This window comes from Larkinella punicea, from assembly GCF_003334855.1.
GTDB lineage: Bacteria > Bacteroidota > Bacteroidia > Cytophagales > Spirosomataceae > Larkinella > Larkinella punicea.
This window is the reverse complement of sequence record NZ_QOWE01000023.1, coordinates 1-57,671: the sequence shown is the minus strand read 5'-3', so window position 1 is coordinate 57,671 and position 57,671 is coordinate 1. Positions and strand designations below refer to the sequence as shown.

Annotated in this window: 48 protein-coding genes and 1 riboswitch; of the genes, 23 read left to right on the top strand and 25 right to left on the bottom strand. The window is 53.0% G+C overall.

Annotated features, from left to right (window positions below; translation table 11 throughout):
• Positions 1–173: 173 nt before the first annotated feature.
• From DUE52_RS24265 to DUE52_RS24255, 3 genes are all read right to left on the bottom strand, one after another.
• Positions 174–1,346: a hypothetical protein gene (locus DUE52_RS24265; RefSeq protein ID WP_133299937.1), complete on the bottom strand. Its 1,173-nt coding sequence runs from the start codon at positions 1,344–1,346 to the stop codon at positions 174–176.
• A 153-nt stretch (positions 1,347–1,499) separates the two neighbouring features.
• Complete coding sequence (locus tag DUE52_RS24260; protein ID WP_114408665.1) at positions 1,500–5,528, bottom strand: hybrid sensor histidine kinase/response regulator transcription factor; 4,029 nt, start codon at positions 5,526–5,528, stop codon at positions 1,500–1,502.
• Positions 5,529–5,730: 202 nt separating this feature from the next.
• Complete coding sequence (locus DUE52_RS24255) at positions 5,731–6,006, bottom strand: peptidase associated/transthyretin-like domain-containing protein (protein ID WP_114408664.1); 276 nt, start codon at positions 6,004–6,006, stop codon at positions 5,731–5,733.
• 188 nt (positions 6,007–6,194) lie between these two features.
• Here DUE52_RS24255 and DUE52_RS24250 point away from each other — a divergent pair, with 188 nt between their 5' ends.
• On the top strand, positions 6,195–7,673 hold the full coding sequence (locus DUE52_RS24250; RefSeq protein ID WP_114408663.1) for a xylulokinase: 1,479 nt from the start codon (positions 6,195–6,197) through the stop codon (positions 7,671–7,673).
• Positions 7,674–7,692: 19 nt separating this feature from the next.
• Here DUE52_RS24250 and DUE52_RS24245 read toward each other — a convergent pair whose 3' ends face one another.
• Complete coding sequence (locus DUE52_RS24245; RefSeq protein ID WP_114408662.1) at positions 7,693–8,715, bottom strand: LacI family DNA-binding transcriptional regulator; 1,023 nt, start codon at positions 8,713–8,715, stop codon at positions 7,693–7,695.
• A 240-nt stretch (positions 8,716–8,955) separates the two neighbouring features.
• Between DUE52_RS24245 and DUE52_RS24240 the strand changes: the two genes are divergently transcribed.
• The 5 genes from DUE52_RS24240 to DUE52_RS24220 all read left to right on the top strand — a co-directional run bounded on the left by DUE52_RS24240 (position 8,956) and on the right by DUE52_RS24220 (position 17,305).
• Positions 8,956–10,326, top strand: a complete 1,371-nt coding sequence (locus tag DUE52_RS24240; RefSeq protein WP_114408661.1) for a Gfo/Idh/MocA family protein — start codon at positions 8,956–8,958, stop codon at positions 10,324–10,326.
• 163 nt (positions 10,327–10,489) lie between these two features.
• The gene (locus DUE52_RS24235; RefSeq protein ID WP_114408660.1) at positions 10,490–13,417 is read left to right on the top strand and encodes a SusC/RagA family TonB-linked outer membrane protein; all 2,928 of its coding nucleotides are present in this window, start codon (positions 10,490–10,492) and stop codon (positions 13,415–13,417) included.
• Between the two features lie 12 nt (positions 13,418–13,429).
• Positions 13,430–14,881 (top strand): RagB/SusD family nutrient uptake outer membrane protein, encoded by a 1,452-nt coding sequence (locus DUE52_RS24230; RefSeq protein WP_114408659.1) that lies wholly within the window; start codon positions 13,430–13,432, stop codon positions 14,879–14,881.
• Positions 14,882–14,921: 40 nt separating this feature from the next.
• A complete protein-coding gene (locus DUE52_RS24225) occupies positions 14,922–16,187 on the top strand; it encodes a DUF3472 domain-containing protein (protein ID WP_229312290.1) in 1,266 nt (421 codons plus the stop codon).
• A gap of 17 nt (positions 16,188–16,204) precedes the next feature.
• Complete coding sequence (locus DUE52_RS24220; RefSeq protein ID WP_114408657.1) at positions 16,205–17,305, top strand: mevalonate kinase family protein; 1,101 nt, start codon at positions 16,205–16,207, stop codon at positions 17,303–17,305.
• Between the two features lie 313 nt (positions 17,306–17,618).
• A riboswitch (SAM riboswitch) is annotated at positions 17,619–17,726 on the top strand.
• A gap of 150 nt (positions 17,727–17,876) precedes the next feature.
• Here DUE52_RS24220 and DUE52_RS24215 read toward each other — a convergent pair.
• The 8 genes from DUE52_RS24215 to DUE52_RS24180 all read right to left on the bottom strand — a co-directional run bounded on the left by DUE52_RS24215 (position 17,877) and on the right by DUE52_RS24180 (position 26,857).
• Positions 17,877–18,365 (bottom strand): DUF6644 family protein, encoded by a 489-nt coding sequence (locus DUE52_RS24215; protein ID WP_114408656.1) that lies wholly within the window; start codon positions 18,363–18,365, stop codon positions 17,877–17,879.
• The gene (locus tag DUE52_RS24210) at positions 18,362–18,718 is read right to left on the bottom strand and encodes a DUF6152 family protein (protein WP_114408655.1); all 357 of its coding nucleotides are present in this window, start codon (positions 18,716–18,718) and stop codon (positions 18,362–18,364) included. Before DUE52_RS24210 ends, DUE52_RS24215 begins: the two co-directional genes overlap by 4 nt.
• Before the next feature lie 83 nt (positions 18,719–18,801).
• Positions 18,802–21,027: a xanthine dehydrogenase family protein molybdopterin-binding subunit gene (locus DUE52_RS24205; RefSeq protein WP_114408654.1), complete on the bottom strand. Its 2,226-nt coding sequence runs from the start codon at positions 21,025–21,027 to the stop codon at positions 18,802–18,804.
• An 18-nt stretch (positions 21,028–21,045) separates the two neighbouring features.
• The gene (locus DUE52_RS24200) at positions 21,046–21,519 is read right to left on the bottom strand and encodes a (2Fe-2S)-binding protein (protein WP_114408653.1); all 474 of its coding nucleotides are present in this window, start codon (positions 21,517–21,519) and stop codon (positions 21,046–21,048) included.
• A gap of 96 nt (positions 21,520–21,615) precedes the next feature.
• On the bottom strand, positions 21,616–22,380 hold the full coding sequence (locus tag DUE52_RS24195) for a carboxypeptidase-like regulatory domain-containing protein (RefSeq protein ID WP_114408652.1): 765 nt from the start codon (positions 22,378–22,380) through the stop codon (positions 21,616–21,618).
• Positions 22,381–22,498: 118 nt separating this feature from the next.
• Positions 22,499–23,236, bottom strand: a complete 738-nt coding sequence (locus DUE52_RS24190) for an ABC transporter ATP-binding protein (RefSeq protein ID WP_114408651.1) — start codon at positions 23,234–23,236, stop codon at positions 22,499–22,501.
• A 49-nt stretch (positions 23,237–23,285) separates the two neighbouring features.
• Entirely contained in the window at positions 23,286–23,786 is a 501-nt protein-coding gene (locus DUE52_RS24185; protein WP_114408650.1) for a hypothetical protein, read from the bottom strand.
• Positions 23,787–23,827: 41 nt separating this feature from the next.
• Positions 23,828–26,857, bottom strand: coding sequence for a tetratricopeptide repeat protein (locus DUE52_RS24180; protein ID WP_133299936.1), 3,030 nt, complete (start codon positions 26,855–26,857; stop codon positions 23,828–23,830).
• 399 nt (positions 26,858–27,256) lie between these two features.
• On the opposite strand from DUE52_RS24180, the gene atpD reads away from it, so the two are divergent.
• Positions 27,257–28,780 carry a F0F1 ATP synthase subunit beta gene (gene atpD, locus DUE52_RS24175; protein ID WP_114408648.1) on the top strand — a complete coding sequence of 508 codons (1,524 nt, stop codon included), beginning with the start codon at positions 27,257–27,259 and terminating at the stop codon, positions 28,778–28,780.
• A gap of 96 nt (positions 28,781–28,876) precedes the next feature.
• The gene (gene atpC, locus DUE52_RS24170; protein WP_114408647.1) at positions 28,877–29,125 is read left to right on the top strand and encodes an ATP synthase F1 subunit epsilon; all 249 of its coding nucleotides are present in this window, start codon (positions 28,877–28,879) and stop codon (positions 29,123–29,125) included.
• Positions 29,126–29,464: 339 nt separating this feature from the next.
• Here atpC and DUE52_RS24160 read toward each other — a convergent pair whose 3' ends face one another.
• Positions 29,465–30,991: a S41 family peptidase gene (locus DUE52_RS24160; protein WP_114408645.1), complete on the bottom strand. Its 1,527-nt coding sequence runs from the start codon at positions 30,989–30,991 to the stop codon at positions 29,465–29,467.
• A gap of 67 nt (positions 30,992–31,058) precedes the next feature.
• A complete protein-coding gene (locus DUE52_RS24155; protein WP_114408644.1) occupies positions 31,059–31,412 on the bottom strand; it encodes a YraN family protein in 354 nt (117 codons plus the stop codon).
• Positions 31,413–31,505: 93 nt separating this feature from the next.
• Between DUE52_RS24155 and lipB the strand changes: the two genes are divergently transcribed.
• From lipB to DUE52_RS24125, 6 genes are all read left to right on the top strand, one after another.
• Positions 31,506–32,240 carry a lipoyl(octanoyl) transferase LipB gene (lipB, locus tag DUE52_RS24150; protein WP_114408736.1) on the top strand — a complete coding sequence of 245 codons (735 nt, stop codon included), beginning with the start codon at positions 31,506–31,508 and terminating at the stop codon, positions 32,238–32,240.
• A gap of 1 nt (position 32,241) precedes the next feature.
• A complete protein-coding gene (locus tag DUE52_RS24145) occupies positions 32,242–32,655 on the top strand; it encodes a hypothetical protein (RefSeq protein WP_114408643.1) in 414 nt (137 codons plus the stop codon).
• Positions 32,656–32,690: 35 nt separating this feature from the next.
• Positions 32,691–33,422, top strand: a complete 732-nt coding sequence (locus DUE52_RS24140) for a 3'-5' exonuclease (protein WP_114408642.1) — start codon at positions 32,691–32,693, stop codon at positions 33,420–33,422.
• A gap of 138 nt (positions 33,423–33,560) precedes the next feature.
• Positions 33,561–35,924 carry a ribonuclease R gene (gene rnr / locus DUE52_RS24135; protein WP_114408641.1) on the top strand — a complete coding sequence of 788 codons (2,364 nt, stop codon included), beginning with the start codon at positions 33,561–33,563 and terminating at the stop codon, positions 35,922–35,924.
• A 53-nt stretch (positions 35,925–35,977) separates the two neighbouring features.
• Complete coding sequence (locus tag DUE52_RS24130; protein ID WP_114408640.1) at positions 35,978–36,415, top strand: nucleoside deaminase; 438 nt, start codon at positions 35,978–35,980, stop codon at positions 36,413–36,415.
• 59 nt (positions 36,416–36,474) lie between these two features.
• The gene (locus DUE52_RS24125; protein ID WP_114408639.1) at positions 36,475–37,044 is read left to right on the top strand and encodes an NADPH-dependent FMN reductase; all 570 of its coding nucleotides are present in this window, start codon (positions 36,475–36,477) and stop codon (positions 37,042–37,044) included.
• 9 nt (positions 37,045–37,053) lie between these two features.
• Here the strand turns inward: DUE52_RS24125 and DUE52_RS24120 are convergent, their stop codons facing one another.
• Both DUE52_RS24120 and DUE52_RS24115 read right to left on the bottom strand, forming a co-directional pair.
• Complete coding sequence (locus DUE52_RS24120; protein WP_114408638.1) at positions 37,054–37,497, bottom strand: DinB family protein; 444 nt, start codon at positions 37,495–37,497, stop codon at positions 37,054–37,056.
• A 229-nt stretch (positions 37,498–37,726) separates the two neighbouring features.
• Positions 37,727–39,058 (bottom strand): APC family permease, encoded by a 1,332-nt coding sequence (locus tag DUE52_RS24115; RefSeq protein ID WP_114408637.1) that lies wholly within the window; start codon positions 39,056–39,058, stop codon positions 37,727–37,729.
• A 174-nt stretch (positions 39,059–39,232) separates the two neighbouring features.
• Here DUE52_RS24115 and DUE52_RS24110 point away from each other — a divergent pair, with 174 nt between their 5' ends.
• Both DUE52_RS24110 and DUE52_RS24105 read left to right on the top strand, forming a co-directional pair.
• Positions 39,233–40,654: a M14 family metallopeptidase gene (locus tag DUE52_RS24110; RefSeq protein ID WP_114408636.1), complete on the top strand. Its 1,422-nt coding sequence runs from the start codon at positions 39,233–39,235 to the stop codon at positions 40,652–40,654.
• 33 nt (positions 40,655–40,687) lie between these two features.
• On the top strand, positions 40,688–41,194 hold the full coding sequence (locus DUE52_RS24105) for a cupin domain-containing protein (protein WP_114408635.1): 507 nt from the start codon (positions 40,688–40,690) through the stop codon (positions 41,192–41,194).
• On the opposite strand, the gene DUE52_RS24100 is transcribed toward DUE52_RS24105, so the two are convergent.
• From DUE52_RS24100 to rocD, 5 genes are all read right to left on the bottom strand, one after another.
• On the bottom strand, positions 41,188–42,243 hold the full coding sequence (locus tag DUE52_RS24100) for a hypothetical protein (protein ID WP_229312289.1): 1,056 nt from the start codon (positions 42,241–42,243) through the stop codon (positions 41,188–41,190). The genes DUE52_RS24105 and DUE52_RS24100 overlap by 7 nt on opposite strands.
• On the bottom strand, positions 42,218–42,796 hold the full coding sequence (locus DUE52_RS24095; RefSeq protein WP_114408634.1) for a FlxA-like family protein: 579 nt from the start codon (positions 42,794–42,796) through the stop codon (positions 42,218–42,220). Before DUE52_RS24095 ends, DUE52_RS24100 begins: the two co-directional genes overlap by 26 nt.
• 105 nt (positions 42,797–42,901) lie before the next feature.
• Positions 42,902–43,474 (bottom strand): RNA polymerase sigma factor, encoded by a 573-nt coding sequence (locus DUE52_RS24090; protein WP_114408633.1) that lies wholly within the window; start codon positions 43,472–43,474, stop codon positions 42,902–42,904.
• Positions 43,475–43,659: 185 nt separating this feature from the next.
• Positions 43,660–45,177 (bottom strand): carboxylesterase family protein, encoded by a 1,518-nt coding sequence (locus DUE52_RS24085; protein ID WP_114408632.1) that lies wholly within the window; start codon positions 45,175–45,177, stop codon positions 43,660–43,662.
• Positions 45,178–45,239: 62 nt separating this feature from the next.
• A complete protein-coding gene (rocD, locus tag DUE52_RS24080; RefSeq protein WP_114408631.1) occupies positions 45,240–46,493 on the bottom strand; it encodes an ornithine--oxo-acid transaminase in 1,254 nt (417 codons plus the stop codon).
• A 114-nt stretch (positions 46,494–46,607) separates the two neighbouring features.
• Here rocD and DUE52_RS32500 point away from each other — a divergent pair, with 114 nt between their 5' ends.
• Together DUE52_RS32500 and rpmB are read left to right on the top strand one after the other, a co-directional pair.
• A complete protein-coding gene (locus DUE52_RS32500; RefSeq protein WP_165841020.1) occupies positions 46,608–46,784 on the top strand; it encodes a C1orf53 family protein in 177 nt (58 codons plus the stop codon).
• A gap of 143 nt (positions 46,785–46,927) precedes the next feature.
• Entirely contained in the window at positions 46,928–47,167 is a 240-nt protein-coding gene (gene rpmB, locus DUE52_RS24075; protein ID WP_114408630.1) for a 50S ribosomal protein L28, read from the top strand.
• Positions 47,168–47,319: 152 nt separating this feature from the next.
• Here the strand turns inward: rpmB and DUE52_RS24070 are convergent, their stop codons facing one another.
• Positions 47,320–48,573 (bottom strand): aspartyl protease family protein, encoded by a 1,254-nt coding sequence (locus DUE52_RS24070; protein ID WP_114408629.1) that lies wholly within the window; start codon positions 48,571–48,573, stop codon positions 47,320–47,322.
• Positions 48,574–48,615: 42 nt separating this feature from the next.
• Positions 48,616–48,681, bottom strand: coding sequence for an SEC-C metal-binding domain-containing protein (locus tag DUE52_RS33150; RefSeq protein WP_114408734.1), 66 nt, complete (start codon positions 48,679–48,681; stop codon positions 48,616–48,618).
• A gap of 123 nt (positions 48,682–48,804) precedes the next feature.
• On the opposite strand from DUE52_RS33150, the gene tpiA reads away from it, so the two are divergent.
• Positions 48,805–49,572 (top strand): triose-phosphate isomerase, encoded by a 768-nt coding sequence (tpiA, locus tag DUE52_RS24060; RefSeq protein ID WP_114408628.1) that lies wholly within the window; start codon positions 48,805–48,807, stop codon positions 49,570–49,572.
• A gap of 85 nt (positions 49,573–49,657) precedes the next feature.
• On the opposite strand, the gene DUE52_RS24055 is transcribed toward tpiA, so the two are convergent.
• Positions 49,658–51,061 (bottom strand): DUF5723 family protein, encoded by a 1,404-nt coding sequence (locus tag DUE52_RS24055; RefSeq protein ID WP_133299935.1) that lies wholly within the window; start codon positions 51,059–51,061, stop codon positions 49,658–49,660.
• 4 nt (positions 51,062–51,065) lie between these two features.
• Positions 51,066–52,985 (bottom strand): RecQ family ATP-dependent DNA helicase, encoded by a 1,920-nt coding sequence (locus DUE52_RS24050; protein WP_114408626.1) that lies wholly within the window; start codon positions 52,983–52,985, stop codon positions 51,066–51,068.
• A 113-nt stretch (positions 52,986–53,098) separates the two neighbouring features.
• Between DUE52_RS24050 and msrB the strand changes: the two genes are divergently transcribed.
• From msrB to DUE52_RS24030, 4 genes are all read left to right on the top strand, one after another.
• The gene (msrB, locus tag DUE52_RS24045) at positions 53,099–53,494 is read left to right on the top strand and encodes a peptide-methionine (R)-S-oxide reductase MsrB (RefSeq protein ID WP_114408625.1); all 396 of its coding nucleotides are present in this window, start codon (positions 53,099–53,101) and stop codon (positions 53,492–53,494) included.
• 124 nt (positions 53,495–53,618) lie between these two features.
• Positions 53,619–54,899, top strand: coding sequence for a D-alanyl-D-alanine carboxypeptidase/D-alanyl-D-alanine-endopeptidase (locus tag DUE52_RS24040; protein WP_114408624.1), 1,281 nt, complete (start codon positions 53,619–53,621; stop codon positions 54,897–54,899).
• Between the two features lie 111 nt (positions 54,900–55,010).
• Positions 55,011–55,478, top strand: a complete 468-nt coding sequence (locus DUE52_RS24035) for a hypothetical protein (RefSeq protein ID WP_114408623.1) — start codon at positions 55,011–55,013, stop codon at positions 55,476–55,478.
• A 116-nt stretch (positions 55,479–55,594) separates the two neighbouring features.
• Positions 55,595–57,340 carry a GMC oxidoreductase gene (locus DUE52_RS24030; protein ID WP_114408622.1) on the top strand — a complete coding sequence of 582 codons (1,746 nt, stop codon included), beginning with the start codon at positions 55,595–55,597 and terminating at the stop codon, positions 57,338–57,340.
• The last annotated feature ends 331 nt before the right edge of the window (positions 57,341–57,671 follow it).

The window sequence follows — 57,671 nt, the reverse complement described above, 5'->3', positions numbered from 1 at the left end:
GGCTTCGAAATCCGGATGTTTTCGCCCCCTTTAGGGGGTTGGGGGCGAAAAGCGGAAGAACGTAACAGCCCTGCCCTTTAGGGGATTTAGGGGCAAAAGCGAAAGTCCTAGAGTTGAAACAACTGACAAACAGATTCCCGGAATGTAGTGCGGATCAGCACTCATTCTAGGCGTCAACGTTTTATTAACAGGGGAAAATCTCCTCCGGTGAGATCAGCATGATCTGCTGCAGGATCAAAACCAAAGCTTTTATCGCCTGATGTAAATCCTTTTGTCTTAAGTAGATCTTTTCTCAGTTCGTGGTAGCCAAACCAATCAGGTTGTTCCTTGTGAAATTGTTTAAATACGTAATCGCGCGTGAACAAACCATCCGGATTTATAATGTGCTCCGGTGTGTCGTCCTTAAATAGTTCTTTTGCAGCCTCAGACGATAATTCGCGACCATCGAACTCAAAATAAAAATACCGGTAATAGAAAAGGTTTCCGAACCAATCATACCAGCCCCGTAAATAAGTTGATTTATACCTGCCGTCGCTGTAATGTACATCGCGTGCGTATTGAGTAGGCGAATCATAGGATTCATTACTCCTGGACCATAAAGCACTATAGGTCATCTTACCCGCTTTCATGATCATCACATTCCAGATATATTTTCTGAATCTGTCGTATGCAGCGGTCCGTAGAGCTGTGTATTCGTCACCCTGCTTAACGGTTGGGAATTGTGAGGTAGCCAAATCGCGCAGGCTGTAGGTTTTGCCATTCAATTCAACATCCTTCCCAAACCCTTCCCGCAAGTTCTTGTAATCGTCCGTTTCGTCTGCCAGTTTAAGCAGCGTATTCGAGATTGCGATTTGCATTTGGAGGTGTCCAAGCTTAAATTCTGCAAATTCGGCATCTAAATTTGCTGGTTTATCGCCAGTGGTCCATTTCTTAATAATATCACTCACAATGGCAATTGCGGGCCCCGCCCCAGGGATTTCACCTGCCGCTACTTCTAAGATGCCGGTAGCTATTTCAGTTAGGATGTCGATGATAAAGTCTTTCCATTCCGTGGGCTTTTCGCCTGATTTTAAAATCGCTAATACATATTGTTCATAATTACCCGTGTAGAGGTAGACATCCTCTACCCATGCATTCATATGAAGTAAATTTTGTGCCGCGCTATACAGCTCAAAATTTGTCAACGGTGCCTCTTCCGGGTCCCCCGCTCCCACCCCCGGAGGTATCTTATGATCACTACAACTGGCAAGAAACGCAGGCAGCACAGCGGCACTGGTAGCCGTCATGGCAGCATCCCGTAGCCAGTTTCTTCTACTTAGTTTGTTGGGTGTGTTGAGTAATTTCATGGTCAATTAGTTCATAGGAATAGACATCAATCTATACCACGGCAAAACTAAGCCGCCAGGCCACCAGGAAACGATAAGAAATGATCCATTTCCCATAAGGATTGGTCCAATGGAGGCCGATAAACCGGGATGATGAGCGGAGAGGCTGATTAATCAGCCTTGATTGACAAATTCACTGGGACTCATCTGATAGAGCTCCCGGAAACATTTACTGAAGTAGGCAGGGCTCTCAAAACCTACCTGATAGGCCGTTTCACTGACAGAAACGCCTGTGCGCAGCAGATGAGCCGCCTGTTTGAGCCGGTAATTGCGCAGCAGTTCATGGGCTGTCAGACCCGCCAGGGCTTTCACCTTACGGAACAGGTTGGTGCGGCTCATGCCCAGTTCATTCATGATCTGTTCGAGGCCAAACCCGGAATCACCCAGGTTTGCTTCAAACAAGGCATACAAGCGCGTCAGAAAGGGATCGGCAGGTTCGGCGGGTGTTGCGGTGGAAGCGGGACCTGGATTGTTCAGGCTGGCTTGTACCCACTCCCGCTGGCGCTGTTTGCTGACCAGTTGATTCCGTACCCTGAGTTGAAGTTCCGTTAACTGAAAAGGCTTGGTCAGGTAATCATCAGCTCCTAATGATAGCCCTGCCAGCCGATTCTCGACCGACGATTTGGCCGTCAGCAGAATGATGGGAATATGACTGGTGCGCAGGTCGGTTTTTAACTGACTGCAAAGCGTAAAACCGTCCATCAGGGGCATCATCACATCCGAGATGATCAGATCAGGTACGTGTTCCAGCGCCTGTTCCAGCCCATCGCGTCCGTTGACAGCCCGCCGAATGCGATAGTTTTGGGGCAGGCTTTCGGCAATAAACCGGGCCAGTTCATCATTATCTTCCACAACCAGCAAGCGGGGTTCATCGGATTCATCCGTATCCGTCCAGGCATCCGTGCCGGCTTCCCGGTTCCAGCGAAAAATTCCGTCCGGTGCCGCTTCCGACGCATCAACAGGTCGGTACGGCAACTCAACCACAAACGTAGTACCCTGGCCTGGCTCGCTCTCAACGGAAATTTGGCCGCCCTGCAGTTGGACCAGTTCCTGAACCAGCGCCAAACCGATACCCGTACCTGGTGTCGCATTGGTATCACCGACCTGATAGAATCGGTCGAAAATATGGGGAAGGTGTTGAGCCGAAATGCCAACGCCGGTGTCGGCAACGGTTAGCCGGATACGTCCCGAAACATCCGTCAACGACACGGTAATCGTGCCAGCTTTCGTAAATTTCAGTGCGTTGGCCGTCAGATTATAGACAATACGTTCCAGCTTTTCGGCATCGAACCAGTAGTCACCGGTTACCTCGGAGGTAAACAGTAGACGGATCCCTTGAGTTAGTGCCTGGTCAGTTAAGGGGTTCAGCCAGTGACTGATAAATTCGGTAAGATTCCCTCTGGACTCGTGAATGGGCATGACGCTGGCTTCCAGTTTGGATAAATCCAGCAGTTGATTGATTAAGCCCAGCAGTTGATGGGCATTCTGTTCAATCGTTTGCAGACGTCTCTGGTTTTTAGGGTCCGGATTCTCACTCGCCATCTGTTCGGTCGGGGCCAGAATCAGCGTTAGGGGTGTACGAAACTCGTGGGTGATATTGGTAAAGAAGTTTGTCTTGATCGTATCGACGGCCCGGAGCTGATCGGCTTCCTGCTGGCGGAGCCGAATCGTCTGGTTTAGCCGGATCCGATTTAGATAAATCTGAAGCAAACCCCAGGCAATGCCCAAACCCAGTAAGCTATAGAGAATAATGGCCCACCAGCTAGCCCAGAAAGGTGGCTGGATGGTTAGGGCCAGTTTGCGCACATGACGGCTCCATCGACCCGATGTGTTAGACGCATTCACCACCAGCGTATAATCCCCCGGTGGCAGGTTGGTATAAATGGCTTCAGGCCGGACCGTTTCCGTCCAGGTCTCTTCCAGCCCTTCCAATCGGTAGCGATACCGGTTTTTGGCCGGCCGATTGAATTGCAGGGCAGCAAACCTCACGGTCAGATAGTTCTGATTGTAGTGTAAGGTAAGTTGATCGGTAGCCTGAATGGGCAGTATGCCCAATACGGATCGGTTGGCGGACGTAGCGGAGTCCGTGCCGTCAGCATACGGAATCTCCGGCTGAATGATTTGCTTATCGACTTGTAGTTCGGTCAGTTCAACAGCGGGTTCAAACGCATCCTGACCGATCCGTTGGGGAGAAAAAAAGGTGAACCCTTCCAGACCGCCCAGCAGAATTTTCCCGTCAGCGGTCCCACGCTTGGGGAACAGAACGTAGTGATACCGGTTAAATTCGTCGGCCATGATGCCGTCATCGTGCGTAAAAGTCTGCGTGGTAAATGTCCGGCGATTCATCCGGCATAACCCTTTGTTGGTGCCGATCCATACATACCCGTATGGGTCAGGGATTGCGGAGTAAATCACATTATTGGGCAAGCCATCAGCCTGGGCAAACCGGCGGAATCGACCCGTTCGTTTATCGAACAGACACAGACCATTCCCAAAGGTACCAATCCACAGCCGGTTGGAGTCGGCGGGATCGGCCGATAGACAGTATAAGATGTTGCTGCTCAGCGAGCCCTGATCTTTGGGGTGGTTGACAAACTGCTGTCTCTGGCCGGTTCTACGATCGATACGCCATAATCCTCCCGCCTGACTAGCCAGCCAGAGAGCCTGATTATCTGCCACAAATTCCATAATGGCATTTCCGGGTTGGTACGGAATCGGGAACGGGAAACGGGTCCAGAGTCCTGTCTGCTCATCGAACCAAAAGGCATCAGAGCCGTAGACCGCCCAAATGCGGCCCTGGGAATCCGTAGCCATTGGACAGGGAACATCACCGGATTTGTTTCTGACGGTTCGGGTTGGCAGCGGAAAATACGCCGTCTTGTTGGTTTTACCGTCCAGCCGGTACATCGTCAACGTACCCACGTTAAACCAGAATCGGCCCGTGGCATCGAAAGTCGAGCGAAAATTGTAGCTGCTTAAGCCACTCAGGGTGGCTTGGGCTGACCGGGAAACCGGCGGCAAATCCAGTGACAGTGAATCGTTGGCGAGCAGATCCTGATAAAAGCCCCGATGATACCGGCGCTTCCGGAAGGGGTTGGGTTGCAAGTCGTAGGTGCGGATACCAGCCCCGGCGGTGCCGACCCATAAGACATTGGTTCGATCGATGAGTAAACTACTGCACCCTTCGTTATGCTGATTCCAGCGGGTAGCAATCTGGACGCCCTCCTGTTCGGTGAACCGAAACAGAATATTATTCTGGTCGAAATAGACGGTACCCGTTCGGTCGATAGCCACTTTATGACCTAACCATTCGTCACCCTGGGCTGGCAGCCGATAGGAGCGCAACTGTCCCGTTCCGGGTTTTAACAGGGTTAGGTAGTGCTGAGAGAACAGGATGAGTTCTCCGGTCGGCCGGAGGCATACGCGGGTTAAAAAGTCTTCCGGCAGCGACTGCGGATTGCCCGGCTGGTGTCGCAGGTGCTTAAACCGGAGGGTGGCTTCCTCAAATTGATCAAGTCCCTTCGTCGTGGCCAGCCAGATTCTCCCATCTGCCCCTTCCGCTACATTGTACACGCTATCGGCGCTGATGGACGCGACTTGCTGAGGTTGGTGACGAAACCAGGTGCCCTGTTTTTTATTGATATCCCAACAAACAACACCGTAACCAATAACCGTCAGCCACAGTCGATCCTGTCGGTCGATGTACAAACCATAATACGTAGTGCCGGGTTTTACCAGTCGGCGAAAAGCATCCAGCCGGGAAAAGTTGGTGAACGTTTCGGTCCGTGGATCGAACACATCAATTTCTCCCCGCTCGGAAGCGATCCAGATACGTCCGTGCTTGTCCAGTTCAATTTGGTTCAGTCCGGCAAAGGAAAGAGAAGGGCGCCCATCGGGGTCGGGCTGGAAGACTTTGAATCGGTATCCATCGTATCGACAGAGACCGTCACGGGTAGCCGCCCAGATGAAGCCTTGTTTATCCTGAAGGATAGCGGGTACAAAGGCCTGCGGTAGTCCCTGCCGGTCGGTAATGAGTTCAGGTTGAGGAAAATGAACCGGCTGCGCCCTTAGGCAGCCAGTTGAGGCCAGCAGGCTCATCAAACAGACCAGAACGCGTATGATAGACGGTATGTACGTATTCATACCAGAATGAGGTGCTCAGTCCACTTCGTTTACGGGGAAGTGTTGTTTACAGGCATCGCCCGTTTATTGACTGATTGATTAAGAAAAGTTCACGGCAAAGCTAACCTCTTTCTATTAAAATCGACCTTTCGACCTCAAATGAGTTCGATCTACCAATACGATTTAGTCCCACGGTTCTGACTCATCACCCTGACGCTGATTATCATTTTTTATAAAATAACTCGCCAATACGCTGAAGATCAAACGCAGCACCATCCTGTGAATTCGCCAAAAAGGCGATAACCAGGTTATCGTCCGGATAAATCAGTAAGTGCGAACTGCTGCTGAACGAATCGCCTTCATTTGAGTTGGCAATCCCAATATTGGCGTAGGGGATCGGTGCTTTTGTGCTTCTGTTTATAATTTTTCCTTCGATCAGGAGTTGCCCAAAACGGGTAGAAGACAGCAGCAAAAGACAAAAAAAGAGATTCTTTTTCATGCACACGAGTCTCTACGGGGTATCATGGCACCATAAGCGGTTCTTTATAACGCCACCTCGTCTAATTTCATGGTTTTCGGCCACAAAAACAACCCGCCGGAATGACGCCCCGGCACCCTGATCGCTTGCCTAACTTCTCCGCTCTGCGTACTTTGCACCTCGTTTTGTATCTGAACCTTGCGTACCCCATGTATCTCCTTGGATTTGATGTCGGCAGTTCGTCCGTAAAAGCCTGTTTGCTCGAAGTTGAAACCGGTGCGGTGGTGGCCTCCGCTTTTTTCCCCGAATCGGAAATGCCCATTGACGCACCCCTGCCGGGCTATGCCGAACAAAATCCCGATGCGTGGTGGAAAAATGCCTGTCTGGCTTCCAAAACCGTGTTGTCGAAAACCGGCGTGAAACCGGAAGACGTCAAAGCCATCGGCATTTCGTACCAGATGCACGGTCTGGTGATCGTCGACAAGGACCTGAACGTGCTGCGTCCGTCGATCATCTGGTGCGACAGCCGGGCGGTTTCCTACGGTGAAAAAGCCTTCGAAACCGTGGGTCGCACGAAAAGTCTGCAACACCTGCTCAATTCACCGGGCAACTTTACGGCCGCTAAACTGGCGTGGGTGAAGGAAAATGAACCGGCGATTTATAACAAAATTCATAAATTCATGCTGCCCGGCGATTACTTAGCCGCCCGCATGACCGGCGAAATCGTTACCACGCCCTCCGGCTTGTCGGAAGGCATTCTCTGGGATTTTCAGAACGAACAACCGGCAGATTTTCTGCTGGATTATTTCGGATTCGACCCCTCGCTCATTGCCAACATCAAGCCGACGTTTTCCGTCCAGGGCGAACTGACGTCGAAAGCCGCCAGCGATCTGGGCCTGGCCATCGGAACGCCCGTAACCTACCGCGCGGGCGACCAGCCCAACAATGCGTTTTCGCTCAACGTACTGGAACCCAACGAAATTGCCGCCACCGCCGGAACCTCGGGCGTTGTCTACGGCGTCAGCGATCAGGCCAAATACGACCCACAATCCCGCGTCAACACCTTCCTGCACGTTAGCCACACACCAGAAGCCCCGCGCTACGGCGTTCTGCTCTGCATCAACGGAACCGGTATTCTGAATAGCTGGCTGCGAAATCATTTGCTGCGCGGCACGGTCGGTTACGCCGAAATGAACGATTTGGCCGCCCACGCACCCGTCGGTTCCGACGGTTTGCTGTGTCTGCCTTTTGGCAACGGGGCCGAACGCGTGCTGGAAAACCGCGATTTAGGCGCTTCATTCCACGGTTTGCAACTGACGCGCCACAGCCTTCCCCACTGGATTCGGGCTGCGCAGGAAGGCATCGTTTTTTCGTTTTATTACGGCATTCAGGTCATGGAGCAAGTGGGTGTTGGTCTGAAAACCATTCGCGCCGGAGAAGCCAATATGTTCCTCAGTCCGCTTTTCCGCGATACGCTCGCCAATCTGACCGGTGCCGAAATTCAGCTTTTCAATACCGACGGCGCACAGGGAGCCGCCCGAGGGGCCGGATTGGGACTCGGTATTTACAAAAACCGCCAGGAAGCCTTCACCGGTTTGAAAATAGTCCGAACCATCGAGCCCGACATGCGGGCGCAGGAAGCCTACCGCGATGCTTACGAAAAATGGCGGAACGTGCTGGTGGGCTGATCATAATTTGAATCTACGCTCAGAAAACCACATTCGGCTCCCGAACCACCAGCTCGGGCTCCAGGATTATGTTCTGCAAATCCGTCGGGGCAATCTTCCCGTTGATCACCTTCAGCAGAATTTCAGCCGCCATAAACCCAATCTGGTAAGGATGTTGTTCGACCGACGCCAGGGGCGGATGTTCCAGGTACATATTAAGCGGCAGATTGGCAAAACTGACAAATGAAATATCCTGATTGACGACCAGGCCGTAGCTCCGGCACACCTGCATGGCGTCCAGCGCCACGTAATCGTTGAACGTCAAGACCGCATCCGGCCGGGTGGGCGATGACAAAAGCTGATTCATTTTCAGGACGGTTTCCGGCGTCGTCAGGTCACTGCGCTTGATCAGGGCATTTTCGACAGGCAGCCCTTCCTCCACCAACGCGGTGATGTACCCCCGATAGCGCTCCTCACTGGCTACCAGGGTGTGGGGGCCGTTCAGCAGCGCAATGCGTCGATGACCGCGCCGGGCCAGCCATTTGGTGGCTTCATACGCGCCTTTCTCCATATTACACTCGACCCGATGGGCCGCAATGTGGGGCGGAATGCGGTCGAACAACACCAGCGGAATCTGGCGATCCAGTAATTCCTGAATGTGGTGGGTCTGCTGCGTTTCTTTGGCAACCGACAGCAACACGCCATCGACCCGATTAGAAGCTAACACCGTTAGAATCTGCTTCTCGCGGTCGAACCGGTCGTGCGATTGGTAAAGCGCCACCGTCACCTGGTGTTCAAACGCCAGTTCTTCCACGCCATTGATCACTTCCGAGAAAAAATTCTCCCGAATTTCCGGCAACACCATCCCGATCACGCCCGTTCGGCCCCGTTGGAGATTGCGGGCCGTCGTGCTGGGCAGGTATTTCAACTGATCGGCGAGGGCATGAACGGCGTCGCGGGTGTGCGCGCTGATGCGGGGGTGGTTTTGCAAAGCCCTGGACACAGTGGATGGCGACACATGCAATTGCCGGGCAATTTCCTTAATCGTAATAACATCCTTCATCGCGCGTCCTGTTCAGCCTTACAATTTACTCTTATTCCTAAAAAACGCAAAATTTCCTTCGGTTTTGCACAAACGTTTGCACAGGTCTGAACAAACGTTTGCGCAGGCCAAAACCGTCAGAATCAACGCCCTGAAGCACCGGTTTCGATTGATCGGTTGTCGGTTTTTCTCCAATTTCAGCATGGAATTGAACCCAAACCGTCAACATAAAGCATATTCCAACTCAGCTAACTCCCCCCTATGCCTGTTTCTTCCCGCCGAAATTTTCTGCGTACGGCCGCCCTCAGCACCGCTGCTGCGCCCTTTATTCCTTCGCTGTTTGAACCGGCCGCGGCCGCTTCGAAACCGTCGGCTTTGTCAAAGGTTCGTCTCGCTTTTATCGGGGTCGGTTCGCGGGGTCGCAGCCACGTCCACCAGGCCCTGTTTCGCGATGATGTGGTGATTACGGCCATCTGCGATCCGGACCCGGAAGCCATCAGCCGCACCAACGCCATGATCGAAAAAAGCGGCAAGAAAGTGCCGGTTGCTTTCACGAAAGGCGGTGAGGATTTTGTGAACATGCTCAAGCGCGACGACATCGACGGTGTCGTAATTGCCACTCCCTGGGAATGGCACGTTCCGATGGCCGTTGCCACCATGAAAGCCGGAAAATATGCCGGGGTTGAAGTATCGGCAACGGTAACGCTCAAGGAATCCTGGGATCTGGTCAATACGTTCGAAAAAACCGGGTCGCATTGCATGATTCTGGAAAACGTCTGCTACCGGCGCGATGTGCTGGCGGTTTTGAACATGATCCGTCAGGGCATGTTCGGCGAAATGCTGTACGCCCACTGCGGGTACCAGCACGACCTGCGAAACGTCAAGTTTAATGGCGGCATGGGCAAAGAAGGGGTCGAATTTGGAGACAAAGGCTATTCCGAAGCCCGCTGGCGGACCCAGCACTCTGTTGATCGCAACGGCGACTTGTACCCAACACACGGTTTGGGGCCGGTTGCCCACTGGCTGGACATCAACCGGGGCAACCGGTTTTTGTCCCTGACCTCAACCGCCACCAAAGCCCGCAGCCTGCACAAATATGTGGTCGATAAAGGTGGCCCCGATCATCCCAACGCCAAAGTCAATTTCAAGCTGGGCGATGTAGTTACCACCGTGGTCAATTGCGCGAATGGTGAAAACATCATCATCATGCACGACACGAACTCACCCCGGCCTTATTCGCTCGGCTTCCGGGCGCAGGGAACGCAGGGCATCTGGATGGACGACGGCAAAACGATTTACCTGGAAGGAACCAGCCCGAAACCGCACCAGTGGGAACCGTTCGCGGCCTATCAGGATAAATACGACCACCCGCTCTGGAAACAACACGGCAAAACGGCCCAGAGTGGCGGCCACGGCGGTATCGACTTTTTCGTGATGCGCGCCTTCATCGAATCCATCAAAGCCCAAACCGCCCCACCGATCGACGTCTATGATGCCGCCGTCTGGAGTGCCATCAGTCCTTTATCCGAACAATCCATTGCGCAGGGCAGCAAACCCATCGAAATCCCGGATTTCACGCGGGGAAAATGGAAGACGAACCGCCCCATTTTCGGTCTGAACGAAATTTATTGATCTGATTTGCTCAACTACCCTACCTGGTCATGCTTACCGGGTCAGAACCGTCTGGTTTTGACCCGGTAAGCATGACCAGGCTACCCTCCCCTTGCCTTTACCGAATGCCCTAAGCCCTTTGCCTTCTGCTTCTTAATACTCCACTTTATCAATCTTCCAACCCATGAAACAGCTTTCCGTAAGTTTACTCCTGTGGCTATCCATAACCGTTTGCGGTTATGCGCAGTCAAGCCTGCGGGGCACCATCCGCGACGATGCCGGGCAACCGCTGCCCGGCGCGACCATCATCGTTCGCGGCACCACGCAGGGCACCACCACCGACGACAAAGGCGCCTTTACCGTCCGCACGACGCCAGCCGACGTGCTGGAAATCAGTTCGATTGGCTATCAGGGAACCGCCGTAACGGTCGGAAACCGCACGACAGTCGAGATTACTCTCAAAAAAGCCGACACCATGCTCGACGAGGTGGTCGTGATGGGCTATACCACCACCAACCAGCGCAACCTGACGGGTTCGGCGCAGGTGGTGACCGCCAAAGAGTTGAAAGATGTAACGGCCAACAGCGTCGGTCAGATGTTACAGGGCAAAGCCGCCGGGGTTTTTGTCGGCAACAGTTCCGGCGACCCCCGCAGCACACCCAAAGTGCTCGTTCGGGGTGTTGGAACGCTCACGGCCAGTTCCAATCCGCTTTATGTGGTTGATGGTGTGATTGGCGGTATTCCCAACCCCAGCGACATTGAATCGATCACCGTGTTGAAAGATGCCTCGGCAACGGCCTTGTACGGCGCACGGGCTTCCAACGGCGTTATCGTGATCACCACCCGACGGGGTGCTTCCGGCAAAACCCGCCTGACCGCCCGGTTGAACCAGGGCGTCGGCACGCTGAGCCTGGGTAATTTCGGATTGCTGGACGGTCCGCAACTGTATGATTTGCAGAAACGGGTGTTTCAGCGCGACCGGCCAACGGGTGTTCTCAATGATTATTTGCCCACACCCGAAGCCAACGCCAATACCAACTGGTTCGATCAGGCTTTCCGGACGGCCAGCAACACGCTCGCGGAACTGAGTGCGTCGGGCGGCAGTGACAAAACCAAGTTCTTCATGAGTGGAAACTACTACAAGGAACAGGGCATTTTGCAGGGAACCGGCCTCGACCGGTTTGGCGCACGGCTGAACTTCAGCCACAACATCAGCGACAAATTCCGGGTGAACGTCAACGGAGCCGGGTTATCGACGCGTGGGTACGACAACAGCAACGGCGGTCTTTACGCGGCTTATACCTATTTGCCGTACGACGATCCGTACTACAACGGCCAACCCTACAACCCCGTAACGGGCGCGAAAAAATGGTATGGCCGCGATAACGCCAACTTCATTTACAATCGCCAGTTTAATACGTTCAAGGAAAACACGCTGTCGGGCGACTTGTTGTTCAAAGCCGAATACGACGTATTGCCCTGGCTGACGCTGACGACCACCAACCGCGCCCAAACCAGCTATTACGGCAGCCAGAGCAGTCAGGACATGCGCGGCCCCAGCGCGCTGGATGTGCAGGGACGGCTGTCCAGAACCAACACCCGTGACTATACTTTGCTGACTTCGAACCTGTTGCGCTTCCGGCATAGTTTCAACGGCGGGCATACACTGGACGGTTTGGCGGGTTACGAATACCAGACCTACTACTACGAGTCGCTGGCGGCAACCGGAAAAGGCATTTTCTCCGGCCTGAGCATTCTGGATGCAACCTCGCAACCCGAAACCATCGGCGGAACCAAAACCGACAATGCGTTCTCCTCGTATCTGTTTCAGGCCAACTACGGCTACCAGGATAAATACCTCGTTACAACCTCGTTCCGCCGGGACGGTTCGTCCAAGTTCGGTCGGGATAAAAAATACGGCAACTTCTACGCGGTTGGCCTGACCTGGAATGCCTCCAACGAAGCCTTTCTGCGCAGCAATCCGTTGCTGACCAACCTCAAATTCCGGCTCAGCTACGGAACCACCGGCAACGCCGACGGCATCAACGATTATGCGTCGCAGGGTTTATACAACCTGACGGGCCAGTACGCCGGAATTCCGTCGGCCTATCCGACCCGCATCGAAAACCCGAACCTGTCGTGGGAAGTGTCGAACAATACCAACTTCGGGATTGACGCCAGTTTGTGGAACCGCCTTTCGCTCACCGTTGATCTCTACAACCGCCTGACCAACAACCTTTTGTTCAACCGCCCGCTCCAGGCCACCAGCGGTTACACGTTCATTACGGAAAACGTGGGCGCTGTTCGCAACAAAGGTCTTGAAGTGGTGCTATCGGCCGACATTTTGCAGAAAACCGCCCTGAAATGGCGGATGGACATCAATGCCGGGATGAACCGAAACGAGGTGACGGCTCTTTATGGCGACCGCGTGCTAGTCGCCAACGGCCAGCGTCCTTATGCGCTCAATCAGCCGCTTAATAGCTGGTATATGCGCCGGTGGATGGGCGTCGATCCGCAAACCGGTGGGCCACTCTGGGAAAAAGTAGGTACCGACGGTACCAGCACCACGACCAATAACTACAACGACGCGACCATCCAGTTTATCGGCAACAACGCGAACCCCAAACTGTTCGGCGGTTTTCGGCAGGTGCTGAGCTGGAAAGGGTTGGAACTGAACGCTTTCTTTACCTACAGCACCGGTTCTATCCTCTACAACGGCGACCGGAACCTGTTCGACAACGACGGTGCCTACGACCGCTACAACCTCATGGCCTTGCAGGATGGCTGGAGCCGCTGGGAACAACCCGGCGACATTGCCACGCATCCGAAGTACGTTATCGGTGGCAACAACAACGCCCAACGCCCGTCGTCACGGTTTCTGGAAAACGGCAATTACCTCCGTCTGCGGAACATCAGCCTGACCTACGATTTGCCAACGGCGTTGGTCAGCAAAGCCAAACTGGACGGCGTTCGGTTGTCGGTTTCGGCGGATAATGTGTTCACGATCACGAAGTTTTCGGGTATTGACCCGGACGTAACCGAGACGGGCGAAGTGGGTACGAAATACCCGTTCAGCCGGAAATTGGTTTTTGGTCTCCAGTTTAACTTTTAATCATCAACACCCATGAACTTCTCTCTTTCGCGCTTTTTGTTGCTGGGCTGTGTGGTGGTAACCACCTCCTGTGAAATTGATACAACCCCGTACAACGGTTTATCTGAGTCGGCCATTCTGCAAGGGGCGCAGGGCCTGCGGGCGGCTACCGACGGAAATTACACCTTCCTGAAAGAATCCGACTACACCCGTAACCTGTTCATTATGAACGAATATCCGGGTGATAACCTGACCCTCAGCGGCACCACTACCGATGCGCTTTTTCTGACGTATACCTACCGGCACACCTCCGATCAGGCCAACGCGCTCCAGATTTACCGCAAAGCCTATCAGGTTATTGTCGGCGCCAACAAAGTGATTGCGGCCGTTCAGGAAGGAACATCGAAAGAAATGGATCAGATTCTGGGCGAGAACATCTTTCTGCGCGCCATGGTCCATTTCGAGCTGGTCCGGCTTTTCGGACGGCCGTATGCCCAAAGTCCGGAAACGAATCTGGGCGTGATCATCAAAACCGACACGAAAGCAGACGACAATGCCGCCCGGGCGACGGTGAAAGAGGTCTATGCGTTTGTCGTCAGCGAGTTGCAGAAAGCCGCCAAACTGATGACGGTGACGCGCACCAGCAGTTATGCCACGGCTGCGGCCGCCAACGCGCTGCTTTCGCGGGTGTATCTGTACATGAACGACAACGCCAACGCCATCCAATACGCCGATCTGGTGATTGCAGAAAACCGCTTTACGCTGGCGACACCGACGCAGGTTCCCGATTTTTACACGGTGGAAAACGAGCAGAACAAGGAAGTTATTCTGGCGATCAAACACACGCTGAAAGACGACCGTGCCTGGAGTTCACTGGGTTCGATGCTCTACACCTCACCGGGTGGCGTCGGCTGGGGCGAGGTTTACGCGTCGCAGGACTATCAGGATCTGGTGAATAAAAATGCGAACGACAAACGGCGGACGTTTCTGGTTCGGAAACTGACCGCGCAGGGAGCGCAGGAAAAGCGGAACGGCATCGACAAAGTATACGTCACGAAGTTTTCCAACCAGGGCGGTATTGCGACGCTCAGCTCACCGATTTTGCTGCGGCTTTCGGAAGTATACCTGAACCGGGCCGAAGCCTACGCCAAAACCGGGGCCACGGACAAAGCCATCGCGGATGTCAATTTGATTCGGCAACGGGCGGGGCTGACCGGCACCGAACTGTATTCAGCAACCGATCTGAAAGGATTGCCGACGGTTTTGGACGTCGTGTTGCAGGAACGTCGGCTCGAACTGGCGTTTGAGGGCCACCGGGCGTATGACCTCTACCGCAATGGCCGCAGCCTGGTTCGGAATTATCCCGGTTATCACAACACTACAACCGGCCAGCAAACCGTTCCGGCGACCGACAAACAAGTGGTTCACCTGATTCCGGAAGCAGAAATTATCTTAAATTCCAACCTGAAACAGAACCCCTTGTAGTGACTTTCGAATGACTATCCTGAATCCGATCCTTTTTTTAGTGAGTACCTGGTTATTCGCGCTGACCGGCGATTCGCACGATGCGAATCGCTTGTCGGTGCCCCTCGGCGGCAACGCCTGGGTAACGAAACCGTCTCATTCTCCCGAAAAAATCACCAACGACGGCCTGACCGGCTGGAGCCATCCGGAAAGTGTCGTTTCCACCTACATCCGGTTCGACCGCGCCGGAACGCTGAAACTGTCGGCCATGATGAACGTTCCGGAAGGCCAAAGCAGGATCCGGGTGAGTGTATTGGGGAAATCCGTCGAATTTTCGGCCAGCGGCAACGCGGACAAGGACTATTACGTCGGCGAATGGGCCGTTCAAAAACCGGGCTACGTCAAGATTGACCTACAGGGAGTGACCAAATCCGGCCCGGCGTTCGGGCTGCTTCGTGAACTCGGTATCAGTGGAGATTTAGTCGATGACAAGACGGTTTTTGTCCGCAACAACCAGGGCAATTATTTCCATTGGGGTCGGCGCGGGCCGTCGGTTCACCTGAAATATGCCGCACCGGAGCATTCTGATTCGGAGTGGTTTTACAACGAAATTACGGTTCCTGAAGGCAGCGACGTGCTGGGTTCCTACTTCATGGCGAACGGTTTTGCGGAGGGCTATTTTGGGATGCAGGTCAATTCGCCGACCGAACGGCGGGTGCTGTTCTCGGTCTGGAGTCCGTTCAAAACCGACAATCCGAAAGACATTCCGGACGATCAGAAAATCCTGCTGGAGAAAAAAGGTGAGGGTGTAACGACCAATGATTTCGGCAACGAAGGGTCCGGTGGCCAGAGTTACCTGCGCTACAACTGGAAAGCGGGCCGGACCTACCGGTTTTTGCTCCGGGGCCGACCAACGGAAAACGGGTACACCACCTATACGGCCTATTTCTCCGATGCTGAGGACAAAGACTGGCAGTTGATCGCCAGTTTCAAACGCCCGAAGACGACGACGTACCTCAAATCGCCCCACTCTTTTCTGGAGAATTTCATGCCGAATACGGGTAATACGTCGCGGCAGGTGGCTTTTGGAAACCAGTGGGTTCGGAGCAAAGAAGGCGTCTGGCAGGAATTGGTAAGCGCCAAATTTACCGGCGACGCCACCGCCCGGGCCGGTTTTCGGCAGGATTATGCGGGCGGTTTATCGCAAAAAAATCAATTCTTTCTCAGGAATTGCGGTTTTTTCGACGAAAATGTCCCGCTTAATACCGACTTTATGCGGAAACCGCTCAAAAAAGCACCACCCATTGATTTTTCCCGATTACCCTAATTTGTGATTGTTTGATTATGTCCTTTCCGCTGTCTATATCCACGCCGGGCCGCATCTGTTTATTCGGAGAACACCAGGATTATCTGGGTCTGCCCGTTATTGCCGCTGCCATTTCCCAACGCATCCGGATTACCGCCGAACCCATCACCAAGTCGGAGGTTCGGCTGTTTCTGCCCGACATCGACGCCGAAGAACGGTTTTCGTTGGCAACCCTTCCGCTGACGTACCGGCAAGACCGGGATTATTTTCGTAGCGCGGTCAACATTCTGTTGCGGGAAGGTTTCCGGTTTTCGACCGGAATTCAGGGAGAAATCCGGGGGGAGATTCCCATCAATGCGGGCACATCCAGTTCTTCGGCCCTGCTGATCACCTGGTTAGCGATTCTCACCCAATTTGCCGACAACCCGAAAACGCTGTCGCCCGAAAAGCTGGCGGAACTCGCTTATGCCGCCGAAGTGCTGGAATTTGGCGAACCCGGTGGCATGATGGACCACTACGCCACGGCGGTTGGCGGGGTGATTTACCTGGAATCCGTTCCGAAAATCCATCTGGAATCGTTTCAGCCCCAACTCTGTGCGTTTGTGCTGGGCGATTCGCGCCAGCCGAAAGACACCATAGGCGTGCTGAAACACGTCAAATTCGGGATGCTTCGGGCGATGGAAAAAATAAAACAGTATGACCCGGCCTTTTTGCTCACGACTTACCCGCTGGAAACTGCCGATGAATACCGGTCGATCCTGACGCCCGACGAAATGGCGTTGCTGAAAGGAAATCTCTCCGACCGCGACGTCTTGCGGGAAGCCCTGGCGATGCTCCAAAGCGGAACCGTCGATCACCAGCGGCTGGGTGCTTTGCTCACCATTCACCAGAACAGTCTGCGGGATGCCAAGCGCGTTTCGACCCAGAAAATCGACCGGATGATCGACGAAGCCCTCAAAGCGGGTGCCTACGGCGGAAAAATCAACGGTTCGGGGGGCGGTGGCTGCATGTTTGCCTATGCACCCGAAAAACCGGAAGCCGTGGCCGAAGCCATCGAGCGGGCGGGCGGCAAGGCGTACATCATCCGGGTCGATCAGGGGGTTTCGGTTCTGCCGCAACCACTGCCGGTTGAAGATTAAGCCTGACACATTGAGCGTTGTTCCGATGCCGTTAGGCATCTGATGTTTGTAGGAACCGCTACAATTGCTTCCAGCCGCCTGCCGTAGGTAGGCAACGGTTGCCTACCTACGGCAGGCGGCCCCTAATCTGGCTATTAATAGCTATAAACATTCTGTCTCTACGAGACGATCCACAATGTATAATTATTTAACCCATCAATACCCTATAAAAAATATAGATTTAGTTTGGAATACAAAAAACCGTGTTTTACTTTTGTATCGTTATCTCAATGACTACTTCTGGTAACTAGTAGTTGCCGGTGCGCCGGTTCGAGATTTATACAGAAAGGGGGAGAGACAGGCTCGATGAACCCTTAGCAACTTTCCGAACGATCCGTGGAATCAGTGCTAACCTGCCTAAAAAAATTAGGAACTATAAATTAACAACCATCATGAAAAATCAACCAACGAAGCATCGTTGTGACCCCGATCAGGACTGGCATCTCTGTCCGATCCGGTAAGTCACACACCACACAAATGAATAGCCAACGACTCTAATCGTTGGCTATTCGCATTTTTAGCCTTATTTTATTCAATAGGCCAGTAAACGGCCACAGGCAATGGTACCCAACCATAACAGGATGGAACCCAAGGCGGCCGCTTTGGCCGCTACCGGCGTTTGACCAGCCTGCCAGCCCGTTGGGGATCGAAAGGTCATTCGGTGGAAAACCGCCACGTTGATACCAGCGACCAGTAACAGCGCCATTTTCAACCAGAAGGTCGGGTCTTTTCCCAGCGCTTCGGCATTGGTGCTGAACAGCAGTAAACCAGACGGAATCACCAGAATCAGCCCCCTCCGCGACCAGGGCAGTACGTGCGTGGCCAGATCGGCAACCGGTATTTTTTTTGAAAAGCCCAACAGCCGGAAATCAAACAGAAAGGCTCCGCCGACCACCAGGACAATCCCAATGATGTGCACAATTTCCAGCGCCGGATATAGCCAAAGTGACTGACGGATAGCAACGGCCAGCACACTGTTTTCAATGCCTTGCAGCCACTCGACGGGAATGCCCAGCCTCATTTACGCAGTTCGTATTTCTGCCCGTCGATGAAGATCCGCTCCGCCCGCATTTCGTTTTTGACGGTTTTGTGCGGATAACCCACCACCCGCAGCGAACCGCCTTTTTTCAGCATGGCCGCACTAACGCCCCGTTCATTCATCCGGCTCGTAGGGGCCAGATAGACCAGCCACGTTTTGTCCTTGTCTTTCACTTTGGCCGTGGCATGTGGATTTTCATACTTCGATTCCTCGATGGTGCCGGTATAATCCAGCACTTTGGTCTGGTCATAATCACCCCAGCCGTGGTGGAGGGGCGCAAAGGCGGTTCCCAGAAACAGGAGCAGCGCAAACGAGCAATTTTTCAGTAAGGTCATGGGAGTTTGGAGTTATGTTGGAATATAGATGAAAGAGTAAAGAGAAGTGAGACAGCAGGGCAAAACGCGCGTTTGTTGCGTCTTTACTCTCTTGTCTCACCTCTTACTTCTAAGTTAATCGGCAAATCCCGAATCCGCTTGCCGCAGGCGCGATAAATGGCGTTGGTCAGGGCGGCCGCCGTGGGGCCCTGGGCGGCTTCGCCCGCACCCAGCGGTTTTTCGGTTGGTCGATCAATGATTACGACTTCGACTTCCGGGATGTCACTAAACCGGAAGATCGGATACGAACGCCAGTCGCGGCTGCTGACGTGCTCACGTCCAAAGGTAACCTGCTCTTTCAGCGTCCAACTGGCCGACTGAATCATGCCGCCTTCGGTCTGGTTTTTCAGGCCGTCGGGGTTGATCACTTCACCGGCGTCGATCACCGACCACATTTTCCGAACCTGAACGGTACAGGTTTTTGTATCAACGAAAACCCGGGCGGCAACGGCGCAGTAGGTCGCCACATTTTTATAACGGGAAAACGCAAATCCGATTCCCTCATTGGCGGCCATTTTTTCGGAGCGCGTCAATTCCTGAAGTTTTTTGACAACGGCCATTGCCCGTTCGTCGTCCAGATGCGCCAGGCGGAATTCCAGCGGATCTTTCCCGGCTTTTTCGGCCAGTTCGTCCATAAACGACTCAATCGCGAACACATTGGCGTAGGCCCCCAGACTGCGCAAGGCCGAAACCCGCAGCGGTCCTTCAAAAAAATGGGCGTCGACTTTTAGGTTCGGAATGGTGTAATACGGCTCCGAATTGCGATAACCGCCCCCACTATACCCGCCCGAAGGCGCAGAAAACGGTTTTTCAATCGACCGGGCTACCAGCAGATTCCCCGGCTCACCGCCCGGTCGGGTGCTGTGGGAGTCGGTCCAGAGGTCATATCGCCAGTGGGTTATTTTTCCGGAGCGATCCAGCCGGGCTTCGGCTTCCATTCTCATGGCGCTGCCATACGGTTCCCAGCCGTGTTCGTCGTCGCGCGACCATTGCAGCCGAACGTGTTTACCCGGATACGCCATCGCCAGCAAAGCCGCATCAGCCGCGACATCGTCCGCGCCGTTGTGACCGTAGCAACCCGAACCGGGAACGCCCACGACATGAATCGCGTCCGTTTCCAGCCCCAACATCTCTTTAAGTGCCTCCCGAAGCGGATAAACGCCCTGACTGTGCGTCCAGATGTGCAGCTTGTTTTCCTGATAGAGCGCCACCGCGCAGGACGGGCCTATCGAACCGTGCATGTGATACGGTTTGAAATAACTCGCTTTCAACAAACTTCCCTCCTGCTGTTGTATCGTTTTGAGATCACCGGATTCTTTTACCGTTCGGGTTTTAGCCGGTATTTTTTTGATGTACTCGGCTAGCTTTTTTTCGTCCGGCAACGGTTTGGCGGTTTCCCAGCGAGCCTGTTCGCGGGCAAACAACTGGGACTGAACCGCTTCGTATTCTTCGGTTGCCAGAATGCCCAAAAAATTGCCGTTGATGACGGTTTTCAAGACACCCGGTACGGTTTTCTTCAAAGCGGCTACATCAAAAGAGCGAAGTTTGGCACCCTGCGCCAGTGGTCGGACCACCCGCGCGTGCACCATGCCCGGAAACCGCAAATCCTGGACATAAACCGGCTCTCCACGCGCCATTCGCTCAATATCGGTTCGGGGAATGGGTTTGCCCACCCAGCGGTAGTCGGATTTGGGTTTGAGCGCAACCGGCAACCGAACGTCGTCTTCCAGTTGCTTTCCATTCAGCAATTGGGCAAACGTGAACTGCTCTGCGCCGGTTTTCTGCTGCACCTTCCCGTTGGCTACGTTGAGCTGATCGGCCGGTTTATCCCACCGGTTGGCGGCCAGTTCCAGTAGTTTTTGTCGGGCGGCTGCGGCTGCGTACCGCACGGCCATCGCGCTGTTTTCAATCGAACCGCTCCCGGCAGTGTAGCCTTCGTGGGGTGTACGCCCGGTTTCGGCCAGATGAACCTCGACCTTGTTCAAATCCATGTCCAGTTCCTCGGCGGCCACCTGCGCAATGGCGGTGCGAATGCCCTGTCCCAGTTCCAGTTTGCCGGTAAAAATCCGAATCCGGCCGTCGTCCAGCACCTCCAGCCAGGCGTTGATCTGGGGCTGTTGTCGCAGGCTCCCCGGCAGAGAATCCTGCCAGGGTGGTTTTTCAGAAGCCGACAACGGCTGACAGGAAAACGAAAACCCGATGGTCAGGCAACCGGCGGTTTTCAGGAAATTTCGTCGGGATTGGGTGATCGAGTCCGCAGTTTCTTTCATTCCGGGAGAATTTAAACGTTACGGATTGGCTTCTTTGGCCGCTTGCCGAATGGCCCGGATGATCCGCGACTGCGTTCCACACCGGCACAAAACCCGCTCCATGCCCTGGCGAATGGCGATATCATCGGGCTGTTTATTTTCAGCCAGCAACGCCGTTGCCGAGATCACCATGCCATTGAGGCAATAGCCACACTGCGCGGCTTGCTGCTCCACAAATGCCCGTTGTACCGGACTTAAGGATCCGTTCGGTTGGGTAAGTCCTTCTAAAGTGACGATGGATTGTTTCTTTATTGTTCCGACCGGTAATAGGCAACTGGGCGTCGCTTTTCCGTCGAGTAGCACCATACAGGCACCACACTGTTCCAGACCGCAGCCGTATTTGGGGCCGTTCAACTGGAGATTATTCCGCAATACGTACAACAGGGGCGTATTTGGATCGACCTCCACCGGATACGGTTTTCGGTTTACCTCAATAACCAGCCGGGCTTTCATCGTCTTGCTTTTGATTCACAGGTAAATAAAGGAACAACCCGTAAAAAAGCAATTTGTTGACAAGAAGTACCCGCAGTTGGTCGGCGGTAGAGACGCCTATCCTTTTTCCTGCACCAGAAAATCCTTGAGGCAGCCGCGAATGGCAACAATCAGGTCATATTCAGTCGATTCCAGAACGAATTTTTCAGGAAGTTTGCAGAATTGCATAAAAGCCGTCAGCCGCTCTTCTTTCAGCTCCGTGATGCGCGAAATCCAGATGGGATCCATGCGCGACTGGTAGCGTTTCTTGTTTTGCTCGGCTTGGGTGAATTGCTGTAATTTCCGCTCGTTTTTGGCTTCTTTGCTGAACTTGCCGTACAGCGCAGAAACCGGTCCTTTCAGCGTCATTTTGGGGGCCAGAGTCGCGTAGTCGTAGCCCATTCGACCGATATTCCCCATGGAGATGCCGACGAGTTCCGGCGGTGTTTTGATTTCGATGAGCGGTTTTTCGGCAATGTTCAGCTTCATGAATTCCTGCTTGAAACGGCTTTCGGTCCAGCCTTTGATGACGACTTCGTTCAGCATTTTCACATCCTGAACCATCTCAATCACCAATTCCTGCTCCGTGGGCGGAACGGCGAGCTGGACGGTTTTATAACCAATGCAGGAAATCAGCAGGGTGTCGTTGGGGAAAGCCGTGATCCGAAAATGACCGGCTTCGTTGCTGAGGGTGGCCCGACGAAGCGACGTGTTTTGTACGGTGGCCGACACGATCGGTTTCTGGCTGCTCTTATCGACTACCAAACCGTTTCGGATGTCCTGAGCGCTGCCGACCGCTGTCGTTAGTACAGAAAACAGAAAGAAAAGTAGTGCTTTTTTCATACCCCGGGAAAACCTGTGCTATCATCCGACTGCAAGCTAACCGTTTTTAGGATGGGCCGGTCGGATTTTAACATTTTTTAGGTTTCCGGAAATACAGAAATAGAACCAAACCGCCCGGTCAATGTTCTTCTTCGGCCGTCTGAATGAATGCCCTGGCTTTGCGGATGTTGGCGTTCATGAGGTCGGTTTCGATCAGGCCATCCCGAAGCCGGACAATGCGGTGGGCGTATTCGGCAATGTCTTCTTCGTGCGTCACCATAATAACCGTGTTGCCCTTGCTGTGAATTTGATCGAACAGATCCATGATTTCGTACGACGTCTTGCTATCGAGGTTACCCGTCGGCTCATCCGCCAGCAGAATACTGGGATCGTTCACCAGTGCCCGTGCCACGGCCACGCGTTGCCGCTGCCCACCGGAAAGCTCGTTGGGACGGTGGCCCGCCCGGTGTTCCAGCCCGACGTTCTTTAGGGCCTGCATGGCTTTTTCCGTGCGGTCGGCTTTGTTAAAACCGGCGTAAATCAGGGGCAAGGCTACGTTTTCCAGCGAAGTTTGGCGGGGCAGCAGGTTGAAAGTCTGAAACACGAACCCAATTTCCTTGTTCCGAACTTCCGCCAGCGCGTTTTCGCTCATGTTGCTGACATCCAGGCCATTCAGGATATAGGTACCCGAGGTAGGCGTATCCAGGCAGCCAACGATGTTCATGAGCGTCGATTTGCCCGAACCCGACGGCCCCATAAACGCCACGTATTCGCCTTTTTTGATCGTAATGGTCACCGATTTCAACGCTTCGATGACTTCGCTGCCCATCACATACCGTTTTGAGATCTCGTTGGTTTCAATAATATTTTTGCTCATGATCAGTTAGAAGCGTCAACGCCATACGAAAACCGCATGACTACGGTGACTAGGTGGCGGCAATTTTGCGTTTACGCAGAAAATAATTTCGGACAAACAAGCCCGTCAGGATCAGCATTTCGGCGTTTGGCAAATCGGTCACCAACTCAATGGTGCCTTCATCGGCCAGAAACATCCGGGTGCGATCGTAATGAATAATCTCCTGAGCGGTTTTTGACTCCGGCTTGTCGGCGACGAGACTCCATTCGTGCATCATGAAATTTTCACGCTGCCAGGTGTATTTTTCACCGGTTTCCAGGTGAACAACCGCACCGTTGAAGCCTTCAAAATCAATCCGGCCAATGATTTGATCACCAGCCGTTTTGTCATGGATATTGACCGAGTGAACCAGAAACCCCGCAACGTCGAAAAAGATGTGAACGCCGTTCAGGTGCGCATCGACGTCCCGCACCAACAGGTCGCGGTGCATGCCACCAACGACTTCATCACCTTTCATGATCACCACGCTCCGGCTGAACGCTGCTTTAACCCAGTGAAGTTGCTTTTCCATAAAAAGAGGGGAGTAGAAACCACCTCTTAAACTTACTCAATTTATTGAAATGCCTCCCGCTGTTTTTCAATCAACGCTCGTTTCGCCTGATAGCTTACCAGAAATGCCTGATAATCGGCAGGCGACGTAGCCGCCCGCAACCGCGCCAGACTCTCTTCGGCGTAATCGGCCAGGCCTAGATCGAGGCAAAGCAAGGCATAGAGTTTCAGCAAGGCCGGGTTCCGTTCGTTCAGGGGCAGGGCTTCGAGTACGCGATTGTAGGCTTTTTCGGATTGGCCATTGTCTCGCTCAAAACCGGCAGCAGCCGCCACCAGTTCGGCATTGAACGGTGCCCGCCAAAGCGCATCCTCAAACAACCGGCGAGCCTCAGCCGGTTGTTTTTTGGCCTGATAGGCCTGCGCGACCACCAGCTCTTTTTCTGCCTGAAAAGCCGCCACGACCGATTGCCGGGCGTCCGTAATCGTCTGATCATACTGCCCTTTCGCATTCCGCAGCCGCAGATAGGCAATGGTCATCGCGGAGCCGGCATACGCATTCAGTTTCGCTTCCTGCGGGATTTGTTCGTACCAGCTTTGGGCAACCGGTACCTGTTTCAAGCCCAAATACCGGGTGACCAGCGTCGACGCAACAATCGTTTTCAGGTTATCATCCCGCATGGAGCTATACAAGGCCCGTTGCGGCCCAGCCTGATCGATCAGCGGGTCATACAGCAGCACAAAGGCTTTTTCCAGATCGGACGACGGTTGTTTCTGGCCGTATAACACCTCCGCCAGACTCCGCACACCGGGGTCATTCTGCCCGGCAATTTCCCAAAGCGACCGGGCGATGAGCGGATCACCGGATTTGGTCAGCGCCAGGGCCTGATAATACATCGAAAGCGTATCGGCATTTTGCGCCAGGATATCGGCAGCCTTCCGATTCAGGCCCTGTTCCATCATCCAAAGCCCCGAGATGAAGTTATAAAATGCCCCGTTTTGCTGGTTATCGCGGGCCAGTTGCTCGGTAATTTCAAAAGCGATGCGTTTGTTGCCGGTATAATACTGGGCCGCCGATTGGGCAAAGAGCAAATCGTCCGTAAAATCCTGATTCGCCGGATTCTCGCCCGTCCGTCTCAGAACCGTGATCAAAGTCGTGTCGGCACGCCGGTTTTGAACGGCATAATTATACAAACGGGCAAACCGGGATACATTCAGTCCTTCTTCCGTGTGCGGTTCGTTAAGCCAGGCCGGACGCGAAACAGCCACGCTGTCGGCGGTATTCCGGAAAAAAGCCAAAGCGGCCCGGTTGGCTTCGTAGGATTCATAGGTGCCGGGTTTTGACGCATTCGCCAGTGAATCGAGCGACACCAGCCGTGGATTGCGCGCCCAGAACGCCAGCAGATTGGTTTGCGGAACCTCTTCTCGGGCGGTATTGCCGGTCGATGCTGCCAGATAGTAGTAGGCCGAATCGGCCACGCTGGTCCGGGCGTAGAGGTAGCCGAGGTTATTCTGCAATTCGCCGTTTTTGGGGAAAGCACGAATGCCCCGTTGCAGCATTTTGATCGCTTCAAACAACAGGTTGTCGCCCAGCAACACCGACGTCAGTCCGGCATAGGCCTGGGGCGATGGCTGTTTCAACAAGGCCTGATTGAAATAATAAGCCGCCGTGACCTTGTCGCCCTGCGTCAGGGCCAGCGACGCCAGGGCATAATTGGATTTATGATTCTGAAATTCACTGCCTAACGCGAGGGTATAATATTGCTCCGCCACGCGCAGTTCGCCCGTCGCGGCATGAAAATCACCGACGGTATTGAAATACCCGGCGGTGGCCTGTTTGAAGGTGAAGAAACTTTGATAGGCTCCAATCAGTACCGTCAGCACGGCGGCAATCAAGCGGGTTTGCTGCAACGAAAGCTGCGTGGGTTTGTACAGCACCTTATAAACCGGCAAGCCCTGGCGGTAGATCGGCAGAAAATTAAAAAACACGTAGACGACAAATAGCAATCCGGCGGCCAGGTGGGTATACACGATCATGTCCTCCAGGGCTTCCACCAGCGGATCGTTGGCCGACGCAAAGGCATAAGTGATGGTCATGACGGTGATGAGTGCCAGACCCAGATACAGAAACGCCCCGCCATCGCGAAACGACAGAAAGGCTTCATTCTGGCGCAATTGCTGCCGAAATCCCCAGATGCCCAGCACCAGCGAAACCACAAACAAAACGAACGGACTGATTACCACCGGATTCCAGGCAATCACTTTGGTGTTACTCAGCCAGATCAACAGCAGGTTGACGAGATACAACAAACTGATCAACAGGAAATTGTTCATGCCCAGCGGACGTCCCGATCGGTCGTTGCGGTTGTTTCGGGTCACCGAGGTCAGGTAGACCAGAGCCGCAATACTCTCCGTCGAAATCCAGAAAATGAATCCCAGCGAAATCACCAGCAGACCCGGCAGCGCGTAGCCGACAAAAGCCGACGCTGGTAAGGGTTGTCCGGCCAGCCGGTCGACCGCCAGCCAGCCCAGCACGATCATGCCTGCGAAAACCGCGAGACGAACGGGCAGCGAAACATACGATTTGAAGGCATGGAAATAATAGCTGACCAGACCGAGCGCCAGCACGACGAGCACAAACGGCAACCGCCCCCCGAAAGCCGTTCCTAAAAAACCGGGCAGTTGCAGCACTTCCAGCCGGAACGTAGCGACGAGCACAATCAACACGCCCATGGCGATCAGATACGGCCAGCGTTGCAGCCGCGTGACCGCCGACAGAATGAATGCCAGCCCCACGCAAATGCCCAGCGTAACCAGCTTGGCGGCCACCACATTCACCTGCATGGCCGACGCAACGAACTGTTCCGTAACGACATAGGCTTTACCCGCAACGGAGTAATCAAACAAACCATCGGTAAAGGTGCCGATGGACGTCGGCAATTCCGTCAGCTCGCTCAGCACATCCCAGCGAACGACGTTTTGCAAACCTTTCACCCAGGCCCAGATCATGCCCGTGATGGCCGTAACGAATAGCAATAAACCCGCCCAGTAGGCGATTCGATGGGCGGTATTCCAGTTTTTCCAGAAAAAAAGCATAGGATCAAAAACGAACCGGCAAGTTTCAAAAACTTTGCCGGTTAAACTACCCATAGCAACGCTGGGGCGGATTAGTTAGTGCGTGTTTTCGGGTTTGATCCGGCAAATCCATTTATTTTTATTGACCCGCAGCCAGGCGGATCAATTCCTCTTCAACGGTCCGAAGACGAGCCGCTTAACCTGTTTACATACAAATAAGACCGATTCGGGCTGAAATCTTTGTTTTGTGCAAACCGCAGGATTGGGGTTATTATCAGCGAACTAACTGGAACAAAAACGATTTCGTCTTGTAAATCTTAAAAATAGATTAAAAGGCAACTTGGGTTTAAGCAAATTATCATCTAATTTTGCGGTCGCATTGAGTACGCTTTTCCTATTAAAATTTCTCAACTTCATAGCATGACAACTGCAACAGCAACGAATACGGGTAAAATCACGCAGGTGATCGGCCCGGTTGTTGACGTGAGTTTTGAGGGCGAAGGGTCGCGGCTACCGTCGATTCTGGATGCTCTGGAAATCACAAAAGCCAATGGCCAAAAAGTTATATTGGAGTGCCAGCAGCACCTCGGTGAAGACCGTGTCCGGACGATTTCGATGGACGCCACCGAAGGACTGGAGCGCGGGATGACCGTGGTCCACCTGGGCACTCAGATTACCATGCCGACTGGCGACGGAATTCGCGGACGGTTGTTCAACGTCGTGGGTACGGCCATCGATGGGATTCCGCAGCCGAAAAGCACCGGCGGTTTGCCCATTCACCGGAACGCTCCGAAGTTTGAGGACCTCGCCACGTCGACCGAAGTACTTTTCACCGGGATCAAGGTCATCGACTTGCTCGAACCGTACGCCAAAGGTGGTAAAATCGGTCTGTTCGGTGGTGCCGGGGTAGGAAAAACCGTATTGATTCAGGAATTGATCAACAACATTGCCAAAGCATACGCTGGTCTTTCGGTATTTGCCGGTGTGGGAGAACGGACCCGTGAAGGGAATGACCTGCTGCGCGAAATGATCGAAGCCGGTATTATCAAATACGGCGACAACTTCAAGCACTCCATGGAAGAAGGCGGCTGGGATTTGTCGAAAGTTGATCCGGAAGAACTGAAAGAAAGCCAGGCTACCTTCATTTTCGGTCAGATGAACGAACCTCCCGGAGCCCGCGCCCGTGTCGCCCTGTCAGGGTTGACCATTGCGGAACACTTCCGCGATGGGGACGGAACCGGACAAGGCCGTGACATTCTGTTCTTTATCGATAACATTTTCCGGTTTACGCAGGCAGGTTCGGAAGTATCGGCTCTTTTGGGTCGGATGCCTTCGGCGGTAGGGTACCAACCCACGCTGGCGACCGAAATGGGAACCATGCAAGAGCGGATTACGTCGACCAAACGGGGTTCAATCACCTCGGTACAAGCGGTTTACGTACCGGCCGATGACTTGACTGACCCGGCACCGGCCACGACCTTTGCCCACTTGGATGCCACGACGGTATTGAGTCGGAAAATTTCCGAGTTAGGTATTTACCCGGCGGTGGATCCGCTGGATTCAACCTCCCGGATTCTGACCGCCGAAATCCTGGGTGATGAGCATTACAATACCGCTCAGCGCGTGAAGGAGATTCTGCAACGCTACAAAGAATTGCAGGATATCATCGCCATCCTCGGTATGGAAGAACTTTCGGAAGAAGATAAGCAGACGGTAAACCGCGCCCGTCGCGTGCAACGCTTCCTGTCGCAGCCGTTCTTCGTGGCCGAGCAGTTCACCGGTTTGAAAGGCGTTCTGGTTCCGATCGAAGAAACCATCCGGGGCTTCAACGAAATCATCGACGGCAAGTGGGATCACCTGCCCGAAGCAGCCTTCAACCTCGTTGGAACCATCGACGACGCAGCCGCCAAAGGCGAGCGTTTGATGAAGGAAGCGGGCAAATAATAGTAGATCAAAAGACAAGAGAGGTGAGACAAGAGACACAGTTGTAACGGTTGTCTTTTGTCTCATGTCTACAATCTTTCATCTTAAGTAAAAAAAATGCAACTCGAAATCATTACACCCGATAAGAAGGTCTTTACCGGTGAGGCTACAGCCGTTACTTTTCCGGGTACGGAGGGTCAGTTTCAGGTTTTGAACGACCACGCTCCCATCGTCAGCACACTGGCGCGGGGACCGGTTACGGTGGCTACCAGCTCCGGCACCCAGACGTTTACCGTCGATGGTGGCGTGGTGGAAGTGCTGAATAATAAGGTACTCGTACTGGCCGAAGCGGTTATTGCGGCTTAATCGGGTATCGACTATATACATTAAGGACAGGTCTTCACAGACTTGTCCTTTTTTATGGTATTTTCGTCAAGATCAATACCCCATTCAATGACAACTAAGTATAAGCTGGATCGTACTGCTTTCCACATGGGTACGCACACGGAGACCGAACAATATCATGCTTCGCAACAAGCCGAAACCTATGCTGAACGACTAAAACAAGCTAATTACTTAATTAGCGTTGCTTTCGATTTCGATTTATCGAATCCTCCCCGCTTAAATAAGTCTGCCTTTTCGGCCCGTAAACACCAGGATCTAAACGATATCGAATAGTTAAAACGACAGAAAAAGCAATAAGCCTTACCGCACCGTCATTTTCCGCTTGCCATCCTGAATCAGTTCCAGTGCTTTTTCTAAATCCCGGTCGCGCTGCTTGATCCGATCCGTAACGGTGTAGTCAATTGGGTAGTCGGGCATCACACCGCGCCCCTGGTCGGGATTCCGGCTGGCGGTGGCAATCCAGAAAACCGGAAACCGCACCCGGAGCCGGGTTTCTGGCAAGGTCAGGGTTTGAATAATGCCGCCGTTGCAACCCGCTTCGCCCCCACCGGTTTCCTGACCGATGATGGTTACGGGCCGCTGGGCTTTCAGGCTGGCGGTGAAAATGGATGCCGCCGAGAAGGTCCTGCCACTGGTGAGAATATACACTTTTCCGCTAAACCGGTGATCGGAAGCCGGTTTGTTCCAGCCGACGTTGGACTTGCCAAACTGGTAGCGGCCGCCGTCCGATTTCATGTAGCGGAAATTCTGCCGCAACAGCCGCTTCTCTTTCCGGTCGAAATACGAACAGGAATTAGGCCGGCGGACGCGGCTTTCGGCCCGGTCGACCTGCCGGAAATCCGACTTCATCAGGTACGACATCAGATCCGAGCCGATTTCGGCATTTCCACCGGTATTCTGCCGTAAGTCGATCACCAGATCCTGCACTTTCAGTTTTTCCAGCGTTTCAAACACCTCCCGATGATAGGACCCGTAGTGGTCATAGCCGAAACTGTTGATAATCAGCATAGCCGCCGTCGAATCACCGTTCAGAAAATGCAGCGAGCGCATGAGTTGCAATTTTGCATCCTCATCGAAAAAAGAGGCCTCCGTTTTAGAACGGTTTTTCCTGCTTCGCTTGACGGTCGCCGGGCTTGGCGTCGTTGGAATAGTACCCGTACTGGCCGGACGGCGACGAACGGTGGTGATGCGTTCAGAACTCGTGGTGTCCCGCACGGTCAGCGTCCAGGGAGAATGCCCGTCGAAATGCCGCCAGTAGGTTTCTTCAAGGTGGTATAATTCCAGAAAATAATTCTTGAAAGTCTGGTTATAGCCGTCTGATGGCCATCGATCCCGGGCGGCCTGAATAATTTCCTTGACCGGATGCCCCCCCATTTTGAGCACTTCCGTACCGCAAACCAGCGAAGAGTCCGTGCTGCGGTTTCGGCCAATAAACATCCGGTCATTTTGCAGAATAATATCGAAAGGGAGCCATTCGGGCTGCGGTTTTTGTCCTTTCCGGCTGGAATAAAGCGATTCCTGCACATCGGTGTGGCCACAACGAATCTGGACAATCAGCGGGCGCAGTAACTCCCGGAACTCCACTTCAGACATCGGGCGGTAGAGTTGCCGGGCCACGGCTTCGAACTTTTGGTTCATCTCCTCGCGCGGGGCATACCGGTACAAGCTCGGATGGCGCTCTTCCAGCGTCTTCCGCAGTACCGCAAAGTCGCTCCGCAACTGCTCGACCGTATACATCCGGGGGCGATACGTCGCTTTTTTCGGATGACCCGGAAACCCGTAAGCTGTGCTGATGGTCAGTGCCAGCAGCAACGCAAGGAACCGCATACTCGTTTTCTGACTAAATCAGTAAATTCGGTTCCCGAAACTACCCTTTTTTTTATGGGAAACAAAATTAGTAAAACGCATCTTCAATGTGTTTTACGTTCACCTCTTCCGGCGTCACCGTCACGGCAACAATGTCGAAACGGACGTCGTGTTGCCAGTCTTTCGCGAAAATATAATGCTCAGCCGCTTTCATGACCAGCCGCGCTTTGGCAGAGTTCACAAACTCTTCCGGGTGGCCGAAACGGGTGCTGGTCCGCGTTTTTACTTCCACAAAAATGACCATCTTGCCTTTCTGGGCGATCAGGTCGATCTCGGCGTGTTGGTGGCGGTAATTGCGTTCCAGAATCTGATAACCTTTCTGTTGGAGGTAGCGAACGGCTTCGTCTTCGCCCTGTTTGCCGGTGTCATTGTGCTGTGCCATCGATCGTTTTTACTACTTAGACGGAAAACCGATTGATTGGATACGAACGAAACCGACCCGCTTTGGTGTTTTTTCTATACTGATTACGCAAAAATGAATAGTCATTGCAATAAACAGGTACAGATTCAGGATCTGGGCCTTCTCGATTACCAGGCTGGCTGGGATTACCAGGAGCGGTTATTGGCGGAGATCGTCGCGGCCAAAATCGCCAACCGCAGCCAGCCCGCCGACCAGCAACGTTTGACGTCCAATTATCTATTATTCTGCCAGCACCCCCATGTGTATACGCTGGGGAAAAGCGGAAAGGAAGATCATCTGCTCGCGAACGCTGCGTTTCTGGAAAACATCGGGGCCACCTATCATAAAATAAACCGGGGAGGTGACATCACCTACCACGGGCCGGGCCAGTTGGTGGGCTACCCCATTCTGGATCTGGATAATTTCTTTACGGACATTCACCGCTACATGCGCCTGCTGGAAGAAGCCATCATCCGAACGCTGGCAGATTACGGCCTGAATGCGGGCCGAATCGACGGGTTGACGGGGGTTTGGCTGGGCTACGAATCCGACGAAAACCGCCGGAATGGAACCGCCCGGAAAATCTGTGCGATGGGCGTCAAAGCGAGCCGTTGGGTAACGATGCACGGATTTGCGTTGAATGTCAATACGGATTTGCGTTATTTTAATCATATTGTGCCCTGCGGCATTGCCGACAAGGCCGTTACGTCGATGCAGGCTGAACTGGGCCGCGAGGTTCCGATTTCGGACGTGATGGAACGCGTCAGTCAGCATCTGGCGGACTTATTTGAAATGGAGTTAATTCGTTAGAATGAAGAGAGATATTTCGTTTTTACCCGTTGAAGGAATACAAGTCGTTATTGCACGAAAACCGACGGAACTGGATCAGTATGACTGGCAGGTGTATTTGATCAATCAGAATGACGTCATGATCCGGAACGTGTTTGTGACGTCGAAAGGCTACGGTTTTCTGGATGAAACGCAGCAATTGCAACAAACGACGTCTACATTACGGCATTATTTTGCTGAACTTCAGCCGAATGAGTACGTTGCCGTTGAAACCATCATGCCGGATGTGTTTCACCTGAACAACCAATATTGGGTTAGCTATTACATTGGCGACCAGATTTTTGACAAAAAGTTTATCTTCGTGCCGGACAGCATTACCGAACAGAACCTGATCCTGATCAGTGAATTGGGGCTGGAAGGAATTCTGCACGCCTGAACCTGGTCATTCCGCTTTTTTGCTATTCCACTGCCATGCCCGTATCCTGGAAAAAACGCCTTAAAAACCTGTTGTTTATCGACATCAAAACCGTTGCCGGAGCGCCTTCCTACGATGAACTGGACGAGCGAATCCGGCAACAGTGGAGCCAGAAAATCAGCTATTTTCAGAACGAAGAACACTGGTCGGTCGCCAAATGGTACGACAACCGGGCTTCGTATTACGCCGAATACGGCAAAATCGTTTGCATCGGCATCGGCGGTTTATACTGGGACGAGGAAGAGAATATGTTCCTGAAAGTGAAAACGCTGGCCAACGATGACGAAGAAGCCCTGCTCGGCGAGTTTATCAACATCATCGAAAAATACCCGCCCAGCGAATTGGTTCTCTGCGCCCATAATGGCAAGGAATTTGACTATCCGTATCTGTGCCGCCGGATGCTGGTTCATCAGCACCAACTACCGGCCACACTCCGGCTGTCGGGCCGAAAACCGTGGGACATTCCGCACCAGGATGTGCTGGAAATGTGGCGGTTTGGCGATAGTCGCCACTTCGTCCCGCTCGATCTGCTGTCGGCCGTTCTGAACCTGCCGACCAAACCGCTCGAACTGACCGGCGATCAAACCAGTTTAGTGTATTACCAGAAGCAGGGAATGGCCAAAGTGCGCGAATACGCCCGTTCGTCCATCGTGACGCTGGTGCAGGTGTATCTGCGCTTACTAGGCGCCCCGTTGGTGAAAGACCAACACATCACGCGCTTGGAGTAAAGTGAGTTGTTTCGCGGAGTTGAGCGGAGAAAATAGAGTTAAGCGGAGCTTATTAAAAAAATCTCTACGAAACTCCCTTTTTCTCCGCTCAACTCCGCGAAACAACCCTTCCAAACCCCAACGTTTTAAACGAAAAACATGAGAAATAACCGAAGTAAACCACGAGAACAACACAGCCGCAGAAGCCCGCAGAACCGCCCGGTTCCGTCGGCCGACTCATTTCTGGACGAAATGAAGAACGACATTGCGGCTTTTTTTGAAATAAATAACAAAGATTCTTTTTCCCAAAACGATGTCCTTGACAACTTCGACATCGTTGACCGGAAAACGAAATTCATTGCCCACGGCCTGCTGGGCGAACTCGCCGACGAAGGCCAGTTGACCCGCCATCCCGACGGCACCTACCAGTTTAACGAAACCGACCGAACCACCGAAGGTACCGTCGACCACGTGAACCCCCGGTTTGCCTTCGTCAGCACCGGCAGTGGCGACCGCGACAATGACATTTACGTCAGCACCGACGACCTGAACGGGGCCATCGACGGCGACAAAGTGAAAGTGGTGCGACTGAGCGGATCGTCCAATTCCGGCGGTTTTTCGCGCGGTTCGCAAACCCGGAGCCGCCGGATCGAAGGGAAAGTCGTCAGCATTGTGGAACGCGGTCGTTCTGAACTGGTTGGCCGAATTTCGACCTGGCCGAACTACGGGCAAGTGATTCCCGACAGCAAGAAAATTTACGAAGAAGTTTATATTCCGAAAGATAAACTGAGCGAAGCAAAAGATGGCGACAAAGTCATTGTTCGTCTCACCCGTTTTCCCGACAGCCGTCACCGGCCCGAGGGCGAAGTCATCTCCGTGTTGGGACCCGCCGGGCAAAACAATACCGAAATGCACGCGATTCTGGCCGAATTTGGCCTGCCCGTGGACTTTCCGGATGCGGTAGAAAAAGAATCGAAAGGGATTTCGGAGAAAATTCCGAAGAAAGAAATCACCAAACGGCGCGACATGCGCGGCATTACGACGTTTACGATTGACCCCGACGACGCCAAGGATTTTGACGACGCGCTGTCGATTCAGATGCTGGACAATGGCAACTATGAAATCGGGGTTCACATTGCCGACGTCACCCACTACATTCAGCCGGGTACGGCTTTGGAAGACGAAGCCTTCAAACGCGGAACGTCGGTGTATCTGGTGGATCGCGTAGTGCCGATGTTGCCCGAAAAACTGTCGAATAACCTGTGTTCGCTGCGGCCGAATGAAGATAAACTGACGTTTTCGGCGGTATTTGAACTGACGCCCGACGCCAAAATCAAAAAAGAATGGTTTGGGCGGACGGTGATTCACTCCGACCGCCGGTTTGCCTACGAAGAAGCGCAGGACATTGTCGATCGCGGTCACGGGGATTACCTGGAAGAACTGCGGCTGTTGAACGACCTCGCCTTCAAGTTTCGCGACGACCGGTTTCGGCACGGTGCCATCAACTTCGAAACCGTTGAGGTCAAGTTCAAGCTGGACGAAAACGGCGTTCCGCTGTCGGTTTATCCGAAAGTACGGAAAGACGCCCACAAGCTGATCGAAGAATTCATGCTACTGGCCAACAAGCGGGTCGCGGAATTCGTACACGGTTTAACGCGCGGAGAACACCCGAACGTGATGATTTACCGGGTCCACGACTCGCCGGATTTCGAGAAACTGAAGACGTTTGCCACGTTTGCCGGGCGGTTTGGGTATAAACTCCAGATCGATAGCGAAAAAGAACTGTCCAAATCGTTCAACACGATGATGGAGAGCCTGGAAGGACAACCCGAGCAGAATGCGTTGCAGCAACTCGCCATTCGGACGATGGCGAAAGCGCGGTATAGCACCGAGGACATTGGACACTTTGGTCTGTCGTTCCGGCGGTATTCGCACTTTACGTCGCCCATCCGTCGCTACCCCGATATGATGGCCCACCGGCTGTTGCAGCACTACCTCGACGGCGGCAAATCGGTCGACAAGGAAGAATATGAAGCCAAATGCAAGCATTCGTCCGACCGTGAGCGCGTGGCCGTTGAAGCCGAGCGGGCTTCCATCAAATACAAACAGGTCGAGTTCATGAACCGCATGGACCGCGACCAGGAGTTCAAAGGGATTATCACGGGCGTAACGGATTTTGGCCTGTTTGTCGAAATCACCGAAACCAGCGCGGAAGGGCTCGTGCGCATGACCGATCTGGGCGATGATTTCTACGATTTCGACAAGGACAATTACCGGCTGATTGGCAAACGAAACAAGAAGATCTTCGCGTTTGGCGATGCCGTAACGGTGAAGGTGAAAGAAGCCAATCTGGCCCGCCGGAGTCTGGATCTGTTTTTGATCGATGATAAGGGAGCCTTGAAAACGCCCCTCAAAAGCCGCCTGACCCGCCGGGAAAACACGGAGGGCGAATCCCGTTCGCAACGACGTTCCGGCTCGTCTGGCACTACTCCAAAAACCGGCAAAGAACGCCGTAGGCGTTAAATATACGCTGTAGGCGTTTCATCACTAGCCCAGGGTGAATCCCTGAGAATTTTATGAACGACGAATTCATGCAGGAAGCCATCCGTCAGGCCCGCAAGAGCCTTTCGGAAGGCGGCATTCCCATCGGCTCGGCCCTGGTGAAAGACGGCAAGCTGGTCGCATCGGGTCACAACAAACGGGTGCAGGAAAACAACCCCATTCTGCACGGCGAAATGGATTGCCTCAACAACGCCGGACGGGTGGGTTCCTTCCGCAATACCGTGATTTACTCGACGCTCATGCCGTGTTACATGTGTGCCGGAACCATCGTGCAGTTCAAGATTCCAAAAGTGATTGTAGCGGAATCGCGAACGTTTCCCGGAGCGCGGGAGTTCATGGAAGAACACGGCGTGGAAGTCATCGACCTTGACTTACCTGAATGCGTCGATATGATGAACCAGTTTATCGCTCAGAAACCGGAGGTGTGGAACGAGGATATTGGGGAATTGTAGTCGCGCGAAGCAGCCGCGTGGAGCAGTCGCGCTGTGCGAATCCAATTGAACCAACCATCATGTACAATCTGAAAATTATCAATTCGACCGTGCGGCCCAGCCGGAAGGGACCACTGGTTACGGCCTGGATTGCGGAAATAGCCCGGCAACACGGCGGTTTTAACATCGAAGTGCTGGATCTGGCCGAGATCAAGCTTCCCTTCATGGACGAACCCGCTCATCCGCGTCTGAAGCAGTACGTTCACGAACACACGAAAAAATGGAGTGCCAGCATTGACGAAGCCGATGCGTTTATTTTCGTGACGGCAGAATATGATCACAGTTATCCGGCACCCTTGAAAAATGCCCTGCAATACCTGGTGCAGGAATGGGCCTACAAAGCCGCCGGTATTGTCAGTTACGGTGGCATTTCGGCCGGAACCCGGGCCGCCAGTCACCTCAAATCAGACCTGATTGCGCTGAAAGTTGTTCCCTTGTTCGAAGCCGTCAACATTCCGTTTTTTGATCAGTTCATCAATGAACAGGAAGAATTTGAACCCAACGAAACAAGCCACAAAGCGGCCCAGACGATGCTTACTGAACTGGTACGCTGGACGAAAGGCATGACGGCGATTCGCAAAAACGACTGATAACCAAGCTTATAGATCCAGCAGCCGACGGTGGTAATTGATCTGTCCCAAATGGTACGTCAAATGGGTTGTCAGATGAATCAGGAAGTATTCGGTGCTGGTTTTTTCGTCAAACACCAGCAGGGGATACTCCTCCTGAAGCTGCTCTTCCTGCATCTGATCGAGGGAATGGAGAACGACCTGAAGCGTCTCATCTACTTTCTGCAGCAGTTCGCTTCGGGGAACGTTACGGAGCGAAAACTCGAGTTCACGATGCCGGATGTAACCAGTATGGCCCAAAACCGCCCCAATGTAGGTGTTCAGATTGCCCACGAGATGCAAACACAGATTGCCGGCCGGGTTGGTAATGGCCCGGTCGGCAATCCATAAGTTCGCTTCGTCCTGATACAGTTCGATTTCCCGTTTCAGCCGGTAGAGGTCTCTGGTAAATAGGGACTTTATGGTTTGAATCATGGTCGTTTGGGAATCATCTAAGGGATCTATTTCATTCCCCTGATTAATTTACTTTAAATAGTAAGCGTTCGTTGGTACTCTATGAATCATCCCTCCGGGATTTTGTACCAACCTCGTTCTATACCCCGGTTTTAACCCGCTGATTCAGAGTAGATTGAGTGAAATAAATCCCATAGGGATGACTCATTTTGTAGCGGTTGAACTATCCTGTTCGTAATTCAGGACAACATCAAGGGCGATTCAGTCGCTTTACCAGCAAAAACAACGGATAACTCAGGATGATGAACCCAACGGCGTAGGCACTGCTGTAGAGATCGCTGTAAATAACGCCCACCAGAAACGCCAGCGACGCTAGCAGCATTAGCCAAGTCGTGAAGGGATAGCCCCAGGCCCGAACCGGGCGCGGGAGTTCCGGGGCGGTTTTTCGCAACCGAATCAGGGAAGCAAAAGCCGCTGCATAACAGAGTACGAAAAAGAACGAAGCCACATCCGACAGTTTGCTGTATGTTCCCGTGACAATCATCAGAATCGACATGGCGACGGTCAGAAACATGGCCGGAGCGGGTGTTCCACCGGCATTCACACGGGTAAAAAGCCGGGCAAACAACCCATCGCGGCTGATGGCAAACAACACCCGGGGGTTGAACATGATCTGCGCGTTGATGATCCCCATAATCGAAATCATGAGCAGCAGCGTCACCACTTTCGCGCTGGCGGGACCAAACAGAACCTGAACCGCATCAGCAGCCGGGAGTTTGGATTTGGCCAGTTGCTCGATGGGCAGCACATGAAACAGCGCCAGATTGACCAGCAGATAAATTCCGATGATCAGCAAAACGCCAATCATCATCGAACGCGGCAGATTTTTGTTGGGATTAATGTCTTCTTCCGTGAAATAAGCCGCCGTGTGCCAGCCATCGTAGGTATAAAAAACCGACTGCAAAGCCGCCAGAATGCCAACCAGTAGCGACCCTTCGATGGGGATGGTGTTGTCGCCGGAAAATTGCAGCGGTTCGTCGGGTGTGTACGCAAAACAAACAACAACAAAAGCCAATAAACCTACTGCCTTGATAAAACTCATGACCTCCTGCGCCCGGCTGGCGAGTCGGACGCCAATCAGGTGAAAGGCCGTGAAAGCCAGCAAAATACCAATCGCGATTACCTTGATGTACGCCGTCAGGGGCGGCACCAGTAGCGCAATGTACTCCCCCATCACAGCAGCCCCGAAGGCCATGGCCGCAATGCTCCCGAGCCAGCTACTGATCCCGATCACAAATCCGACGTAATCACCAAAGGCCCGGCGCGCGAACACATACCACGCCCCCGCCTTGGGAATCATGGTGCCCAGTTCAATCACTTGCAGCGAGCCAATCAGCGCGTAAACACCCACCAGCGCCCACACCAGCAACGCAAGCGACGGCTGCCCCAACTCCTGTGCAATGGTGCCGGGTCGGCGGAGAATACCGGTGCCGATGGTGCCACCAATGGTGACGGCAACGCCGAAGCCTACGCCCAACAGGCGAAGAAGTTGGGAAGGACGGTTCGTTTCGGGGGGTGTCATGCTACAATAATAGGCTTTTTCGCCAAAAACCGGCTATTTTTAGCGTCAGATTTGGCAGAAACGATCAGGAATCCATTTCGACCGGTTTTTTTACGGGATTCACAGGATAAACGAATGACAAAGATGTTGAAATCTACTACCGCCTTTTCGATCTTTGCGTTTAATTTAGTCATAATGACCACCGCATACAGTCAGGATTTGACCTTCTCCCGGCACTTGTTCGATACGTACGATACGTACCGCGATACGGCCCTCACCCACCGCCGGTTCAAGCAGGCCGACATTTTACCACTCATTGACAGGCTGAAAACCGACAGCCGGTTTGACATCACGAAAGTGGGCGAATCCGTCGAGAAACGGCCGATTCAGATGATTAAAGTCGGCACCGGACCGCGAAAAGTGCTGCTGTGGTCGCAGATGCACGGCGACGAACCGTCGGCAACGATGGCAATTTTCGACATCTTCAACCTGCTCCGGGCAGATGGGGAATTTGATGAATTCAAAACCAAACTGCTGGCCGAAACGACGCTCTATTTTGTGCCGATGCTGAACCCCGACGGTGCCGAACGGTATCAGCGCCGGAACGCCCTGGATATTGATCTAAACCGGGATGCCCTACGGCTGCAATCGCCGGAATCGGTGATTTTGAAAGGCTTACAGCAATCGCTGAAGCCGGAAGTGGGCTTTAACCTCCACGACCAGAGCACCCGCTACAGCGTCGGCCATACGCCCAAACAAGCCACCATTTCGTTTCTGGCGACGGCCTACGACGAAGCCCGGAACATCAATCCTGTTCGCGAACGGTCGATGCAGTTGATCGTGGGCATGAACCGGGTCTTGCAGCAATTTATTCCGGGGGGCGTCGGACGGTATTCTGATGAGTTTGAGCCGCGCGCCTTCGGCGATAACATCCAGAAATGGGGAACAACGCTGATTCTGATCGAATCGGGCGGTTATCCGAACGATCCCGAGAAGCAGTTCATCCGCAAACTGAATTACGTGTCCATTCTGACGGCTTTACAGGCCATTGCGACGGATTCGTACAAGGCCGAATCCCGTTCGGAATACAATACCATTCCCGAAAACGAGCGGTATTTGTTCGATGTGTTGATTCGGAAAGCGCAGATCATGCGGGGCGGAAAACCGGTCACGGTCGATATTGGCATCAATCGGTACGAAGTGAACGTCGGCAATGCCGCCACGTTTGGCTACCGCAGTTCCATCGACGATTTCGGCGATTTGTCCACCTTTTTCGGAATTGAGGAAATCGACGCGACCGGTTTGACGGTTTCGCCGGGGCAGATTCACCCGGACACGTTGCGTTCGCTGGCGGATTTGAAAAAATACAAGCTGGATTCGCTCGTGCAGAAGGGCGTGACGACGTTCCGGCTGGCCGCACCGTCGCGGGCCACCACGCACCTCGCGCCGGTTCACCTGCTTCAGCCCACCACCTCGGCCGCCCGACCCATTCAGACCGGGCGGATTCCGACCTTCGTGCTGCGCCGGGGTAATCAGTTGCGGTACGTCTTTGTCAACGGATTCTGGCTGGATGTCAGCAACGGTTCCAATAAACTAGGCACCGGCGTGGTGGAATAATCATCCCATAACCCTATCCAACAAATCAATTTCATGAATTTTCCCGCGCAATACTGGATCGATGCCTACCGGATGCAAGCCCATCCCGAAGGCGGTTATTTTGCTGAGACGTACCGCTCCGCCGAAAAAATACCACATGAAGCTCTGCCTGCCCGGTTTTCCGGAGAACGGAGTTTCAGCACCGGCATTTTCTTTTTGCTGGAAAACCACAACCTATCAGCTTTGCACCGCATTCAGGCCGACGAAATGTGGCATTTCTACGCCGGTGGCCCGCTGCTGGTCTACGTGATTCACCCGTCGGGCGAGCTGGAAATCATTCGGTTGGGGAATAATCCGGAACAAGGTGAAGTCTTTCAGGCCGTTGTGCCAGCCGGGTGCTGGTTTGGCTCGAAACCGGCACCGGAAACGGCCTATTCGCTGGTGGGCTGCACCGTGGCGCCGGGATTTGACTTTGCGGATTTTGAGCTGGCCAACCGGACGGAGCTATTAAACGACTATCCGCAGTGCCGGGAAGTGATCGAGTTGCTTACGCCTTACTGAAATTTCACGTCGCCGAAGGTTGACACCACGCGGACTTTGGTGGCGGTTCCTTTTCCGACTTTGCCGCTGTATTGTTTCTTCAGTTTCACCCCCCGATCGTCGTTGTTGGGCTGGGCGTTGATCATGATCCGGCCATCGGAAGGGTACTTGAACCCGCCGTAGCTCACCGTCACGTCAAAATTGTAATCGCTGCTCTGCGCCATCGGCAAAACAACCGACGAATAATTGGCCTGGATGTCGATGTTATCGACCGATTTGTTCAGTTGGTCGATCTTGAAACTGCCCGAGAAATCCAGTTTGATGTTGCACGACTGTTTGATCGTTCCGATTTTGGCCCCCGAATAGCCAATTTTGCCATCCAGCCGACTCACTTCACCAATCCAAAGTCCGCCAAACTGGTTGTTCAGGTTGATGTTGTTGGCCTTCTCCAACTGCAGTTTTGAATATTGAATGTTCAGTTTTCCGTTACCCATTTCCTGAATATCGGCTTTCCCGAATCGTACGTCTACATCGACCTGATTGCCATTCAGTTCCATAGTCGAGAAATTACCGTACTGCTGATTGATGGTCAAGGGAGCGCTGAACGTCGGAATGGTGGTGTTGCCGAAGGAGTTTTTCACCGTTAACGCGTTGGTTTTCGGCATAGAAACCTGGTAATCGATCTGAACAAAATTTTTCTCGCCGTCTTTGTTGCGGTTCATAATCCAGTTTCCACCAAAGCCGCTTTTATCGATGGTGGTTTTCAGGATAATCTGGTCGCCGTTACGTTTTTCGCTGATGTCGACTGCATCGAGGTATTTCTGAACGCGGTCTTCGGAACTGGAACTCGCTTTGATGGTAATGTCTACCCGGATTTCATCCCGGTTCCACAAGTTGATGTTAACGTTACCAAACTGATTTTCAACCATTAAGTGATCTTTGGACGTTACGTCGTATACTTTTACAATCGTCTTTTTCCGCTCGCTCAGTTCCGTATTTTCAGCCATAACCAGACCGATAGACAGGGTACTGACCAGCAGAAAATTACACAGGAAGTTTATTCGTTTCATTGTTTTGTTGCTTAATACGCTGAATAATCATCAACTGCTGGTTTAGCAGGTCGATTTGGGTTTTCAGGTTTTGTACCATCGCCTGAATCATCATTTCCTGATTGGGTGTTTTCGGAAGCTCCTGCTTTAAGTTCTGGTAGGTTTTCTCCAGCCGGTCCAGATCAGATGCAAACTGTTGATAGAGAGCTGGATTGCTTTCCAGAACCGTTTTCAATTCACCCCGTTTGTCTTCGATCAGCCGGGTATACTGTTGCACAGTTCGGGCGTAAGCCGGATTGAAAGCCATCATATCGGGCTGCTCCGTCATGCCGTACTTCTGGTTAACATACCAGAAACCGCCCAGACCCAGCATCAGCAAGATGGTAGCCGCAATTTGCCAGACCATCCGGCGGGGCGCGTTCAAGCCTGACCATCCCAACGGACGTTGCCACAACGGACGTTCTTTGTGCCCAAGTCCTTTCTCCAGATCTTTCCATAAATCTGCTCGGGGCTCAAATACATCGAAATCTTCCCGGTTATCCCGGACAAATCGTTCTAATTTGTCTTTCATCATAACTCAATGAGCGAATGAGTGAATGAGTGAATGAGCGAATAGCTCCGCAGAGAGTAAAAAATTGGCAAAACTATTCGCTCATTCACTCAATCGCTCATTCACAATTTATTTTAACAATTCCAAAAGCCGCTTTTTTGCCCGCATGTACTGCGTTCGGGAGGTGGTTTCGCTGATGCCCAGCACGGCTCCGATTTCCTCATGATCATAGCCTTCGAACAAATACAGCGATAACACCACCCGATAGCCTTCCGGCAGTCCCTGCATGGTTTGGCGCACCCGATCGACTTCCAGTTGAATACCGTCTTCGTCAAACGGTTCGGTGTCGGCCACATCCAGGCCATCATCTTCCCCCAGACGTTGCGAGTCGAGATCGACCCATTGGAGACCAGCGCGGCTTTTTCGGCTCCGCAGGTGGTTAATAGCCCGGTTGACGACGATTTGCTTCAACCACGCTCCAAACGTCGATTGATTCCGGAACGAATGGAGATTATTGAAAGCATCTAAAAAGGCTTCCTGCAACACATCCTCAGCCTCCCCCACGTGGTTCAGGATGCGCATACAGACGTTGAACATGGCTTTCGAATAATGCTTATACAATTCGTATTGGGCACGTCTTTCACCTTGTTTACACCTTTCTACGAGTTCGACATGTCGGTCTATATACAACTTTGTTTCCAAGCGGCCTGAGGAATCGGATGCGGCTGATTTTCTTCTCAATGACACGGCGTATTACGTCAACGTTGCACAAGGTATTATTTTTTTTCAACGGACTGTACTAAAACCGTTTGCCGACCGTTTTTGAAAAATTTCATATGAAGAAAAAAAGGGCTACCCAATCGCAACCGCCCCAGCAGAGATCGTTATCAGGGTACCAAAACCGGGATCGAACCGGCGGTTTGACAACCGTTTAGGGTGGCGGTAAACTGGTAGGTAAAATTGCCCGAAGGCAGCGATTGGGTAATGGTGACTTCATTCGTGCCGGTGCCACTATCCGGTGTCGGTGCCCCGCCCGGCGTTCGGGTCCAGTTGATGAGGGTGCCGGTTGGGGTAGCCCTGGCCACAACCGTCGAGGTATTGCAATTACAACCCGTCAGCGACACGGAACCGGGCAGAAGCGTGAGTTGCGGTTTTGGGGAAACAAGTACCTCAACAACGGCAGTACCGGAACATTTCCCGGCATCACTGACAATAACGGTGTAACTGCCGCTGGCGGCCGTTGTCGCATTCGGAATCGTCGGATTGGCGCTGGTGCTGGTAAAGGCATTCGGCCCGCTCCAGGTGTAGGCCGGACTAGTTCCGCAGGTAACCGACGCACTCAACGCCACCGTACTGCCTTCACAAACGGTTTGGCTGTTAGCAGGTGATACATTGACACAATTATTGCTTGAGCACACAACATTTTGTTTTAAAAAGAGACTTCCCTCCTGGTCGATTTGAGCAAGAACAGCCGCATTGGCATAAATGGCATTGTGGTCTCCACCAGCAACGGTATACAATTGATTGGGTACACCGGCGGCCGTAGCCTGGGTGGCCAGAACAGAACTTCCAAATACCGGTGTAATATTGACCACAACGAGAATCTGGGGCGGTGAGGTCAGAAAACCGGCGCCGTAGGGAACCACCGCATCCTGGTCGCCGTGGGTCATAAACAAGGGAGGATCACAGGCATCGATGTAGTTTTGTGCATCGATGGCACCCGACAAACTCCAGACGCCCTGTACGTCGGACGAATAACCGGCCGCCGAACTGACAGGGTGATCGGTATTACCATTGATGCCGCCATTGGCGGCAAAAACCGGGGCCAGATAGGCCGGTATTTCGGCGGCATCGACGTATCCGGCATGTAGGGCCGTTATGGCTCCGGCCGAATAACCGCCAATGATGATGTAATTGGGTTCGATGCCGTAGGTGTTGACGGTAGAAGCATCCTTCCGGAAAAACCGCACGGCCGCTTTCATATCCGACACGGCTTTCACCACTTCATCCATAAATACCGACTGGTTTATATACGCAAACAGACTTCCATCGTATAACCGGTAATCAATGGTGGCGACCACGTAGCCTTTCCGGGCAAATTTGCGGGCATAACTGTCCATGTCCGTGCGTTGTCCGCCCAGAAAGGAGCCACCAAAGGCCAGAATAATCAGTGGACGCCGGGTCGACACATCACCGGCAGGTTGATACACATCCGCCAGCAGCGTCTTTGTAACCCCGCCAGCGGTGACATTCTGTCCATAGGTGACACTGGTGGTGACGGTTACGGTCGGAAAAATGTCCGTAGAATACCGCTGGGCATCGCAGTCGGGAAGTTGGGCAACCGCTCCGGTTGTGAAACAGAATACGGCAAAAATGACGAATAAACGGGCATAGAGTTGGCTCATGGCGCTGACTTTTAACGTGGTGAAATTATGTATGGCGTCAACGTTGAGCAACCTACTTGATTTTATGGTTCTAACTCCAGAATGGTCTCTTCAATCAGATCGCACGCTTCGTGCATCTGTTCGTCGGTAATGACCAAAGGCGGAGCAAACCGGATTTTGTCGCCGTGGGTCGGTTTGCACAGTAAGCCCTTGTCTTTCAGCCGCAGGCAAATTTCCCAGGACGTTTTTTCACCGTAAGCCGGATGTTCGCCGATGACAATGGCATTCAGCAACCCTTTTCCTCGCACCAGTTTCACCATTTCCGTTTTGTCAACCAAAGCATTCATGCGACTGCGAAAAACCTCACCCATCACGGCGGCATTCTCGGCCAGCTTCTCATCTTCAACGACACGCAGGGCTTCCATCGTCACGGCGCAGGCCAAGGGATTTCCGCCGTAGGTCGAGCCGTGTTCCCCCGGTTTGATGGTCAACATCACTTCGTCGCTGGCCAAAACCGCCGAAACCGGCATGGTTCCGCCGGACAGGGCTTTTCCGAGCACCAGCAAATCCGGTTTTACGCTTTCGTGATCGCACGCCAGTCGTTTGCCGGTTCGTCCGATACCGGTTTGCACCTCGTCGGCAATGAACAGCACATTGTATTTTGTACACAATTCCCGAACGCCTTTCAAATATCCTTCGTCCGGTACCACCACACCGGCTTCGCCCTGAATCGGCTCCACCATAAACCCGGCGATGTGGGGCTCTTTCCGAAAAATAGCTTCCAGCGCATTCAGATCGTTGTACGGAATCAACAGATACCCCGGCAACAGCGGGCCGTAATCATTGGTACTTTCGGGATCGGTCGACGACGAAATGGCCGCCAGCGTCCGGCCCCAGAAGTTGCCGGTCGCATACACCGTTTTCGCCTGGTTCTGCGGAATCCCTTTCACTTTGTAGGCCCACTTTCGCGTCAGCTTCAGGGCGGTTTCGCCACCCTCCGCGCCCGAGTTCATCATTAAGACTTTATCATAGCCAAAATAGTCACATAGGTATTTTTCGCATACGCCCAATTGGTCCGTATGGAAAGCCCGGGAGGTCAGCGTCAGCCGTTGCGCCTGTTCAATCAAGGCGTTGATGATGCGGGGATGGCAATGCCCCTGACTGACCGCACTGTAGGCCGACAGAAAATCGAAGTATTTTCGCCCTTCCACATCCCAGAGAAAAATGCCTTCTCCGCGATTCAGCACAACCGGAACCGGTTTATAATTGTGCGCGCCGTATTTCCATTCCAGGTCAATGGCCTGTTGGGTCGCGGTTACCGTTGGTAGCGTTTGCATAGTGCTTTGAGAGAGATGAGTGGGTAAATTGTCGGCTGATGCGTAATTTTAGGGCAAAGCCGATGGGCAGCCAATGGCTTCAAAATTACACTTCCTTGCTCAGTCAGACAAACAATGCCGTCTACTAACCCCCAAAAGCCCAAAATTGAGGGGCTGGCCGATGAAGATTATTACTACAATGAACAGGGATACGTCGTTTTCACAACGGTTTATCACCTGAAACGCGGTTACTGCTGCAAAAATGGCTGCAAACACTGCCCCTGGCGGGGGGAGTTAAAAGTTAAGAATTAAGAGTGAAGAGTTGGCTGACGCACTCACTTACAGCTTGCGTCAGCCAACTCTTCACTCTTAATTCTTAACTTTTAACTCGTTACGGTTGTATTTAAATAAAATATTCCCCAATTTTGCAGGCTCATTCAGAAACAGGTATTGTCATGGCACGAGTTTGTCAAATTACAGGAAAGCGGACGCGGGTTGGTAACAACGTATCACACGCTAACAATAGAACAAAACGGAAGTTTTATCCCAACTTGCAGAAGAAACGCTTCTTCCTTGAGTCTCAGGGAGCATGGATTACGTTAAAGGTCGCTACTTCGGCCATGCGTACCATCAACAAGAAAGGCCTTGAAGCCGTGTTGAAAGATGCACACAGCAAAGGAACGCTGTCTGTTTAAATAACTCACGGTAGTTGACGGTTTTCCGGGTGATTGATCCTGCGGGATCAGGTCGCTTTTTAGGTAAAACGCAAAATACAGGCGAATAAATGGAAAGATCATTCTTTCACATTCATTCGCCTGTATTTTGCGTTTTACTGGTTTATACCGTTCTAAATCATTCGCTTCAACGCAAATTGCGCAAAAATGATATTGCCATTGCGCCGGACGAGGATACTGACTTCCTTGCCTTCGCCTTTTTGCAGCATCTTGTAGATTTCACTCACGTTTAAATCGCCGGCTGGCAGGTTGTTGATAAACAGAACCTCATCGCCGTCTCTCAAACCGGATCGACCGGCCGGCGAGTCATCGATTACTTTCTCGATGTAATAATTCCGGAAATGGTCCCCGCGCGCTTTCAGTTCGAGTCCGCTCATGTCGTGTTCGAACGACTGCTTCAGAATGCGTTTGATGGGCTTCAAAACCATGTATTTGTCCTGGTAATTGAACGTGACCCGGAACCGGCGCAGGATTTCACACCCCAGATTGCCGTTCCGCTCGGCGGCATGTTCGGCAATTTTCAGGCCAAACGATGTGCTATCTGGAAAAGATGCCACGACATTGTCCATCTCGAAATTCCCCAGACGGATTTTCTCAATCCGCCCCAGATTGCCGTTGATGACCCCACTTAATCCACGGCCCAATTGCGCCCGGATGACCTTGTCGGGCAACCGAATGTCGTCGCCATTGCTACGATTGATCAGCAGCGCGTGGCCCGCACCCGTATCGATCACCACCCGGATGGGCAGGGTTTTGCCGCCTTCGAGCAACGCCATGACATCGGTATACGGTTTTGTATCCTGAATGGCAATGGGATAGCGTGAACCGTGCGACCGGCGATAGCGGTAGTTTTTGGGCGTATTTAACACCAGTTCCCGGCGCTGAAAATCGATGGTTACCACAAAATTATTGAACACTTCGTAGCCGAAAATGCCGTGAATGGGAACACCGACGTATTCCGACAGGCGGAGAATGTCATCATCCAGCACAACGATATTCTGATGCGTCGCCCGCATGTGCCCCATCATCAGCAAATTGTCGATGGCGACCGATGCCATCAGTTGGCCGCCTTCGCCGGCACCGGTTAGTTTCACTTTTCGGGTAAAACGCAGCGGCTGCCGCCGAATGGCTGTCGGATCGGTGATGATTACCGAACTAACGCCGGTATCCAGAATAAAATGGAGCGTGTCAGAATTGTTAATCTGAACCGGAACGATGATCAGATTGGAATGCAGTTGGAACGGAATCCGGGTTTGCTTCCGGTTATTAGCAATGAAATACCCATATCGCTCACTCAGCTCGTCATTATTTGCTAAAACCTCCTGCCAGCAAAGCAATAATCCGAAGAAAACGACAAACAGCTTCATGGCTTTTTTTGTGAATACGTAAGAAAGTTACAACTATTTTGTCTAATAACACAATTTTTTCAAAATCGTTGCGCAACAATTTTTATACTTTTTATTTGAATGGCAAATGCTGTTGAAAAACCGCTAATTTCGTCCTGCGAGTGGCTGAACAAGAAACCGTAAAATTAAGTTTAGAGACACCCTGCTTTTTGTATTCGATTCGTAATCAGGGCTTAAACCATCCAATAACCAATGCGTAAAAAAATTGTTGCCGGAAACTGGAAAATGAACAAGACGCTCGACGAGGCTGTCGCGTTGGTGTCGGAAGTGGTCAATATGATCAAAGATGAGGTGACGGGAGAGGTCGATGTCGTGCTGTGCCCTCCGGCTCTTTACCTTACCACCCTCAAGCCCTATCTGGAAGGCCAGACGCGGGTGGCACTGGGTGCTCAGAATTGCCACGAAAAGGCTTCCGGAGCGTATACGGGTGAAATTTCGGCCCCCATGCTGAAGTCACTCGGTGTTCGGTACGTGATTCTGGGCCACAGCGAACGGCGGCAGTATTTCAGCGAAACGAACGCGCAACTGGCTGACAAAGTAAACAGTGCGCTGGCCAACGGCCTGACCCCCATCTTTTGCTGTGGTGAGTCGCTGGAACAACGCCAGACCGAAGTCCACCTGGATTTCGTACGCGCCCAACTGACCGAAAGCCTGTTTCATCTATCCCCGGAACAGTTTGCGAACATCGTCATTGCCTACGAACCCATCTGGGCCATCGGCACGGGCCTAACCGCCACCTCGGACCAGGCGCAGGAAATGCACGCCATGCTGCGGCAACACATCGCCAGCCAATATGGCCAGGAAGTAGCCGACAACACCTCGATTCTGTACGGCGGGAGTGCCAACGAGAAAAATGCCGCCGAACTCTTCGCCCAGCCGGACGTCGATGGCGGTCTGATTGGCGGTGCTTCCCTGAAATCCCGGGAATTCACCCTTGTCGTGAAGGGAGTGAAGAATTAAGAGTTAAAAATTAAAAGTAGGCTGACGCAAGCTTGAAAAAAATGCGTTAGCCTACTTTTAATTTTTGACTCTTAATTCTTCACTCCTAACCCTTTTCCCGCCATTTCCAGACGGAGAAACCGATCCAGGCGATGGAACTCCGGTTATCCCCTTTCTTGCTGAAAAGCCGTCCCATATCGCTGAAACCGAGGGTGATGGGACCTAAGCGGGTTGACATGCCAACCGCAACCCGGCTATCGGCACCGATAATCGAAATCGGGAGGCCAAATTCGACGTCCTCATCTTCAAACCGGGGCGTGATAATCAGCATGTTTGGCATCTGAGTCGATGAAGCCGCCGACAGGTTGTTCATCAACAAGCCGTTGACATAAAAGGACGGCATCAGCCGCATATCCGCTTCAAAATGCACCATTCTTGGCAAAGCGACTTTTCCAGGATCATACGGCTGCGGGATGTTATCGGATTTAGTCGTCAGATAATCCGTCGGCGCATTGCCGAATTTCTCCAGTTCTTCCTGCTGAAACGTCAGCCGACCACTGCCGGTTACCGACTGACCCGCCGGGTATTTGATACTTCCACCATTCATCAAAGCCGCCGATAACCGCAGCCAGTAGGCCGGGCGCGGGTCTTTTGTCGACGCATACGAATCATACCCCCTTCCGGTTGTTCGGCGGCCGATTTCATAGGTGGCACCGAGATCATACCCCCAACCGCTACCGTAGGCCCTGGAAAAAACCGACGAAAGGCCAAAATCCTTGCGGGGCGTCGTTTGGCCGAGTTCATATTGCAGATTGGTAATGTCCAGCGTTTTCTCCACATCGCCGTTGTTCTGGAGAATCGCATAATTGCCCCGGGCATTCAGGTAACTGAGCTGCGCCCCCACAATCCGCCGAACCGTAGCCCCCACATTCAAGCGGTGCCAATGCCCGTCGAAAACCTGCAAACCATACGTCAGGCCAATTTCGCCATAGCTGTTGTGCGCCAGGTTGAAATCCATGTTCCCTGCCGACGGCTGTAAATTCCTGTAAAAAAGCCGGTTACGATAGGCCTCGGTTAAGTTTTCGGGCAAAGCGGAGCCATACAGGTAACTTTTCATCCGCGTGTGGAGCGCAATCGTCTGGTTGCCGTCGACATTGAGCAAAATGGACGGTCCCAGAATTTCGGAATACGACGTGGTTCGGGGCGCATCCGTGATGGAGCCAATCGTTCGAAGGGGTAAACTAAGCCCCTGACTATAAGGCAACTGAATCGTTTGAAACAAACCTTTCGCTACGTATTTCGTGTATAAAGAATTAACGGAAGATGTGCCGGTGAAGGCAATGATTTGAAATTTGTACCGTGAACCGGCAATGGAGGACGGATTCTGAAGCATCCGGTGGATGCCACCGTAGTTGCTGCTTACCAAACCCGGCTGGTATTGTGCCCGGACCATCAAGGAAGTAGAACCCACCAGAACGGTCAGGAGCAAGCGTAAAACAGAGTTCTTCATGTACTTATCGTTGATTCATTGTGTTCATTCTGTGCAAATTACCGGCGGCATCAATCCGCAATTGTTCGTCAGCCAGCATCTGGCGGAGAACGGCGGAAAGCCGGTCGGTGGTCAAATTCAACTGATCGGCCAGCAGCCGGGGCGCGAGTCCGTGCCCGCCCGAAGCGTCAAGGTATTGCAAAATCCGCTGCCGAAGTTCATCGGAATCCGGCGGGTGCTGGTTTTGACTTAAACAGTGGTCGCAAACTCCGCAGGCATCGCCGGGCATCTCGCCAAAATAAGCCTGCAACAGCCGCGTACGGCACTGAATCGGGTTCTGGACGTAATCGACCATCGCCCGCACTTTAGCCAGATCCCGCTGCTTTCGCTGTTCCAGTTGCATGACATTGACCGGCAAATTCCGGGCATCGAAACGCGGGGTCAGGAACGTCAGTTGCGGTTTGTCTTTTTGTTTTTCATACACCAGAATCGACCGTTGTGACAGTTGTTCCAGATACGAAAGAACTTCGGTTTCCGGCATTCGCGTGGTTTTGGCCAGCGAACTTTCCGAAATGCTGACGAAATTGGTGAACAGTTCTCCCCCGTAAATCCGCAGCAACAGCTTCAGAAATGAATCGTAATGCGGATTCATGACCTGAAACTCATACAACGCCCGGTTATCCACCGCAATCATCACTTTCGACGGACTGAAATAGGCTTCACTCAACTCAATAAAACCTTCCAACTGCAACTGTTTCAGCGCATAATGCGTATCCGTTACCGGCAATTGAAACGCCTGACAGAATGCCGTCAGGTCGAAATCGATGTCGGAGAATTCACCCCCGCCAATGGCCAGATTCGCGTAGTTCGCCAGTGCCTGATACACCCGCCGGAGCATTTCAACCGGCTGGTATTGCTGAATCACCCGCTGTTCGATGTCACTTAAGTCCTTGTGGCTGTACAGTAAAACCGCATACGCTTTTTTCTCGTCGCGACCCGCCCGCCCGGCTTCCTGGTAATAGGCTTCCAGGCTATCCGGCACATCCAGGTGAACAACCGTTCGGACGTCGGGTTTGTCGATTCCCATGCCAAAGGCATTCGTAGCCACGATCACCCGTATACGGTTATGAACCCAGGCGTCCTGTTTATCAGACCGTTGCTTTGCCGTCAACCCCGCGTGGTAATAATCGGCGCGGATGCCCTGGTGGTGCAGCCACTCGGCCACATCCTGCGTTTGCCGCCGACTCCGCACATAAACAATGGCCGAACCCGGAACGCCCTGCAACACTTTCAGCAGGCGGGCTTCTTTATTCTCTTCGTAAAACGCAGAATATGACAAATTCTTGCGGGCGAACGTTTGACGGAACACCTGCGGCTGCCGCATTTCGAGTCTTTCAACAATATCCGACTGCACATCCGGCGTGGCCGAAGCCGTCAGGGCCACCACCGGAACGCCCGGCAGCAGGTCGCGAAAAGCCGCAATCTGGAGATAGGGAGGGCGAAAATCGTAGCCCCAGGCCGAAATACAGTGCGCTTCGTCGACGGCCAGCAAACTAATTTTCATCTGCTTGACCCGTTCAATCAGAATTTCGGTCTGGAGTCGTTCGGGCGAAACGTAGAGAAAACGGACGTTGCCATAGATACAGTTGTCGAGTGCCCGGTCGATTTCCCGCCAGTGCATACCCGAATAAATCGCCACGGCCGAAATACCGCGTTTCCGCAATTGCTCGACCTGGTCTTTCATCAAGGCAATCAGTGGGGTTACGACGAGGCAAACACCGCCCAGCGCCAGGGCTGGCACTTGGAAACAAACGGATTTACCCCCGCCGGTGGGCAGCAGTACGAGCGTGTCACGCCGGTCGAGCACGGAGCGAATGATGTCCTCCTGCAAAGGCCGGAACGACTCGTACCCCCAGAATTGTTTAAGAATTTGGTGGATGGTCATAACCAACAGTAAAGATAAATCAATCCGAAATTAGTTTACACTTGTAATCGAACTTTCGCGCGACGACTTTATGAGTTATCAGACGACCATCTGCTTACAACCAATTAAAAAACATGATCACGAAAGTCATTAAAACCGATGAAGAATGGCGCCAGCAACTGACGCCGGAACAATACCGGGTTGCGCGCCAGAAAGGAACTGAACGGGCTTTTACGGGCGAATACTGCGAAAGTCACGACCCCGGCGTTTACGAGTGCGTTTGCTGCGGCACCGACCTGTTCGAATCCAAACAAAAATTTGATTCCGGCACGGGCTGGCCCAGTTTTACCGAACCCATGGATCCGGAATTGATTCACCTCGAAAACGACTACACCTACGGCATGTCGCGGGTTGAAGTGCTGTGTGCGGTTTGCGACGCCCACCTCGGCCACGTTTTTAACGATGGCCCTCCACCAGCGGGCTTGCGGTATTGCCTGAATTCGGTATCGCTGAAGCTGAAACTTGCCTGAGTTTTTCAGGAAAACCGCCCGGATCACAACGATTCGGGCGGTTTTTTCGTGATAGAGGTGTTTAAAAAGTAACGTCTTGCCGGTCTCTTCGCTTTACTAAACGCAAAAAACCGTATTTTGGGGTATGCGATTTCCTTTATACCTCCTCGGCCTTTGGCTGGTGCTGACCGGCTGTTCAACCTACCGCCCAATTCAGCGCCAGCTTCGCCAGGATCCCCAACTCGCCGATCATGCGACCGGGTTTGCTTTATACGACTGGGAAAAGCAGAAAATGGTCGTGCAGCACCAAGCCCACCTGTATTTTACCCCCGCATCCAACACCAAGCTGTTCAGTTTTTACGCCGGTTTAGTCACCCTGAGCGATTCCATCCCGGCTTTGCGCTACATCACGCGCTCCGACTCTCTGATTTTCTGGGGAACCGGCGACCCTTCCTTGCTGAACCAGAACCTGCCCGACACCACGGTTTTGCGGTTTTTGCGAAACCGTCCCGAACGGCTGTTTTTTTCAACAACTAATTACAGCGGTCAACGTTTCGGACCCGGCTGGGCCTGGGATGATTTCAACGATGATTATTCGGCAGAATTGGCTCCGTTGCCGCTATACGGCAATTTTGTTCGCTTCGGTTCTCCGGATCGCATCGCGCGTCTGGACGTAGAACCCCGGTTTTTCCGGGATAGCGTGTCGGCGGTTTCCGTGCGAAAATTTTCGAGAAGCGTTCAGCGCGACGAACATAGTAACCATTTCGACCGCCCGGCGGCCGTGCGTCCTTTTCATCAGGATATTCCCTTTCGCTGGTCTCCGCAACTGGCCGCGCAATTACTCGCCGACACCCTGCACCGCGATGTTGCCACGGCTTCCATTCCCTTCGACCGCTTGGCCAAAACGCTGTATAGCCAACCCGCCGACTCCCTTTACAAACGGATGTTGCAGGTCAGCGACAACACCCTGGCCGAACACCTGATGCTGCTCTGTTCGTCGGTGCAGGATACCGTCAACAGTTCGGTGGGTATTCAAACCGTCCTGAAAAACCGTCTGGCGGATTTGCCGGACAAACCCAACTGGGTCGATGGTTCGGGCTTGTCGCGGTATAATCTGTTTACTCCGCGTTCGATTATCAGTTTGTTACAGAAGATCTACAAAACCGTACCGCAGGAGCGGCTATTTCAATTGCTGGCGATTGGCGGCTCGACGGGAACCATTCAGCGGGTCTACAAAACGGATCGCCCGTTCGTCTTTGCCAAATCCGGGTCGATGACGGGCGTTTATAACCTGAGCGGTTATTTGATTACGAAGAAAGGAAAGTTATTGCTGTTCAGTATGATGCACAACAATTTTGCCGGATCGGTGGCCGATATGCGGAACCGGACGGCGGCTTTTCTGACAGAAATTCACCAGAGCTATTGAGTGAAACCCGTAAATTTCCCTAAAAAAACGGGCAGTTTCCGTTGAAAGCCACGGTTTCACCCGCTAATTTTGATCCGGCACAATACCCCACCGAATCAGACCGTACACACCATGCAGGAGGAATATAACCTCGATCAGTTGCGCCAGAAAATAGCGACCATCTCCGGAGTTGAGCTGATCCGGTTGCAGTCGTTTCTGGAAAGCGAAATCCGACGGCGAAAACAGATCCTCAGCGAAATCCCCGCCATCACCCTCGAACAAATTCCGCTGCGGGTGCAGACCCGGACAACGTTCTATTCCATCGTCCGGCGTCGGAAAGTTTGTAATCTGGCGGATGTCGGGCGACTGACGCTCATCGAAACCCTGGCCCTGCTGAAACCGGCGGATCTGCAAAGCCTGAAAAGCCTCAACCAACGGGCCTATAACGAGTTAGTCAATGAGCTGGCCAAACTGAACGTCGCTCACGATTCCATTGCGCTCTGGGACCAGAAAATGCTGGAAATGAAGCCGGTCAGCCCGCTTCCTTCCCGAAGCATCAACCCCACGGAACCCGCTGCCAACCGGGGCCATGCCGATTAAATTATAAGTTTCTAAACCCGGCTGATCCGCGAAAAACAGAAGCAGTAAAACCGCATCAGTAGGTGATGCGGTTTTACTGCTTTTTGGGATAACTCCTTATCCTATAGCCTCGTTCAATGGATCTTTTTCAACTCAAAAAAGCCCCGACGGTTTACGACGCCATCGTCGTCGGATCGGGTGCCGGGGGCGGTATGGCAGCCTACATGCTGACCAAAGCCGGGGCCAAAGTGCTGCTCCTCGAAGCCGGCGGGTATTTCGATCCGGCTGATCCGAAATACATGACCCAGCTCAAATGGCCGTATGAATCGCCCCGGCGCGGAGCCAGCACCACGCGGGCGGGCGGTGATTTCGATGCCGCCTGGGGTGGTTGGGAAATCGAAGGGGAACCGTATTCTTCGAAACCCGGTGCCGATTTTCACTGGTTCCGCTCCCGGATGCTGGGCGGTCGCACCAACCACTGGGGCCGCATTTCGATGCGCTTCGGTCCCGACGATTTCCGGCGCGGTTCCCTCACCGGAATTGGCGACGACTGGCCCATCACCTACGACGACATGAAACCGTTCTACGACCGGGTGGATAAACTCATCGGCGTTTTCGGGTCGGTCGAAAACATGCACAACGAACCGGATGGCCACTTTTTGCCACCACCCAAACCGCGTTTGCACGAGCTGATGCTCAAAAAAGCCGCTACCGGCATTGGCATTCCCGTCATTCCGTCGCGCTTATCCATTCTGACCCAGCCGATTAACAAAGAGCGCGGGCAGTGTTTTTACTGTCGCCAGTGCAACCGGGGCTGCTCAGCCTATGCCGATTTCTCCTCGTCGTCGGTGCTGTGCATTCCGGCCATGAAAACCGGCAATCTGACGCTGCAAAACAACGCGATGGTGCGGGAAGTGCTGACCGACGCCAAAACTGGTTTAGCCACGGGCGTTTCCTACGTCGATACGATCAGCATGCAGGAAGTGTCGGTTTACGGAAAAACCGTGATTCTGGGAGCCAGCACCTGCGAATCGGCGCGGCTGCTGCTCAATTCCAAATCGTCCCGTTTCCCGAACGGACTCGCCAATTCGAGTGGCGTAGTCGGCAAATACCTGAATGATTCCACCGGCGCTTCCCGGTCCGGGTTTGTTCCGGCCCTGATGGACCGCAAACGCTACAATGAAGACGGCGTAGGCGGGATGCACGTCTTTACGCCCTGGTGGCTCGACAACAAAAAACTGGATTTTCCGCGCGGCTACCACATCGAATACGGTGGCGGCATGGGCATGCCCGGCTACGGTTTTGGGGGCGGCATTGAAAACCTGAACGGCAAAATTCCCGGACGCGACGGTAAGATGAAACCCGCCGGCGGCTACGGTGCCGGATTGAAAGACGACGTTCGCCGGTTTTATGGTGCCTACGTGAGCATGTCGGGCCGGGGCGAACCGATTCCGCTGGAAAGCAATTACTGCGAAATTGATCCGAATACGGTCGATAAATACGGGATTCCGACGCTGCGGTTTCACTACAAATGGTCGGATAACGAGGTCAAACAGGCGAAACACATGCAGGATACGTTCGAGCAAATCATCGACGCGATGGGCGGCATGCCGATGGGCAACAAACCCGGCAAAGACCAGAACTACGGACTGGCGGCTCCGGGCCGGATTATCCACGAAGTCGGGACGGTGCGGATGGGAAACGACCCCGCCAAGTCGGCGCTGAACAAGTTTCAGCAGGCCCACGACGTCAAGAACCTGTTCGTCGTCGATGCCGCCCCCTTCGTGACCCAGGGCGACAAAAACGTCACCTGGACCATCCTGGCCGCATCCATGCGCACGAGTGAGTATTTGATCGATGAGGTCAAGCGAAAAAATATTTAGAAGGCGCTTGAGTTAAATTCCTGGTCGCCTGGCGACCTGATGTTTGTAGAAAAAGGAAGAGTAGTGTGGCTTGAGATCGCGTAGCGACCCGACGGGTTGGTCATTTACTGAGTTTTACTCAATAAAAAACGATCTCCTGCCCCGTTAGAGGTTCAACAGCGTAGCGTCGGTAGCTAAAATAAGAAATCTTTCTCCGCGTGCCGATCATACCTTTGTTCGACACCCTCTTTGATTACCATTAACCGAATTATCTTTGGTAGTCACTCGGCTAAGCGGTGGGGGATGGATAAAAACAGCAGTGCCTTAGGTGCCTGACACCGTTACCTATGTG

Excerpts from the sequence above, each read along its gene's own strand:
- DUE52_RS24040 (WP_114408624.1), top strand. The coding sequence starts at position 53,619 with ATGCGATTTCCTTTATACCTCCTCGGCCTTTGGCTGGTGCTGACCGGC.
- DUE52_RS24095 (WP_114408634.1), bottom strand. The coding sequence starts at position 42,796 with ATGATGAAAGACAAATTAGAACGATTTGTCCGGGATAACCGGGAAGAT.
- DUE52_RS24140 (WP_114408642.1), top strand. The coding sequence starts at position 32,691 with ATGCCCGTATCCTGGAAAAAACGCCTTAAAAACCTGTTGTTTATCGAC.
- DUE52_RS24035 (WP_114408623.1), top strand. The coding sequence starts at position 55,011 with ATGCAGGAGGAATATAACCTCGATCAGTTGCGCCAGAAAATAGCGACC.
- msrB (WP_114408625.1), top strand. The coding sequence starts at position 53,099 with ATGATCACGAAAGTCATTAAAACCGATGAAGAATGGCGCCAGCAACTG.
- DUE52_RS24210 (WP_114408655.1), bottom strand. The coding sequence starts at position 18,718 with ATGACCTTACTGAAAAATTGCTCGTTTGCGCTGCTCCTGTTTCTGGGA.
- DUE52_RS24100 (WP_229312289.1), bottom strand. The coding sequence starts at position 42,243 with ATGAAACGAATAAACTTCCTGTGTAATTTTCTGCTGGTCAGTACCCTG.
- DUE52_RS24220 (WP_114408657.1), top strand. The coding sequence starts at position 16,205 with ATGTCCTTTCCGCTGTCTATATCCACGCCGGGCCGCATCTGTTTATTC.
- DUE52_RS24125 (WP_114408639.1), top strand. The coding sequence starts at position 36,475 with ATGTACAATCTGAAAATTATCAATTCGACCGTGCGGCCCAGCCGGAAG.
- DUE52_RS24070 (WP_114408629.1), bottom strand. The coding sequence starts at position 48,573 with ATGAAGCTGTTTGTCGTTTTCTTCGGATTATTGCTTTGCTGGCAGGAG.
- lipB (WP_114408736.1), top strand. The coding sequence starts at position 31,506 with ATGAATAGTCATTGCAATAAACAGGTACAGATTCAGGATCTGGGCCTT.
- rnr (WP_114408641.1), top strand. The coding sequence starts at position 33,561 with ATGAGAAATAACCGAAGTAAACCACGAGAACAACACAGCCGCAGAAGC.
- DUE52_RS24215 (WP_114408656.1), bottom strand. The coding sequence starts at position 18,365 with ATGAGGCTGGGCATTCCCGTCGAGTGGCTGCAAGGCATTGAAAACAGT.
- DUE52_RS24265 (WP_133299937.1), bottom strand. The coding sequence starts at position 1,346 with ATGAAATTACTCAACACACCCAACAAACTAAGTAGAAGAAACTGGCTA.
- DUE52_RS24260 (WP_114408665.1), bottom strand. The coding sequence starts at position 5,528 with ATGAATACGTACATACCGTCTATCATACGCGTTCTGGTCTGTTTGATG.
- DUE52_RS24250 (WP_114408663.1), top strand. The coding sequence starts at position 6,195 with ATGTATCTCCTTGGATTTGATGTCGGCAGTTCGTCCGTAAAAGCCTGT.
- DUE52_RS24115 (WP_114408637.1), bottom strand. The coding sequence starts at position 39,058 with ATGACACCCCCCGAAACGAACCGTCCTTCCCAACTTCTTCGCCTGTTG.
- DUE52_RS24110 (WP_114408636.1), top strand. The coding sequence starts at position 39,233 with ATGACCACCGCATACAGTCAGGATTTGACCTTCTCCCGGCACTTGTTC.
- DUE52_RS24205 (WP_114408654.1), bottom strand. The coding sequence starts at position 21,027 with ATGAAAGAAACTGCGGACTCGATCACCCAATCCCGACGAAATTTCCTG.
- DUE52_RS24120 (WP_114408638.1), bottom strand. The coding sequence starts at position 37,497 with ATGATTCAAACCATAAAGTCCCTATTTACCAGAGACCTCTACCGGCTG.
- rocD (WP_114408631.1), bottom strand. The coding sequence starts at position 46,493 with ATGCAAACGCTACCAACGGTAACCGCGACCCAACAGGCCATTGACCTG.
- DUE52_RS24200 (WP_114408653.1), bottom strand. The coding sequence starts at position 21,519 with ATGAAAGCCCGGCTGGTTATTGAGGTAAACCGAAAACCGTATCCGGTG.
- DUE52_RS24155 (WP_114408644.1), bottom strand. The coding sequence starts at position 31,412 with ATGGCACAGCACAATGACACCGGCAAACAGGGCGAAGACGAAGCCGTT.
- DUE52_RS24105 (WP_114408635.1), top strand. The coding sequence starts at position 40,688 with ATGAATTTTCCCGCGCAATACTGGATCGATGCCTACCGGATGCAAGCC.
- DUE52_RS24245 (WP_114408662.1), bottom strand. The coding sequence starts at position 8,715 with ATGAAGGATGTTATTACGATTAAGGAAATTGCCCGGCAATTGCATGTG.
- DUE52_RS24180 (WP_133299936.1), bottom strand. The coding sequence starts at position 26,857 with ATGCTTTTTTTCTGGAAAAACTGGAATACCGCCCATCGAATCGCCTAC.
- DUE52_RS24195 (WP_114408652.1), bottom strand. The coding sequence starts at position 22,380 with ATGAAAAAAGCACTACTTTTCTTTCTGTTTTCTGTACTAACGACAGCG.
- DUE52_RS24130 (WP_114408640.1), top strand. The coding sequence starts at position 35,978 with ATGAACGACGAATTCATGCAGGAAGCCATCCGTCAGGCCCGCAAGAGC.
- DUE52_RS24160 (WP_114408645.1), bottom strand. The coding sequence starts at position 30,991 with ATGCGGTTCCTTGCGTTGCTGCTGGCACTGACCATCAGCACAGCTTAC.
- DUE52_RS24145 (WP_114408643.1), top strand. The coding sequence starts at position 32,242 with ATGAAGAGAGATATTTCGTTTTTACCCGTTGAAGGAATACAAGTCGTT.
- DUE52_RS24055 (WP_133299935.1), bottom strand. The coding sequence starts at position 51,061 with ATGAAGAACTCTGTTTTACGCTTGCTCCTGACCGTTCTGGTGGGTTCT.
- rpmB (WP_114408630.1), top strand. The coding sequence starts at position 46,928 with ATGGCACGAGTTTGTCAAATTACAGGAAAGCGGACGCGGGTTGGTAAC.
- DUE52_RS24050 (WP_114408626.1), bottom strand. The coding sequence starts at position 52,985 with ATGACCATCCACCAAATTCTTAAACAATTCTGGGGGTACGAGTCGTTC.
- DUE52_RS24185 (WP_114408650.1), bottom strand. The coding sequence starts at position 23,786 with ATGGAAAAGCAACTTCACTGGGTTAAAGCAGCGTTCAGCCGGAGCGTG.
- DUE52_RS24235 (WP_114408660.1), top strand. The coding sequence starts at position 10,490 with ATGAAACAGCTTTCCGTAAGTTTACTCCTGTGGCTATCCATAACCGTT.
- atpC (WP_114408647.1), top strand. The coding sequence starts at position 28,877 with ATGCAACTCGAAATCATTACACCCGATAAGAAGGTCTTTACCGGTGAG.
- DUE52_RS24230 (WP_114408659.1), top strand. The coding sequence starts at position 13,430 with ATGAACTTCTCTCTTTCGCGCTTTTTGTTGCTGGGCTGTGTGGTGGTA.
- DUE52_RS32500 (WP_165841020.1), top strand. The coding sequence starts at position 46,608 with ATGCCGTCTACTAACCCCCAAAAGCCCAAAATTGAGGGGCTGGCCGAT.
- DUE52_RS24240 (WP_114408661.1), top strand. The coding sequence starts at position 8,956 with ATGCCTGTTTCTTCCCGCCGAAATTTTCTGCGTACGGCCGCCCTCAGC.
- DUE52_RS24085 (WP_114408632.1), bottom strand. The coding sequence starts at position 45,177 with ATGAGCCAACTCTATGCCCGTTTATTCGTCATTTTTGCCGTATTCTGT.
- DUE52_RS24255 (WP_114408664.1), bottom strand. The coding sequence starts at position 6,006 with ATGAAAAAGAATCTCTTTTTTTGTCTTTTGCTGCTGTCTTCTACCCGT.
- DUE52_RS24190 (WP_114408651.1), bottom strand. The coding sequence starts at position 23,236 with ATGAGCAAAAATATTATTGAAACCAACGAGATCTCAAAACGGTATGTG.
- DUE52_RS24030 (WP_114408622.1), top strand. The coding sequence starts at position 55,595 with ATGGATCTTTTTCAACTCAAAAAAGCCCCGACGGTTTACGACGCCATC.
- atpD (WP_114408648.1), top strand. The coding sequence starts at position 27,257 with ATGACAACTGCAACAGCAACGAATACGGGTAAAATCACGCAGGTGATC.
- tpiA (WP_114408628.1), top strand. The coding sequence starts at position 48,805 with ATGCGTAAAAAAATTGTTGCCGGAAACTGGAAAATGAACAAGACGCTC.